The sequence below is a fragment of the Pseudomonas sp. RT6P73 genome (genome assembly GCF_054897715.1).
Genome location: NZ_JBUBUV010000002.1, coordinates 2,618,155 through 2,675,825, shown reverse-complemented (window position 1 = coordinate 2,675,825; position 57,671 = coordinate 2,618,155). Strand labels below are relative to the sequence as shown.

Below are 57,671 nucleotides of genomic sequence, written 5' to 3'. Positions count from 1 at the left end.
GTGGCCAACTCCAATGACAAGCGGCGGGCACGCCTGAACATCATCACCGATTTGCTCAGCCGTATTCCTTATGAGGAGGTGCCGCGCGAGAAGGTGAAGTTGCCTGAACGGCAGCGGCCGGGGGGCTACCGTGAACCGAATTACCCGCTCAAACGGGTCGCTGAGCACTTCTGACGATTGTCATGAAATGAAAAGCCATTGTCGTCTGATGAGAAGCGTCTCATCAGACGGCGACCTACAGTCCAGTCAGCGTAAATCGACGCATTGCAGACTGGAGAATAAGAAAACATGGCCAAAGCCGTCCGCTTCCACGAAACCGGTGGTCCCGAAGTCCTTCGTTATGAAGACGTCGAGGTCGGGGAACCTGGCCCGGGTCAGGTTCGTCTGCGTCATGTGGCCGTCGGCCTGAACTATGCCGACACCTACTTTCGCAATGGCACCTACCCGATCCCGCTGGCCAACGGCATGGGCGTTGAAGCCTCCGGCGTCGTACAGGCCGTGGGCGAGGGCGTTACTCACGTCGCAGTCGGCGATCGCGTCACCTACACCGGTTTTCTCAATACGCTGGGCGCGTACAGCACCGAGCGCCTGATCGCGGCCGCGCCGCTGATCAAACTGCCGGAAACCATCAGCTTCGAAACCGCCGCGGCCATGACCATGCGCGGCCTGACGTCGGCGTACCTGATGCGGCGCATTTACGATTTCAAGGTCGGCGACAGCATTCTGCTGCATGCCGCCGCTGGTGGTGTGGGTCTGATCGTTTCGCAGTGGGCCAAGCTGTTGGGGCTGACGGTCATCGGCACCGTTTCCACCGACGTCAAAGGGGAAATCGCCCGCGCCCATGGCTGCGACCATGTCATCAACTACAGCCATGAAGATGTCGCCCAGCGCGTGCGTGAACTGACTGACGGCGTCGGCGTCAACGTGGTGTTCGACAGTGTGGGCAAGAATACTTTCATGGGCTCCCTGGACTCGCTCAAGCGTCGCGGCCTGATGGTGTGCGTGGGCACGGCTTCCGGTCCGATCCCGGCCTTTGATCCGGTCATGCTGGCGATGAAGGGTTCGCTGTTCCTGACGCGCCCGGCCCTGGCCGACTACATCGCCGATCCTGCGGAAAAAGCCGCGCTGGCGAGCGAACTGTTCGATCACGTCGGCAGCGGTCGCATCAAGATCGAGATTAACCAGCACTATGCTCTACAGGATGCCGTGCAGGCCCATCGCGACCTGGAATCACGCAAGACCACCGGCTCGTCGATTTTCGTCATTTAAGGGAGCGGCCTGCAATGAAAGTCGAACAATTGACCTGCAACATCGGTGCGGAACTGATCGGCGTCAACCTCGCCGATGCGATCCATGACGACGGTCTTTTTGCCGAGATTCGTGCCCAGTTGCTCACGCATCGAGTGGTGTTTTTGCGCGACCAGGACATCAGTCGTGCCGAGCACGTAGCCTTCGCCCGTCGTTTCGGCGAGCTGGAGGATCATCCGGTGGCTGGCAGTGACCCGGATCACCCTGGTCTGGTGCGCATCTACAAGAAGCCGGGCCAGCCGATGGACCGCTACGAAAATGCCTGGCACACCGACGCCACCTGGCGCGAGGCGCCACCGATGGGCTGTGTGCTGCGCTGCGTGGAATGTCCACCCGTGGGCGGCGACACCATGTGGGCGAACATGGTCGAAGCCTACGCAAACCTGCCTGATGATGTGAAGTCGAAGATCGCCGACCTGCGCGCCCGCCACAGCATCGAAGCCAGCTTTGGCGCGGCCATGCCTGTCGAAAAGCGCCTGGCACTCAAGGCCCTGTACCCGGACGCCGAACACCCGGTGGTGCGCACCCACCCGGAAACCGGCGAGAAGGTGTTGTTCGTCAATGCTTTCACCACCCACTTCAGCAACTACCACACTCCCGAGCGCGTGCGCTTCGGCCAGGACGCCAACCCGGGCGCCAGTGAGTTGCTGCGTTACCTGATCAGCCAGGCGTACATCCCCGAGTATCAAGTGCGCTGGCGCTGGAAGCCCAACAGCATCGCGATCTGGGATAACCGAAGCACCCAGCACTACGCGGTCATGGATTACCCGCCGTGCCACCGCAAGATGGAGCGTGCCGGGATCATCGGCGACAAGACTTACTGATCGACCCCTCTGCATTCGCACTCGTAACTGCGCCCACCGGGCACGATCCCGGCTGGGCGGATAACCAATAAGAACAGGAGTAACCCATGCAATTCTTCGACGATTCCCTGCACCCGGAAAACATGGAAAAGGTCGTCATCACGGTGGCCCCGTACGGTCCGGAATGGATGCCGGAAGACTTTCCCGAAGACATCCCGCTGACCATGGACGAGCAGGTGCAGAAGGCGGTCGATTGTTATGAGGCCGGTGCAACGGTTTTGCACCTGCACGTGCGCGAACTGGACGGCAAGGGTTCCAAGCGTCTGTCCAAATTCAACGAGTTGATCGCCGGAGTGCGTGAAGCCGTGCCGGACATGATCATTCAGGTCGGGGGCTCGATTTCCTTCGCCCCCGAAAGCGATGGCGAAGCGGCCAAGTGGTTGTCTGACGATACGCGACACATGCTGGCCGAGCTGACGCCAAAACCGGATCAGGTCACTGTGGCGATCAACACCACCCAAATGAACATCATGGAACTGCTGTATCCGGAATACCTGGAAGGCACGTCCCTGGCCAACCCCCTTTTTCAGGCAGCGTACAGCGAGATGACCGTGCCGGCAGGCCCGGCCTGGGTCGCCGAGCACCTCAAACGTCTGATGGACAACGGCATCCAGCCGCACTTCCAGCTGACCGGCATGCACGCGATGGAAACCCTCGAGCGTCTGGTGCGCAAGGGCGTCTACAAGGGCCCGTTGAACCTGACCTGGATCGGTATCGGCGGCGGTTTCGACGGCCCCAATCCGTTCAACTTCTTCAACTTCATCCACCGCGCGCCAGACGGTTGCACCCTGACCTCCGAGTCGCTGCTCAAGAACGTCATGCCGTTCAACACCATGTCGATGGCCATGGGTATGCACCCGCGTGTGGGCAATGAAGACACTATCATTGATCACAAGGGCGATCGTTTCGGCTCAGTTGCGCAGATCCAGCAGACTGTGCGCATCGCCCATGAACTGGGTCGCGAAATCGCCACAGGCAAAGAAGCCCGTGAGATCTACCGCATCGGCGTGCAGTACCAGAGCATTGAAGAAACGCTGCTGGCCAACGGCATGGCTCCCAACCGCAAGGCCGGGCAGAAAGGTGTGCCGCAACGCGGCTGATCGGCAGACGAAGGGGGAGGTCAGTGGCCTCCCGCTCGCTGCACTGCAACACGCTTGATAACAACAATAAAACAAAGCTTTGAGGAGGCTGCATGGCCTTTCACCCAATCGCCGCAGACGATGACGACTGTGCTGTCGTGGTTGCTCGCAAATATGCCTGGATAGTCTTCGCCCTGACGTTCGGGCTGTTGATTTCCGATTACATGTCGCGCCAGGTGCTGAACGCCGTATTCCCGATGCTCAAGGGCGAATGGGCCCTGAGCGACGGCCAGCTCGGCCTGCTCAGTGGCATTGTCGCGCTGATGGTGGGGCTGCTGACATTTCCCCTGTCATTGCTGGCGGATCGCTTCGGCCGGGTCAAGAGCCTGGCGCTGATGGCTTTGCTGTGGAGCCTGGCGACGCTGGGCTGCGCAGTGGCGCAGGACTATCAGCAGATGTTCATTGCCCGGTTCATGGTCGGCGTGGGCGAGGCCGCTTATGGCAGCGTCGGCATTGCGGTGGTGATTTCCGTCTTCCCTAAACACCTGCGTGCCACGCTGGCCAGTGCCTTCATGGCGGGCGGCATGTTTGGATCGGTATTGGGCATGGCCTTGGGGGGCGCCATCGCGGCCAAGCTTGGCTGGCGCTGGTCGTTTGCCGGCATGGCGCTGTTCGGTCTGGTCCTGGCATTGCTTTACCCGATCATCGTCAAGGAAGCACGCATCGCCCCGCAACGTGTGGTGAACAGGGCGAGCAAGGCTGCCGCCAGGGTCAAACACCCGTTGCGTACGTTGATTTCCAGCCGTTCGGTGATCGCGACATATGTGGGCAGCGGCTTGCAATTGTTCGTCGGCGGCACGGTCATCGTGTGGATGCCCAGCTACCTGAATCGCTACTACGCCATGGGCACGGACAAAGCCGGGGGCATGGCGGCGATCATCGTGCTGTGCAGCGGCGTGGGGATGATCCTGTGCGGCATGCTCAGTGACCGATTGTGCCGCCATTCACCGGAGCGCAAGGTGTCCCTGGCCATCGCGTACTGCCTGGGAAGCTGCGTGCTGTTGTCGCTGGCATTTGCGTTGCCGGCGGGGCCTGCGCAACTGGGGATGATCTGCCTGGGCATGTTGATTGCCGCGGGCACCACCGGCCCGGCCGGGGCAATGGTTGCCAACCTGACCCATCACTCGGTCCACGGCACGGCGTTCGCCACATTGACCCTGGCCAACAACATGCTGGGCCTGGCGCCGGGGCCGTTCATCACCGGCCGAGTGTCCGATGTGATCGGCCTGCACGGCGCCTTCCAACTGGTGCCACTCATCAGTGTCCTGGCGGCGGCGGTGTTCTTTTATGCCCTGTGTCATTACCAGAAAGACATCGCTCGGTTGAGGGATGAGCGCGTCCATGACGTGCCCGGTACAGCAGCGTGCGAGGTGAAGTTGTGAGTGGTCGTTTACGGATTGATGTGTTTTTCGATTTCATCTGCCCCTGGTGCCTGATCGGCAAGCGCCAATTGGAGCATGCGCAGGTCCAGTTTCGCAGTCGCCATCCGGGTGTGCAGATCACCACGGTGTGGCATGGGGTGCAGTTGCTGCCTCAGTTGCCAGTAGAAGGTGAACCCTTCGCCGATTTCTATCGCAAGCGCCTGGGTAATGCCGACGCCATGACCATGCGCCAGGCCCAGGTACAGCGGGCTGCCGGTGCGGTGGGACTGGCCATTGACCTGGGCCGTATCGAGACGATGCCTAACACCGCTGACGCCCATCGTTTGTTCGAGCGTGTCAGTGCACTGGGCAATGCTGTTCAGCGCGAAATGTTGCTCGAACGGCTGTTCGCCGCTTATTTCCGAAAAGGCGAAAACCTCGGTTGCCGTGAGACGTTGATCGCCATTGCCCGCGCTTGCGGCGTCGATACGGACACGGTGCTCGATTGCCTGAAGGGTGACGCCACGCCCTTTGACGGATTCCCCGGTGCGACCAGTGGCGTGCCGGGCTTTCAGTTCGACGGCCGCATGACAGTGGTCGGAGCACAACCCGCCCAGGCACTGCTCGGGGCCATGAGTGAAGCACTCAAGGAAAGTGATCGCGAGCGGCAACCGGCATGATCAGACGTATTCCCGTACCGGCCGGCAAACACCCGCAGGCCGGTGGCCGTGCGCTGTTCGAGTTCGAAGACAAAAGCCTGGCGCTGTTCAACGTCGACGGGCATTTGTTCGCCATCGATGACAGCTGCCCGCACCAGGGCGCCTCGTTGTGTGGCGGGCGCCTCGACGGGCGAACGATTCAATGCTGCGCCCATGGGCTGCGTTTCGATCTGGCCAGCGGCTACTTGCTCAACTCCAACACACTCAAGGTCGCCAACTACCGGGTCGAGGTGGTCGACGACCAAGCCTTTATCGTCATCGTTTCCCAGGAGTCCGCGCCATGAGCGCCATTGCTCTCACCCGAATCCATAGCCGAACGCGCGAGTTGGCGCCCGGCTTCATCGTCAGCTTGATCGTTGCGGCGGCCGCTTCCTTTCTGTCCGAGCATTACGGTGCGCCGGTGATGCTGTTTGCCTTGTTGCTGGGCATGGCGCTCAACTTCCTCGCAAGTGATGGCGTGTGCAAGGCCGGTATCGAGTTCACGGCGCGCACTGTATTGCGCATCGGCGTGGCGTTGCTGGGCATGCGCATCACCCTTGAACAGATGGCGGCGCTGGGTTGGAAACCGGTGGCCCTGGTGGTGATTCTGGTGGTCGTGACCATCGGCGTCTCGGTGATCGCGGCCAAGGCCCTGGGTTTTCAGCGCTTGTTCGGCATGCTTACTGGCGGGGCGACCGCAATCTGCGGTGCCTCGGCGGCCTTGGCGCTGGCTGCGGCGCTGCCAAACCATCCACAGAAAGAGCGTGCCACGTTATTTACCGTGATTGGCGTGTCGGCGCTATCAACCCTGGCAATGATCGTCTATCCGATGATCGCCAACTGGCTGTCGTTGTCGCCGCAGGTGGCCGGGGTGTTTTTGGGCGCGACCATCCACGATGTCGCCCAGGTGGTCGGCGCCGGTTACAGCCTGTCGACCGAGACCGGCGATACGGCCACGGTGGTCAAATTGATGCGTGTCGCGATGCTGCTGCCAGTGATCGTCTGCGCCGCCATGATTACCCGGATTCAAGGCGCCGACCCCACAGGCAAACGGCCGCCGCTATTGCCGTGGTTCGCTGTCGGTTTTCTGATTCTGGCCTGTATCAACAGCACCGGATGGGTCGCGCCGCAGGTGCAGGGGGCGGTCAATGAATTGTCGCGCTGGTGCCTTGTGGTTTCGATCAGCGCCCTGGGCATGAAAACCCAACTCAAGGAACTGGCCTCCGTCGGTATCAAGCCGATCCTGTTGATGGTAGGAGAAACCGTGTTCCTTGTGGTTCTCGTCCTGCTGTTGCTGCGCTGGGGGATGTAAGTCCCCCCATGGTATGCCGCACCCTGTTCCACAGCCGCCGCATTGCGTTAACTCCAGCGTCGTGCGGCACTCGACCGGCGTCACAAGCACCGGTTTTTTACGGCGACTGTACCAGCAGTCGCCGTTTTTTTTGGTTCCGACACTGTCCCCCCTGTGGGAGCGAGCCTGCTCGCGAAGAGGCCATCAGCTTCAACATCTATTTTGACTGAACTGACGCTTTCGCGAGCAGGCTCGCTCCTACAGGAGTTCAGCGTTTAGTGGGATCGGGCTTTTGCGTGCTGCGCCAAGTGGCCGGCGGCATGCCGAATTGCGTGATGAACCAGCGTGTGAAAGAGCTCGCCATGGAATAGCCGAGCATGTCGGCGATCCGGCCCAGCGAGTAATTCGGGTTCTCCAGATAACGCAGCACCAGGTCGCGGCGCACGTCGTTGATCAGGTCGTTGAATGCGCAGCCATCGTCTTTCAGGCGGCGCTGTAGCGTGCGCACGTTCATGCCCTGGGTTTGGGCGATTTGCTCGATGGTGGCGCGCCCCATGGGCAGCAGCAGATAAATGGCCTTGCGCACTTCGAACAGGGTCGACGGTCCTTCGGGACTCTGCAGCGAGTCCAGGTAGCGCTGGGCGTAACGGGCCATGGCCGGGTCGGCCTGGGGATTGGTCATGTCGAGACTGGCATCGGGGCAGACGATGCCATTGAACTCGCTGCCGAACTCCAGGTTGCAACCGAACAGGCGCCGATGCAGCTGCAGGTTGTCCGGAGCCTGGTGAGTGAAGTTGACGCTGTAGGGGTGCCAATGTGCACCGAGCAGGGCGGCGCAGAGCCGGAACATCACACCAATTGCCAGTTCATTGGCTTGGCGACAGGGCATGGGGGACTCGGTGACCACTTCCTCGCGAATGATCACCATCCTGCCCGCTTCCTCAACAAAGATCGCCAGGGAATCGTTCATCAGATGGCGGTAATGCACCAACACGTGCAACGCATCGCGCAGCGTTCGCTGATGGGAGAGCAGCAGGCTGACGACGCCGAAATCCGAGAGTTGACGCGATTCGGCCATGCTCAGGCCGAAGGTCTGACAACCGCTGGCCGCCGCCGAATCCTCCAGCAGGCGCACCGCCGAATCGATCGGAATCCGGTGCTCGGGGGCTTGCAGGCGAGCCTTGCTCAGTCCGACGTTCGCCAGCAAATCATGGGGATTGAGCCCCAGGTAGTGGGCCACTTCCAGGTAGTTGGTCAAGACGGCGGCGCGAACAAGCTTGGTCATGCAGAAGTCTTTCCTGGTGGGGACTCGATGGAAATGAGCGTGGCCGACTATAGCCAGCACACAATGAAATGAAAAGTTTTTGCAGAGGCGTTTGCAGCTTCTCCACGACCACTAATCAGCGGCAATCCCGGTGTCATCAAAAGAAAAATCGCTGTCGTCAAATGAAAAGCGAACCGGGTGTGGGCTCTTTAATGTCGGACCTACAAAAAGATTCTGGCAACACAGCCAGTCGAGTCATCGTGAAGGCGAAGGTATTCAAGTGAACAAACTGCAAACTGCCGCAACCGTTCTGATCGTACCGGGTCTGCGCGACCACGTTGCCGAGCACTGGCAAACGCTACTGGAGACCCGGTTGAGCAACGTGCGTAGCGTCCCGCCGCTTGAAACCGACAAGCTCGACTGCGCGGCCCGCGTCCGGGCGATCCAGCATGAACTGGAGCAGATCGACGGCCCGGTGATTCTCGTTGCCCACAGCGCCGGTGTGCTGATGGTCGCGCACTGGGCGGCCCGGCATCGCGCCCCGATCAAGGGCGCGCTGCTGGCCACGCCGCCGGACCTCGATGCCAGCTGGCCGCAAGGTTATCCGTCCCCTGAAACCCTTCGAACCCACGGCTGGGACCCTCTGCCCACTGGCACGCTGCCTTTTCGCAGCATCGTGGCGGGCAGCACCAACGATCACCTGGCCAGCCTCGAGGCCGTCACCCGAATGGCCCGCGACTGGGGCAGCGAACTGGTCAACCTCGGCGAGGTCGGCCACCTCAATCCTGCCTCTGGCTTTGGCCATTGCCCGCAAGCCGAAGCACTCATTCTGGAACTGGATCGCTAGTCAGGCCTCTGGCCGGGCGCGATACGTCCGGCAACTGCTCTAACGCAAAAAAACGCCGGCCCTTTCACCAGGGTCTGTGCAAGGAAAGCTGCGCTTAAAAATAAGTACAACAAGGCGGAGACACCGTAATGCATAACAATAAGAGTCACGGCCACACACACCCTTCGCGTCACAGTCTGTTGGCCCTGGCCATCCTCGCTGCATCCATGCCGGTGGCCCACGCCGTCGAGCTGGATACCGGCAATCCTGACTGGGCCGTGCGTTTTGATAACACCGTGAAGTACAACTACGGCGTGCGCACCGAAAGTGCGGACAAGCGCATGCTGGGAACGCCGAACAACAACGACGGCGACTACAACTTTCGCAAGGCCGGGACCAACATCACCCACCGTGTCGACCTGCTGACCGAGATGGATGTGGTTTACAAGGACCACATGGGTTTTCGTGTCAGTGCCGCAAGTTGGTACGACAAGGCCTATGAAAACACCGGTTCCAACTCCAACCCGTTCGTCAACGGCAATGGCGGCACCTCGGGCCTGGTCGCCAATGACCCGCGCCTGGCGCCCGTGACTCGCGACAATGTCGGCAACGGCAGCCCACACCTGAGCAACTACGCCCAGCGCTACTACACCGGTCCCTCCGGTGAAATCCTCGACGCCTTCGTGTTCTACAGCACCGAAGTGGGCGAGGAGTCGCTGTTCAGCGTCAAGGCCGGGCAACACAACGTGTTCTGGGGCGAAACCATCCTGAACCCGGTGCATTCGATCAGCTACGGCCAAGCCGGCCTGGACCTGGCCAAGCTGGCGGCATCGCCCGGCACCGAGGCCAAGGAGCTGTTTGTCCCGCGCAACCAGATGTCGATGTCGTTCACGGTCAATCCCGAGCTGACGGTGGGTGCCCAGTATTTCTTCGATTGGGATGCCGCGCGCCTGCCTGAGGCGGGCACCTTCTATGGCGGTTCCGATCTGGTGGGTTTCGGCGCGCAGTCGTTCTTGCTGGGCAACACCAATTCCGTGGTCCCAGGCAGCCCGTTGGGTTGCGGCCTGGCACCTTGCAACGCATTGACCAACGTGCGCCGTGGCGATGACCTGACACCTCGCAATTCTGGTGATTGGGGCGTTATGGCCAAATGGTCGCCCGCCTGGCTGGACGGCACCCTCGGCGTTTACTACCGCCAGACGTCGGACATTTTGCCTCAGGCCTGGCTCGACGCCAGGGGTTTGAGCTCGGCCAATGCCAATGGCACCGCCCCGGCAGGTCAAGTGCCGGCGGTGGTCAACACGCTGAACTCGCTGAGCACCGCCACCTATCAACTGGCGTACTCCGACAAGATCGACATCTTCGGCCTGAGCCTGTCCAAGGACATCGGCGGTATCAGCGTCGGCAGTGACCTGAACATCCGCCATCACATGCCGCTGGCCAGTATCCCGGCGATTGTCAGCACCAGCGGTCCGCTTGGGCTGGGTCAAGGTCTCGGTCTGTTGCCTCCACGCACCGCGGCTACCGGTGTCATCTACGACACCCCGCACGATGGCGACAGCATGAGCGCCACCGGCGACACGCTGCACTGGACGATCAACGGCCTGATGACCCTGCCCAAGACCCCGGTGTTCGACTCGGCCGTGCTGCTCGCCGAGCTCTATTACAGCAACCTGCTCAAGCTCGATAGCAAGAACGAGGCGCTCTACAAGGGCAAGAGCACTTACCGCGGTCTCGATGCGCCGACCCGTGACAATTGGGGCATCGCGGTCAATTTCACGCCGACCTGGTACCAGGTATTCCCGGGCGTGGACATGAGCCTGCCGATGTCCGTCAACGTGGGCCTGGATGGCGTTTCACCAGTCTCCGGCGGTGGCGCGAAAGACACCGGCAACTATGCGTTTGGCGTCGGTGCAGCGATCTACAACAAGTACTTCGTCGACCTTAAGTACGTGGACGCCTTCGGCAAGGCTGACAAATGCAATGTCAGCGGCAACAGCACCGGTGCTGCCAACGCCGGAAGTGGCGACGGCTCCACGCCGAACGCCTTCAGCGGTAACGAAAACTATGCGTGCTACGCCGGTGGCTATTCAGCCTTCTCGGGCGGCGGCGCGACCACCGAAGACCGTGGCGCGCTGTACCTGACGCTGAAAACCACCTTCTGATTCACCCAATGCTTAGTCACTAAGCAGGAGTATGCCCCATGAAATTTGTCCAAACTCTGCTGGCCGCGTCCCTGGCCATGGCCGCTGCCGTTCAGGCACAGGCAGCCGTATCGACTCAAGAAGCCGCCCGGCTGGGCAACAGCCTGACCCTGATCGGCGCCGAAAAAGCCGCCAACGCCGATGGCTCCATTCCCGCTTACGCAGGCGGACTGACCACCGCCCCGGCCAGTTTCAAGGCCGGCGACAGCATGCGGCCAGACCCTTTCGCCAGCGAGAAGCCGGTGTTGGTGATCGATGGCAAGAATGTCGAACAGTACAAGGGCATGCTCAGCGCCACCACGGTTGAACTGGCCAAGCGCTTTCCCAGCTACCGCGTCGATGTCTACCCGACCCACCGCACTGTCGCCTTGCCGCAAGCGGTGCTGGACAACAGCGTGAAGAACGCCAATGGCGCCAAGTCCCTGGAAGGCGGACTGGCCATTGATAACGTATTGCCCGGCGTGCCGTTTCCGATTCCGCAATCGGGCAGCGAGGCGATGTGGAACTTCCTGCTGCGTTATCAGGGCGTAAACATCAACTCCAAGTACGACTCTTGGAACGTCGACTCGGCGGGGGTCGCGAGCCTGGCGACCACGGGGCAGGCGTTCATCACTTACCCGATCTACGAAAATATGGCGCAGCCCATCAGCAGCGCCGACGTGTACTACCAGATGAAGTTGTATTACACCGGGCCGGCGCGTCGGGCCGGCGAATCGATCATGCTCAAGGACGCTGCCAACCCGCTGGAGCAGCCGCGCCGCGCCTGGCAGTACCTGCCGGGCCAGCGCCGCGTCAAATTGGCACCGAACCTGGCGTATGACACGCCGAACCCGGGGACTGCCGGCGCCGGCACTTACGACGATGTGTTTGTGTTCAACGGCGCACTGGATCGCTACGACTGGAAGCTGGTCGGCAAGCAAGAAATGATCGTGCCGTACAACACCTACAAATTGACCTACGCCCAGGATCCGAAAAGCCTGACCGCGCCCAATCACCTTGCGCCCGACTTCGTACGCTGGGAGAAACACCGCGTGTGGGTGGTGGAAGGCAACCTCAAGGCGGGTGCACGTCACGTCTATCAGAAGCGCCGCTTCTACCTGGATGAAGACAGCTGGGCGGCACTGGCTTCTGACCAGTACGACGCGCGTGGTCAGCTCTACCGTGGTTCGTTCGCGTTCCTCAGCCAGAGCTATGACAAGCAGGTTCCTGACTCCACACCTTTCATGATCTACGACCTGATCGGCGGCTCCTACAACATCAACGGCGTGGTGGGCCCTTACGGCGGCATCCGTTACATCGACTCGCTGTCAAAGGCGCAGTGGTCGCCGGAGTCCCTGGCGGGCGCCGGTATCCGCTAAAGCGACCTGTTTCAACGCCGGGCAACACACGACGTGAGCCCGGCGCAGTTTTTTCATGAGGACGCCGTATGTGTTCGTACAAAAAGTACCGGCAGTGGGCGCTGGGCATGACCCTTGCTCTGTTGCAGGGCTTCACCCACGCCACCAGCTTCGTCGACGTGCTGGACCAGCCGGCCAAGGCCAGCGCCCTGGCGGTCCGCAGTCCGTTGCTGGGCGTAGCTCGTGCGGGTGAGCGGCTGGTGGCCGTCGGACAACGTGGCCACATTCTTTATTCCGATGATGGCGGCAAAGACTGGCAACAGGCTGCCGTACCGGTCAGTGCCGACCTCAACGCAGTCAGTTTTCCTTCAGCAACCCAGGGCTGGGCGGTCGGCAACGATGGCGTGGTGTTGCACAGCAGCGATGCGGGTGAAACCTGGACCAGACAACTGGACGGCCGCCAGATCGGTGCGTTACTGGTTGAACATTATGGTGCGCTGGCCCGTGCCGAACCGGCCAATGAACAATGGGAGGCGCTCGCTGCCGACGGGCAGCGGCTGGTCGAGGAGGGCGCCGACAAGCCGCTGCTCGACGTTTGGTTCGCCAACGAAAAAACCGGTTATGTGGTCGGTGCGTTCAACCTGATTCTGCGTACCGACGATGGCGGTCATCACTGGACACCGTTCCAGGACCGCACCGACAACCCGCAAGGGTTGCACCTTAATGCCATCGCCTCCACGGGGGATGCGCTCTACATCGTTGGCGAACAGGGGTTGTTGCTCAAGTGGGATGACCCGGGCCAACGTTTCGTGGCACTCGATTCGCCGTATCAGGGCAGCTTTTTCGGAGCGATTGGCCGGCCCGGCGAAGTGCTTGTCTACGGACTGCGCGGGCACGTGTTTCGCAGCCTCGACGGGGGTTCCAGCTGGACTCCGCTCAAGACCGGTCTGCAGGTCAGCATTACCACCGCCACGGTGGACGCCAAGGGTCGATACCTGCTGTTTAGCCAGGCAGGACAAATGCTGGTCCACGTAGACGGCCCGCGACTGACATTGGTGCCTCAACAAAACCTGTCCCCATCGGCCGGCGCCATCAAGGCGCCCGACGGCAGCCTGGTGTTGGTTGGCAGTCGTGGTGCACGCGCACTGAACGTCAAGTAACAACCGAATCAATAAGAGCGAGTACCCAGACATGGCAAACATCAAGCAAGACACCATGCCGGTGATCCGCCACTTGCGTGACTTCGATCAGCACTCCGGCAACCGGCTGGAGCGCTGGGTATTCAATTACCGCCCGCTGTTTATGCTGTTCATGGCGTTGATCACGTTGGTGCTGGGCTACATGGCGGCTACTCGCCTGGAGCTGCGTCCCAGCTTCGAAAAGATGATTCCGCAGAGCCAGCCCTACATTAAAAACTTCCTGGAGAACCGCAATGCGTTGCGCGGCCTGGGCAGCTCAGTGCGGGTGGTGGTGGAGAATACCCAGGGCGATATTTTCGACCCCGAATACCTGGCCGTGCTCAAGCAAGTCAACGACGACTTGTTCCTCACCGCAGGTGTTGACCGCGCCTGGATGAAGTCATTGTGGAGCCCGGCGGTGCGCTGGAATGAAGTCACCGAGGAAGGTTTCCAGGGTGGCCCGGTGATGCCCGATGCGTACCAAGGCTCCCCTGAAGACATCGAACAGCTACGCCAGAATATCAACCGCGCGGGCGTCGTCGGCAGCCTGGTGGCCAGCGATTTCAAATCGAGCATGTTGATCGTGCCGCTGCAGGACAAGACCACGGCGACTGGTCAGAGCATTGATTACTACGCGTTCGCGCAGATGCTTGAAGAGCAACTGCGCGACAAGATCGAGTTTGCCGGCGACAGCAAGGCACGCCAGGTGGGGGAGGAGGGGCAGGGCAAGTACAAGGTCCGCGTGATCGGCTTTGCCAAGTTGATCGGCGATCTGATCGACGGCCTGATCCAGGTGATGATGTTTTTCGGTCTGGCCGTGGTCACCTCGTTTGTCATCATCTACCTCTACACCCGTTGCCTGCGCAGCACGTTGCTGGTGATTTTCTGTTCGCTGACGGCGGTGGTCTGGCAGTTGGGCATCGTGGCCTGGCTGGGTTACGTCATCGATCCGTACTCGGTGCTGGTGCCGTTCCTGATCTTCGCCATCGGTGTGTCCCACGCCGCGCAGAAGATGAACGGGATCATGCAGGACATTGCCCGTGGCACCCATAAACTGGTGGCGGCGCGGTACACCTTCCGCCGCCTGTTTATCGCCGGTGTCACCGCGTTGCTGGCCGACGCGGTGGGCTTTGCGGTGTTGATGCTGATCGACATTCCGGTGATCCAGGACCTGGCGATTACCGCCAGCATCGGCGTCGCCGTGCTGATCTTCACCTCGCTGTTGCTGATGCCGGTGGCGCTGTCTTACATCGGTGTTGGCGCCAAGGCTGCCGAACGCGCACTGAAGATAGACACCCGCGCTGCGCAGAGTCGCGGCTTTGGCAAACTGTGGGATTTGCTCGACCGTTTCACCACACGCAAGTGGGCCACGGGCATCGTGCTCGGTGCCGTGGCGTTGGGTATCGCGGGCTTCGTGGTCAGCCTGCAACTGCAGATCGGCGACCTCGACAGTGGCGCCCCGGAATTGCGCGCGGACTCGCGCTACAACCGCGATAACGCCTACATCACCAGCCACTATGCGCTGTCCAGCGACCTGTTCGCGGTGATGATCAAGACACCGCCAGAAGGCTGCCTGAATTATCAGACGCTGATCCTGGCCGACCGTTTGGCTTGGGAACTGCAGCAATATCCGGGCGTGCAAGCGACTTCATCGCTGGTTAACGCGGTGCGCCAGATCACTGCCGGATCGTTCGAGGGCAACCCTAAGCTGAACAGCATCCAGCGTAACCAGAACGTGCTGAACTATGCCGCGCAGCAGGCCTCGGTCAATGCGCCGGAATTGTTCAATACCGACTGTTCGGTCATGCCGGTGATTGCCTTTCTCAAGGACCACAAGGCAGAAACCCTGGACGCGGTAGTTGCTATCGCGGACAGATTCGCCAGGGAAAACAGCACCGAGGACCGACAATTCCTGCTGGCCGCCGGCACCGCCGGTATCGAAGCGGCGACCAACATCGTGGTGCGTGAAGCCAACCATACGATGCTGCTTTACGTGTACGCCGCGGTGACGCTGTTCTGCCTGATCACCTTCCGCAGTTGGCGCGCCACGCTGGTGGCGCTGTTGCCGCTGGTATTGACGTCGATACTGTGCGAAGCCTTGATGGTGGTCATGGGCATCGGCGTGAAGGTGGCGACGTTGCCGGTGATCGCTTTGGGCGTCGGGATCGGCGTGGATTACGCGCTGTATTTACTCAGCGTGCAGCTGCAATACCAGCGCCAGGGCTTGCCGCTGGCGCAGGCCTACCGTAACGCGGTGTCGTTCACAGGCCGGGTGGTGGGGCTGGTCGGTATCACCCTGGCCGCCGGAGTGGTGTGCTGGGCCTGGTCGCCGATCAAGTTCCAGGCCGACATGGGCATCCTGCTGACCTTCATGTTCCTCTGGAACATGCTCGGCGCGTTGATCCTTATCCCGGCGCTGTCGCATTTCCTGCTGCGCAACATTGCGCCCGTTCCATCAAGTGCCGCCGAACGCCCGGCGGAACTTGTTGGGGCACACCAATAGGTTTGCACTTAAGCGAATAAAACGATTGAAAAAAACGTATATAAGCTTTAAACGGGAGACTCTCTGGCATAGTGCTGGAAAATAATAAATGAGTATCGCCAGATGTGGCTCAGGGAGCGCTGATGAGTGTTCGTCCATTGACCGACTCCCCGCGGCAATCGATCGATTGCGACGTTGTCGCCGCTCAACTAAACGGTAGTTTGGAATCCGTCGGCATGGCCAACGCTGGCAATGACGACGCGGTCGAACAATTGCTGGCCTCAGCGCGCCGCTGGTGCCACACCACCGCCTGGGTGGTGTACCGCGCCGGTGAACAAATGCACTTGGTCGGGCAGGGCGACCCGCAGGTGCAGTGGCCAGCGAGCGTTGCCAATGAAGAATTCGAAGCCTTTTGCCTGACTCGGCAGTTGCAACGCTGGCCAACCGGCAGAGGCGAAAGTGTGCTGGGTTGGCTACTCGCGCCAGTCGATGACGCCGAGGAGCCGGCGCTCGCAGAATTTGCGCAGCGCCTGGGTATTCAAGTACAGACCAACACCCTGGCTCGTGCGCAGATTACTCAGCGTGTGCTGTATGAAATTACCTACCTCGCCAGTTCCACCCGCGACCGGTTTGTATTTCTGGTGGGGGTTCACCAGTTGCTGGCGAGCCTGATCGATGCCGAGAACTTCTATCTCGCGCTGTACGACCCGCACACGGGCAAGATCGACTACCCGTATTACGTCGACATCATCGACGTTGATGCCGTGGAGGCCGAACACTACGAATACCTCGATGCTTCGCACCTGTCGTTGACCGGCCAGGTGTTGACCACGGGGCAGCCGTTGCTGATCGACGCCGCCGGTATTCGCGCGGCTCAGGCCGAGGGCCGCTTTTACTGCGTGGGGGACCGTCCTGAGTTCTGGATGGGCGCACCGCTGAAAAATGCCTCGGATGATGTGTTCGGCATGCTGGCCATGCAGGTCTACGACGTTTCCCGTACCTACAGCGCAGAAGACCGCGCGCTGTTTCTGGTGGTAGCCCGTCACGTGGCCATGGCGCTGGACCGGATTCTGCACCGCGAGAACCTGGAAGGCATCGTCATGCGCCGCACCCTGGAGCTTTCGGCACTCAACGATGCATTGAGGCAGGAAGTGGCAGAGCGAGAGCGCGCCGAACATCTACAGAGCGCGCTGTTCCAGATTGCTGAACTGTCGAGCCAGCCTGGCGACATGGCCGAGTTGTTCCAAACATTGCATGGCATCGTCGGTGATCTGCTGTTCGCACAGAACTTCTACATCGCGCTGTTCGACGACGCGACCGGTGAAGTGACCTTTCCTTATTATGTCGATGAGCGACAGACGACGTGTCCAAAAGCACGACGTGGCCGCCGGGGCTTGACCGAGTACGTCATCCGTCAGCGTCGGCCCTGTCTGATGGACCCCGGCGAGGCTGAGCGACTGGCTGCGCAGGGCGAAATCGAATTGGGCCATGAGTCTGTCCGATCCTACTCCTGGCTTGGCATTCCGTTGTTCGATGACGATGTGGTGCGTGGCGTGCTGGCAGTGCAAAGCTATACCTCGCAGGTGCGCTATACCTTGCGTGACCAGGAACTGCTGACTTTCGTGTCGCGGCACATCGACACAGCGTTGTCGCGACGCACGGCCGCCGAAGCGATTCATGCCGCCAACCTCAAGCTCGAAGCCCGTGTGCAGAACCGCACCCGCGAACTCGATCACGCCAATGCCAAGTTGCAACACGAAAACTCTCATGATGCGCTGACCGGGCTGCCGAATCGTACCTACCTGCAACAGCACCTCAATCTGGCCTGGTCGCGATTCGGCAGCGAAGGCGGGCACTTGGCGGTGATGTTCATCGACCTCGATCGTTTCAAGATGGTCAACGACAGCCTCGGCCACCATTTTGGCGATCTGCTGTTGATGCAGGCTGCCCACCGTTTGCGCAGTTGTCTGCGCGAGACCGACATGCTCGCGCGACTGGGGGGCGATGAATTTTCGGTGCTCGCTCCCGAGGCGTCACTGGAGGTGGTGATCGAAATCGCCGAGCGGATCCTGGTGGCGTTTGACCTTCCGTTTTTTATCAATGGCCATGAGGTTTTTTCGTCCTGCAGTATCGGCATTGTCAGTGCCGACAGTCAGTTCCATGACGAACCCGCCGACTTGCTGCGCGATGCCGATGCGGCGATGTACCGGGTCAAGAGTGCCGGTCGCGACAGCTACGCGGTGTTCAATCAAGAAGTGCGCCGTGAAGTCTCGGACCAGATGGAGCGAGAAGGGGCCTTGCGCAATGCGCTCAAACGTACCGACGAACTGCTGCCGTATTTTCAGCCGATTGTCAGCGTCGAAAGCGGCGAACTGTTGGCCCTTGAAGCGCTGATCCGCTGGCATCAGCCGGGCGGCCGGGTAATCGCGCCGGGGGAGTTTTTGCCGAATGTCGAGGGTTTGCGTCTGATCGGTCGACTGGACCTGTACATGCTCACCAGCGTCGCCGTGATCCTCGCACAACCCCAGCACGCCAATTGGCCTGCGGTGCACGTCAACTGCTCCAGCTACAGCATGACGCGCCCGGACTTTGCCAGCGACGTGCTTGCGCTGTTGGCGCAGCACCGGGTCGCGCCGTCGCGGATCTGCCTGGAGTTGACCGAAGGTGCATTGGTGGCTGAGCCGGCGATTGCCCGCCTGAACATGCAGCAATTGGCCGACAACGGCATGTCGGTGGTGCTCGATGACTTCGGTGCAGGATTTTCATCCCTGAGCTACGTGCATCAATACCGTTTCAGCGGCTTGAAAATCGACAAGTCATTCATCCTCGAACTGACCACCAGCGCCCGCAGTCGTGCGATCGTGCGGGCAATTGTGCGGATGGCCGAATCGCTGGACCTCAGCGTAGTGGCCGAAGGTGTAGAGGATGAAGCGACGCTTGTCTTGCTACGCGAAATGGGGGCAGGGCAGGCCCAGGGTTACTATTTTGCCAAGCCGATGGGGTTAAAGGCGTTGTTGGAAACTTCACTGGTGGGTCGCTAAGGCAGGGCCTGGCATATAACTAAACTAAACAGGCATTTAGCATAGTTATAATATATCGGTATATGATGGCTGATAGTCACTTTATAAGGAAGGGCCCAATCCAGATGACCAATAATATGTTTAAAACACTCGATCCTGGTGCTGAAGCACTGATCGCAGCACTAGATTTAGAGCCTCATACGGAAGGTGGATTCTATCGCAGGACCTTCCAATCGGATCGCCATGCCATGGTTGAAACTGATACCGGCCCGCGTTACCTGATGACATCCATTTACTATTTGCTGACCAAAGATGCGCCGACAGGTCATTTTCATCTCAACCAGTCAGACATCGTGCATTACTTCCATTTGGGTGACGCGATTCAGTACAGCCTGATCTTTCCAGACGGCACATTGAAAACTGTGGTGATGGGCAGCGACGTTATCGCCGGACAATGTTTGCAGCTGCACGTACCGGGCGGTGTCTGGAAAGCTTCGCGGCTGTCAGATGGATTGTCGGGATACGGATTGATCAGTGAAGCGGTTTCACCAGGGTTTGATTATGCGGATATGGAATTGGGTCATCGGCAGACGCTCAGCGAACAGTTCCCAGAGCATTCGGAGTTGATTGAAGGGCTGACACAAGAATGAGGGGCTGAGCTGAATTGAGCGCTTCAAAATCTGCGTGCAACCGGGCCAATCTCGAAACATCTTGTTACGTGTAATGTATATTATGTTAAATGATGTGTCTGATGGGAACTTCTACCTTCGGTGTGGCCGTCACTTAAAAAGATGAAATGGCATGAGTAAATATTACCGCGACGATTCAGCACTCAATATCTTCTCCAACAGACACTCCCAACCGCATCAGCTCCTCAGTCGTAAGGCACGCCGTGAATTCATTCATCGCGGCGACCTCCATCGGCGGAAATATCGATCTCAAAGCTTCGCCTTTACTGGTCAACACCAGACGAACCTGGCGTCGGTCTTGACCGTCCTGGTCGCGTGCCTGTACCCAGTGTGCTGCGAGATACGGAGCTTCCAGATCTGCACTGAATGTCCTGATGCTCTCGCGGATTTCAGTCATGAGAGCGTCTTATGAACATATGACATCGTCTACTTGTTAAACGATGTGCCTGATGAGGATTTCCCATTGATGGATTCTCACCGTCATTGCTCCTAAAAAATCCACTATCAATTCAACCGTGTGACTAACTCACCCTCGTCAATGCCGGCTGAACTGCCATCTATCGCAAGCAAGTCGCTCCCACCCAAAGGGCATCGCTCGCAACCTGCGCAAGCGTCAACAAAGCGTTAATTTTTGAAACACTTCACAACCGCCGATCAGTAAAGTCCGGGTTTTTGACACTCCCCCGATATGCGGTCACAACTATTGCACTCCGCTGGGTCCTAACACGGTGGTCGTCGATGGAATATTGGCGTCTAGCGAGGTTCTTACCCGATACGGAGATAAGCTAATGATTTTCAATGTGCAAAATTTTGGCGCCAAAGGAGATGGCATCACAGACGACACGGCAGCGATACAAAGTGCGATTGATGCGGCGGCCGCTGCAGGCGGTGGGCAGGTGTATATGCCGACCGGGACATATATTGTTTCGGGAGGTGAAGAACCCTCCGACGGCTGCCTGATGCTCAAGAGCAACGTCTATCTGTACGGCGACGGCATGGGCGATACCACCGTTAAGGTGGTTGACGGCTCCGACACCAAAATCACGGGTGTCATCCGCTCGGCCTATGGCGAAGAAACCCATGACTTTGGCGTCAGCAACCTCACTATCGACGGTAACCGCGACAACACCACCGGCAAGGTCGACGGCTGGTTCAATGGCTACATTCCCGGTCAGGAAGGTTACGACTCCAACGTCACCCTCGACAGCGTCGAGATCAAGGATTGCTCCGGGTACGGTTTCGACCCCCACGAGCAGACCGTCAACATGGTCATCAAGAACAGCGTGTCCCACGGCAATGGTCTGGATGGCTTCGTTGCGGACTTCCTCAGCGACAGCACCTTCGAAAACAACGTCGCCTACGACAATGACCGCCACGGTTTCAACGTCGTCACCAGCACCCACGACTTCACCCTCACCAACAACGTTGCCTACAACAATGGCGGCAATGGCATCGTGGTCCAGCGCGGCAGCGAGGACATCCCCTCCCCCAGCAACATCACCATCACTGGTGGTGAGGTGTACGGCAACGGCGCTGAAGGCGTGCTGGTCAAGCTGTCCAGCGATGTAACCGTCAGCGGTGTTGATATTCACGACAACGCCAGCGCCGGGATCCGCATCTACGGCAGCAACCATGTCGAGATCATCGACAACACGCTCAACAACAACTCTCTGGGCGCCCCCGTACCTGAAATCATCATCCAGTCCTACGACGACAGGCTGGGCGTGTCCGGCAAGTACTTCAACGGCAGCGACAACACAATTCAGGGCAACATCATCAGCGGTAGCAACCTGTCGACCTACGGTGTTGCAGAGCGCAATGAAGACGGCACCGATCGCAACGCCATCATTGGCAACACCATTAGCCATACCAGCAAAGGCGCCACACTTGTCTATGGTGACGGCAGTTACGTCAGCGCCACGGTGCCAATGACTACCGTGCAAGGCACGGCTGGGAACGACACTCTGCTGGGCAGCGCGGCCAGCGAAATTTTCTATGGTGCAGCCGGCAACGACACGATCAATGGCGGGGCCGGTGGCGACACTCTGGTGGGTGGTGCCGGCGTCGACAAACTCACCGGCGGTACGGGTGCCGATACGTTTCGTTTCGTCGCCCAGTCCGACAGTTACCGCAATGCAACCGCAAGCTTCGATGACACCATTACCGACTTCGATGTCACCCAGGACAAGATCGACCTCGCCGGCCTTGGTTTCACCGGCCTGGGCAATGGCCGAGGCGGTACTTTGCAGGTCAGCTACAGCGCCAGCAACGATCGCACCTACATCAAGGACTATGATGCCGACGCCAGCGGCAATCGCTTCGTGTTCATTGATCAACTGGTCCGCCGACACCGTAGTCACAGTGCCGGTGACCGTCGGCGTATCCACCCGTTGCAGGGCGGTGAAATGCACATGCACCGGCAAACCCGGGCGTAACTTATTGGCCATCAGAGGCTCGAAACGCGCGGTGATCGCCATCGGCGCATCCAGCGGCACCACCTGCATCAGGGTTTGGCCGGCCTGCGCAACGCCCCCGACCGTGTGAATGCTCACGTCCATGACCTGCCCGGATACCGGCGCACGGATCGCACCGTTGTCGACTTCAAACTGCAAGGCATGAATCTGATCGGCATAAGCTGCCGCCTCGGCGGAGACTTCGCTGAGCTGCGTTTCGGCATCGCGGCGAAATTCCTGCTGCGCCTGCAAGGTCTTGAGCCGGCTTTCGCTGATCGCCTGGCGGGTCCTGCCGACATCGCCCACTCCGGAGGAAATCTGTCCAGCCAATTGGGCTGCATTGCGCTCGGCCTCGAGCAGTTTGTTACGCGGAATGTAGCCTTCACTGGCCAGATTGCGCAGGCCTTCCAGCTCCTGCTGCTGGAAGCGCATCTGCGCGTCGTAGTTGCGCTTGACGCCCTCGTAGCCGAGCAATTGCTGCTGCAAGGCCGCGGCTTCGTGTTCGATGATCTGCAAACGGCTGCCCAGTTCTGCACGGCGGGTCAGAAACAACTGGCTCTGTAAGGCCATGGCGGCCTTGACCCGCGGCTCGTCGGCACGCTCCAGCAGTTCAACGGGCCATTGGATCTCGGCTGAACCCAGGCGCTCGGCGATCAACCGCGCCTCGACGCTACGATCATTGAGCAACTTGCCCAAGGTCACGTCCCGTTGCGCCTGCGCCTGTACCGTATTGAGCTGTACCAGCAACTGTCCCTGGGTGACGCGCTCGCCATCGCTGACCAGCAGCTTTTCTACCACCCCACCGACCAACGACTGCACAGCCTTGCGTTCGCCCGCCACCACCACGGTGCCGCTGCCCACGACACCCTGGTCGAGCGGCGCCAGACAAGCCCAGAGCAGGAATCCGCCCAGCGTCAGGACCAGGAAACCCACACCATAGCGTGCAGCGCCCCCGGCGTCGGTACTGGCGCGTGGCTGCACTGTGGTGCCGCGCACACTCAGCCGCTGCTCGCTATACGTTTGTGCCTCTGGGGTCAGATCACGCATCTTCGCCAGCCTCCCTGACCGCGGCCGGTCTTGGCCCCGGTCTTAATGCCTTGAGCAACCGATCCCTTGGACCGAATGCATGTTGAGTACCGTCCTTGAGCACCAGGATGTGATCAACCACCGCCAGCACATTCGGCCGGTGGGTAATAAGCACCACGGTGCTGCCAGCAGCCTTGAGTGCATTGATGGCCTGCACCAGCGCCATCTCTCCGGCTTCATCGAGGTTGGAGTTGGGCTCATCGAGCACGATCAGCGACGGGTGCCCATAGAGCGCGCGAGCCAGACCGAGGCGTTGCTTTTGTCCACCGGACAAGCCAAGCCCGCCGGGGCCCAGCGGCGTATCGTAACCCTTGGGGAATTTCAGGATCATCTCGTGAATGCCGGCGTGACGCCCAGCGGCGATGATCTTGTCGGCGTCCTGCTCGCCGAAGCGGGCAATGTTGTCGGCCACACTGCCGTCGAACAGCTCGATGTCCTGCGGCAGGTATCCAAGGTGCGGGCCCAGGGCGTCGTGGGACCATTGACTGATCTCGGCGTCGTCCAGGCGCACCGACCCGCCCATGGCCGGCCATACCCCGACCAGCGCCCTGGCCAGCGTTGATTTACCACTGGCGCTGGGGCCAACGACGGCGAGCACATCACCTTTGGTCAGGCTGAAATTGATGCCCCTCAGGATCGGTTGCGAGGCGCCAGGCGGGCCGACATACACCTGATCCAGGCGCAGCGCGCCGGTGGGCGGTGGCAACGGCATGCGCAGGCGCTCGCGCGGTTGCTGAGCAAGCAGTTGGCTCAGGCGCTGGTAACTCTGGCGGCCAGAGTTGAATTGCTTCCACGAACCAATGGCGATTTCCACGGGTGCCAGAGCACGCCCCAGCAGCAGCGACATCGCAATCATCATGCCCGCAGACAATTGGCCTTCCAGCACCAGCAGCGCCCCCAGGCCCAGGGCCAGCGACTGTCCGGAGATGCGCACGAAGCGGGTCGTCGCGGTGATACGCGAGCCGCGGTCGCTGGCATGGGACTGGGCGGCAATGATGCGTTGCTGCAGCAGGCTCCAGCGCTGGCGCAACGGCCCGAGCATGCCCAGAGCCCGGATGACTTCGGCATTTTGTAGCGTGCTGTTTACATAGATCGACGACTGCACGCCCAGGCGATTGGCTTCGTCCAGGCGTGTGCGAGTCGCTAACTCGCCCCACAGCGCCAGGCCGATCAGTACCAGCGCCAGAACCAGCGTCAGTACACCGAACCAAGGATGAAAGATGAACGCCACCAGCACGAAGATGGGCAACCACGGTGCATCCAGCAAGGCGATCAGGCCCTGGCCGGTGATTAACTGCCGTAGCGTCGCCAGATCGGTAAGCACCTGCGCCGGGTTCGCGTTGTGCTCACGCAGGCTGCGGGCGAAGGCGGCGTCGAAAATCCGCTCGCCCAGGGCCTCGTCCAGCCCGGCGCTCATGCGAATCATCACCTCGCCCCGTGCCCACTCGATCAGGGCGCTGAACATGAACAGTCCCAGGGCGATCAAGGTGAGCATGAATAAGGTGGTTTCGTTGCGACTGGTGAGGACCCGGTCGTACACCTGCATCATGTAGAGCGACGGCACCAGCACCAGCAGGTTGATCACACCACTGAACAGCGCCAACGACCAGAACACACGGCGATAGCTTAATAAAGCGGCATCAATGTCATGCCGTGGATCGAGAAGCAAACCCATAGAGTGTCGCCCGCAAAAGGAATAGTCGGTCCAAGACGCACTCCATCGCGAGCTTTTTGCCCTCAGGCATTGGAAAAAAACAGACGTAGTCTGACGTGCCGCTATCAGAGACGATCCTCGTCGCTACAGGCGTGAATACTGACAACGCAACCTCGGGTTAGTGCGGGCTGGGTTGTTGGGGGTGACGGGCGGGTATGTTGCACAACGCCACGAGGGAGAAAGCATGAAAGACCGCGACCTAGGTCAAGGTCGCCTCGAAAATCACTTGAAAAAAGCATGAAGCGGCTTTGCTTCCTATAAGAAGGAAAAGTCGACCGGCCAGACCCTCTTCTAAATAAAAAAAAGGGAGGGCATCCATTGCCCCCCCTCCTCTGTTCACGCTCCCTGCGACAATACTGATCAGGACCTCAAGTAGCCAAAATGAAGTCTGTGGCAGTTACCGTTGTTGCGTCGGCCACACCGACCAGGCGGATGGACTCAACTCCTGCGGAGCTGATCAAGGTATCCGCACCGACATCGGTGATGATGACGGTGGCGGCAAAGGTCGCAGCTGTGACGCCGAACGCGGAAATATCGAGCAGGTCCTGGCCTCCCGCCGCGTTGGCATCGAAGCCGAAGATCTGATCGGCCCCGAAGCCCGCTGCGAACAGGAAGACGTCGTTGCCATCGCCGGCATTCATGATGTCGTTGCCGGCACCACCCGTGACCGTATCGTTGCCAGCACCGCCATCGATAGAGTCACTGCCGATGCCACCCAACAACGTGTCGTTTCCGATACCACCGAGCAGCGTGTCGTTGCCATCGCCACCCTGGAGCAGATCGTTGCCGATATCGCCATCCAGGCTGTCGTCACCCAGCCCGCCCAGCAGCGTGTCATTGCCTATGCCACCATTTAACGTATCGTTCCCGTCACCGCCGTCGAGGCTATCATCGCCAGTCCCGCCGTTCAGGGTATCGGTGCCAATGCCACCCAGCAGTAAGTCGTTGCCGAGGTCACCATTGAGCGTGTCGTTACCGCCGTTGCCGGTGAGGATGTCGTCGCCGCTGCCACCATTGAGGGTGTCATTACCTGCCCCGGCGGTGATGACGTTGTTCGACACGTTGCCGTTGCCAACGAAGTTGCCGATTCCGGTATAGGACAGGTTCTCGACGTTGGCGCTGAGCGTGTAACTCGCCTGCGACGCCTGCACGGTATCCGTACCGCCACCGGCCACTTCTACCACCGCGTCCGCGGTTGTATCGACGATGTAGGTGTCGTTGCCGGCGCCCCCAACCAACTGGTCAGCGCCCGCACCGCCATTGAGGACGTCGTTCCCGACCCCGCCGGTCAGGGTGTTGGCCAGCGCATTACCGGTACCGGTGAAGTTACCGGCCCCGGTGAAGGCCAGGTTCTCAACGTTGGCACCCAGCAAGTAGGCGGCCAGACTGGTTTGCACCAAATCGGTACCACCGCCCAGCGCCTCGATGACGGTGTCACCGACGTTGTCGACCACAAAGGTGTCGTTGCCGACACCGCCGTTCATGACATCCGCGCCGAGCCCACCATTGAGGATGTCGTTGCCGCTATCACCATTGAGGGTGTCATTACCTGCACCGCCGGTGATGACGTTGTTCAACACGTTGCCGTTGCCGCTGAAGTTGCCGACGCCGGTAAAGGTCAGGTTTTCGACGTTGGCACCCAGTGTGTAACTGGCCAGCGACGTCTGCACGGTATCCGTACCGCCACCCGCCACTTCAACCACCACGTCCGCTGCAACATCGACGACGTAGGTATCGTTGCCGGCGCCCCCAACCAACTGGTCTGCACCCGCACCGCCATTGAGCACGTCGTTACCGACTCCGCCGGTGAGGGTGTTGGCCAGTGCATTACCGGTACCGGTGAAGTTGCCGGCACCGGTATAAGTCAGGTTCTCGACGTTGGCACCCAGTACGTAGTTAGCCAGGCTGGTTTGCACCAGATCGGTACCATCACCCAGCGCCTCGGTGACAGTGTCACCAGCGTTGTCGACCACAAAAGTGTCGTTGCCGGTACCGCCGTTCATGGCATCCGCGCCGAGCCCACCGATGAGGATGTCATTGCCGTCCCCGCCACTGAGGACGTCGTTACCGACCCCGCCGGTGAGGGTGTTGGCCAGCGCGTTACCGGTACCGGTGAAGTTGCCGGCACCGGTAAAGGTCAGGTTTTCGACGTCGGCGCCGAGCACGTAGCTGGCCAGGCTGGTTTGCACCAGATCGGTACCGCCACCCAGCGCCTCGATGACGCTGTCACCGACGTTGTCGACCACAAAGGTGTCGTTGCCGGCACCGCCGTTCATGGCATCCGCGCCGAGTCCGCCGTTGAGGATGTCGTTGCCGTCCCCGCCATTGAGGGTATCGTTGCCGACCCCGCCGGTGAGGGTGTTGGCCAGCGCATTACCGGTACCGGTGAAGTTACCGGCACCGGTAGAGGTCAGGTTTTCGACGTTGGCGCCGAGCACGTAGCTAGCCAGACTGGTTTGCACCAGATCGGTACCACCACCGGCCGCCTCGATGACAGTGTCACCGACGTTGTCGACCACAAAGGTGTCGTTGCCAGCACCGCCGTTCATGGCATCCGCGCCGAGCCCACCGTTGAGGGTGTCGTTGCCGTCCTCGCCATTGAGGACGTCGTTGTCGTCTCCGCCGTTGAGAATGTCGTTGCCAGTGCCGCCAAACAACTGGTCAATACCGGCCAGACCATTGAGCGTATCGTTCCCGCCCAGGCCAAGCAGCACATCGGCACCCGCGCCGCCGGTGAGGGTGTCCGCCAAAGCGGTACCCAGCAGCACAAGGCCGAGCGGCACCGTAACCGCTGCGGTCGCCGCAGAGGTCACCGACTCCAGCGTGCCGAAGCCATCGGTATAGCGCACGATCACCCGCAGTTGCAGATTGCTCTGCAACAGGCTCGGGGTGAAAGTCGCAGCGGTCGCGCCGGTGATGTTGGTGAAGGAAGTGCCGATACCTTGCTGCCATTGGAAGCTGAAGGTACCCAACCCGTCCGCATCGGCAATCCCGGCAGTCAGCGCGGTCAACACCTGCCCTTGTTCAGGCGTCGTGTCGCTGATCAGCAACGCGCCTGTCGGTGCATCGTTGACGTTGGCCACTGGGTCCGAGGGGTCGGACGCAACGCTTTCGGCCACACCGAAGTCATCCACGTAACTGACCACCACGCGCACCTGATCGCCGACCTGGTCCTGGGTCAGCGTGAAGGTGCTACCGGTGGCGCCGACGATGTTGACGAAGCTCACCCCATTGGTGGCCTGCCACTGGTAGGTGAACTGCGGATTGCTGAGACCATCAAGGTCGATGATGCTCGACGGGTCAGCGGTCAACAGTTGGTTCTGCACCAAAAGCCCGTTTACGGTCGGCCCTGCGGTCGGTGTGCTGTTCCCCGACGAGTCGATCATCTCCAGCGTGCCCTTGGTATCCTGATACACCGCCCGGACGCGGATGTTCAGGCCCGCTATATCATCCGCCACCCGGTAAGTGGTGCCGGTCGCCCGCGTAGCTTCGCCGGCGGCAACCACGGTGATGTCTTCATAGATGCCCGTGCCAGGGATGTTTTCCACCTGCCAGTAGTAAGCCACCGCACCGGTCACCGCGCCGGTTGGATTGGCCAGGCTTTGGTTGTCCGCATCGTGTACCGCTCGATTGCTGACGCGCAGCAACTGGCCGGCGACAGGCGTATCGTCACGCAGACCGGTAGCATCGTCGAGAATTGCCAGGTGACCCGATGGGCCTTCGTTCAAGGCAGTGCCCACTCCGGACAACTGCGCCTGGTCAGAGAACTGCAGACGCTCGATGCCCGTCAGTCGATCGACGCCATCTCGCCCCGCCACCAAGTCGGTCACGATAACGTCGTCGCCCTGGACTTCGACAAGGTATTCCGACGCATTGCCAGAGAACACCGCAGTGTCGAAGCGGTCATTGCCGGTCAGAATCTCCCGCACGATGACCAACTGGCCTGGGTTGTAAGTACCGTTCAGCATAAACGGCACCATCGGCTCCATGCTGTCGAACGTGGCGATTTCCGGGCCAGTGCCATCGATGTTCGCCCGTACGCTGATGCGTACGTTCAGCCACTTGTCACCGTCGATGATGTCGTCACCACCGCGACCTTCAATGAGGTCGCTGCCGCTGCCACCGAGGATAATGTTGCCGCCGTCGAAGAAAGTCGCTCCGTCTGGCAACAGATCAGCCAGGCCGTTGATCAGGTTGATGTTGGTCAGCACACTGCCGGTCGCTCCTGCGCCGGGTAGCGAAGTTGCGTCTTCGTTATCGCCGCGCAGGAAGTCACCGTGCGCCGAACCCGACAACCCTTCCATGATGTCGAAACGCACGAGCGCCGAGGCACCCGAGCCCGGCACCGGAGGTACATCGAAAAAGCGGTCGGTGAAATCAATGGACACGCCTTGGGCAAGACCCTTGAAGGTTGCCCAGTCATAGCCGGAACCGCCGATATAGCGGTCACCGAGGCCGAGACTGCCGACCATGATGTCGTCGCCGCCCTCGCCGTTGAACTTGTCGTTTTCGCCAGCGCCGATGTACACATCGTGGCCGATTATAGGGTCGTTGCCGAGCGGGTCGAAGTTGTCGCCAGGTGCACCGTCCGACGTGCCTTTCTCGATCCAGTCGTCGCCTTCGTTACCCATGTCTTGTTCGTTGGCTTTGCTGCCCAGAATGAAGTCGTTGCCGTGGCCACCGATGGCCTCGGAAGCGTCCTCGCCGGTCACGATGAAGTCATTGCCGAACCCGCCAATGATCAGGTTGACGCCGTTGCCACCGTGCAGCACGTCGTTGCCGTCGCCACCCTGGATGTTATCGTCGCCACCGCGGTCGCTGATGATGTCGTCGCCGGCGCCACCACGCAGTTGGTCATTACCGTCACCCCCTTCGATGCGATCGTTGCCGCCGTCGCCCCAGACCGTGTCATCGCCTTCACTGGCGATGAGGATGTCTGCGTTGTTGGTGCCGCCCAGTACGATGTGCTCTTCACCGGTGTATTTGATGTAGTTGGTGTCCGGCCCTGCGGTTAGCGGGTTGTCGCGGAACACCACCTGCTCGCCGTTCTCGCCAAGTGGATCGGCATTGCCCAGGCCATCGTTGTACTGCTTGCTCTGGTCCCTTTCCAGATAGAAACCCGGGTCCGAGAACACCAGGCCTGGCAAGTGCGTGGCCGAGGTGTTGGCCATGATCAGCTTGGCGAATGAGTTGCTTTCCAGTTCGGCATTCATCGACAGGCCAGCGGTACGCTCCAGATAATAGAAGCGGTCACCGTCCTGCAGTTTTTCCAGCTGGTTCTCGAACACGAAGTTGAAGGTCGAGCCCAGCATGCCGCCGAACGGCGTTTTCTCTTCGGCCAGGCCACCAATCCAGAGGTCGATGGCATCGACGCCCGTGATAGTCACACCCTTCAGATCGTCGGCAGTCCCCAGCACCCCATCCTTGCCAGCCCGTGTCACGTTGGCCCAAGTACCAGTGCCGTTGAGGAAGTCCAGCCGATCGGCTGGCTCGGTAACCCCCCCATCGCCAAATACCAGCAACATCGCTGCGGCGCGTTTGGCTTCCAGCGTGGTCGCCGCCGTGATCGTGCTATGCGTGCCATAGGCCGCGATGAAGTTGATCAACGACTCCGGATGTTTGAGGTGTTGTACCAGGTCGACCCAGCTGGTGTAAGGCTTGAGTTGGGTATCACCGGTCTGGCTGTAGATGTCGCGGCGGATCGCGTTGAGTGAGGGAATCCCCACATCGCGGCCACGGGCGATGTTGATCGCCGGCAGGTCAAGCGGCAGGCCGAGCAGGTTATTGCGCAGCGCCTCGGTAACGAACTCGTCGATTTCGTTACCGGCTTGCCGGGTCACCCCTCGTATGATCGCGCTGGTCGCATCCTCTGGCGTCACGCCACTGGCGGCGTACGCCAACGGGTTGAGGAACGCCGCGATCAAACCCAGTTGCTGATCGGGATCAGCGCTGTTCGGATCGCCAACCACGTTGAAATTGACGTCGTAGCGATCGACGGTCTCGGTCAGCATCGAATGGCCAAACCGGTACACGGTGTGGGCGAACTCGGCGACGATCGAGGCATCGAGGTCGACGTCATAGACCTGGGTCGGTGCGAAGAACAGGTCGACTCTGGGCTGGATGGTCCGCGCAAACTCCTCGAACACCAAGTGCTGATACTGCATCTCGGTGCCGAACTTGGCAGCCTGGAACAAGCGCTCGCCATTCCACACCAGTGCATCGATCTCGGCCTGGTTGGCGGGCAACCCGCTCACCGGAGTCAGCAGCCACTCGTTGAGGAAGGCCAGGTCAGCCGAGTCGAGGACGGTGTCCTTGGTCTGCGCGACCAGCCGATTGTGCTCGGCGTGGAAGATCGCATGCACCGCGGTCAGGCCGATGTTCTCGTTGACCCGGCCGTCGCCGGCGATGTAGTGCGCATTCAGCAACTCGTTGTCGTAGGCCAGGTTAGCCCCTGTCTGCTGATTGACCGGCACTGCGTTGCCTATGTTGGAATCCGCGTCAGGCACGAGCACGCCACCGCTGAACACCGGCGCTGCATTGTGGGCAATGTCGGCGAGGAACTGGTGACCGGTGCGCACAGCGTTGGTCAGGCTAACGGGGGAAAGCGGATTGCCTTCGACAAGGACGTCATCAGCCGTGCCACCAAGACCGTCAGCGCCCTTCATCACGACCATCGGGAAGCCGTTTGGCCCCTTGATGAAATTGCCGTAGGCGTCGGTTGCCAACAGCGGCGAGTTATCGACGTCGGCATCGGTCAGGCGGATACCCAGGATGTCGTTGGCCTGCGCCTTGACCACCTTCCAGGTTGCCATGCCACCGATTTCGGTGTCGTCTGCAGTCCCGAACTTGCCGTCCGCCCCCAGGTCACGGTTAGTGATCAGTCTGCCGGTCGCGATGGGGCCATTGTCAGTCAGCTCATAACCGCGCAGGAAAACCTGGTGCGAGGGGTGCGAGCTGTATGTCTGGTTCTGGTCCACGAACGGTGAGGTGGTATTGGTGTGCTCACGGACATCGTCGGCCGTGCCGAGCACGCCATCCGCCCCGGGCTGGTTGGTCGCGCGGGTCAGCACCATAAAATTGGTGTGGCCGCCTGGTACATACAGCGGATCATCCGGTTGCAGCGGAATGTAGACGGTGCCCGAACCGCCCTTGGTGAGCAGGTCCAGACCATGGTCGAAGAACTGCCCGAAGAAAGTCATCCAGGCATTGAACGGCGCGGACAATCCCGCATCCGCCGTGGTGTTTTCGAACAGGTACACATCGTGGTCGTCGCCCGTACCGAACTGACCATCCATGCCGGGGCTGGCGACGATCCGCACACCCTCCTTGAGCACGTCATCATTGTTCGGCACGCCGTAATTGAGCACACCGTCCACCCCCGCGTCGTAAGCCGTGGCATAGGCCGCCGGGTTGTTCGACGTCTGGTCGACGATCAGATTACTGATGGTGCGCGGCTGCGAGTCAAACACAGCCCCGCTGGTTTGCTGATAGGACGATCCCGGGATGGCCGGCGAGCCGGGGCCGAAGAATCCTGCAGGAGCACCTTCAGCCGGATTGAAGACCGGATCGGTCAGCCGCGGAAAGAGATTATCGGCAGCACCATACTGGGTGTTGTTGATGCCATTGAGGTTCATCAGGTTGTTGTTCGATCCATCGACCGCACGCAAGCCCAAGGGTGCGCGGATATTCGGGATCAACGAGAGCATGTCCTGACCGGCCGCGTCAGCCTCGGCAATCTTGATCTGATCAAGAATGAAGTTGAGGTCGGAGCGGACCATGTGAAGGCCCTCGCCGCCCTCCGTGGCATTGACGACGGGTGTCGGTGCCGTCGGCACAACCGGCGCGCCGGGAGCCACCACGGCTGTCGGTTGCGAGAACACTACTTCAGTAGTGCCATGCCCATCCTGGTAGATCGCCTTGACCCTCAGTGACAACCCGGCAAGATCAGGCGAGACCTTGAAGGTGGTGCCGTCTGCGCTCTGGAATGCCAGGTCACCGGCAGGCAGCAGAATGATGTCTTCGAACACGCCGCTACCTGGGTCGGATTCGAACTGCCAGTAGTAGGACACCGAGGAGTTGTTGAGATTTCCCCCGCCGGCATTGTTGGCGTCGGTCACCCCGGCCACGCTGACAACCAGTGTGTCACCCACCGTGATCGCACCACCGTTTCCATCCGTGATGGCAGGCCGGCCGACGGGCTGCGAATTAAGCCCCGGCACCAGCACTTGCTGGGTATCGGCGAACTGCAGGCGCTCGATATGCATCAAGGTATCGGTGCCGTCGCGACCCACTTCGGTATCGGTCACCGTCCAGACATCGTCCGCCAGGCTGGCCGTGCCGCGGTCGTCCCGTGTCACCACATACTCGGACTGGACGCCGGAGAAAAAGGCGGTATCGAAAGCCGCCCCGCCCGTCGAGGTCCCGGGCAGGATTTCCCGCACCGCCTTGAGCTGACCCGGGTTATAGGTACCGTCCAGCATGAAAGGGATCATGTCGACCATGCTGTCGAAACTGGCGATCTCTGGACCGGTATGGTTGACATCGCCGGGCTCATAAACCGCAATCCTGACGTTGAGCCATTTGTCGCCGTCGATCAGGTCATCGCCCCCGCGACCTTCGATCAGGTCACTGCCGTCGCCACCCAGGATGATGTTGCCAGTGGCAAAGCCGGTGGTCGGCAAACCGGCATCCTGCAGAAGCTGCGCCAGTCCCCGGATCAACGCCACATTGGTCAACGCACTGCCGGTGGCTCCACCGTGGTCGAGGATAGTGGCCGCATCGATGTTATCGCCTTTGAGCACATCGCCGAATTTCGAACCGGACAAGCCTTCGACCTCGGCAAAACGGTCGAGGATCGAGGCCGGCGATGCGCCGACCGGATTGAACGGCCCGTTGTTCTGGTTTGGCGCGTTGCCGTGTGGCTGCGCCAGCGCAGCCATGGTCAGATCAACGGTCACGCCAACCCTGTCATTTTTGTGTGTCACCCAGTCGAAACCGGACATGCCGTCCATGTTGTCCTGGGCATCGCTGCCGACAAAGATGTCATCGCCACCCTCGCCGATCATTTCGTCGAAGCCAGCCCCCCCTATAAAGATGTCGTTGCCGATCACATCGTCGTTGAGCAAGGGCGAGGCGTTATCGCCAGGTGCACCGTCCTGGGTGCCCTTTTCGATCCAGTCATCGCCTTCGTTGCCGGTGGCTGGCAGGTTGGTCTTGGCACCCAGGATGAAATCGTCACCCTGACCGCCAAAGGTGGTGCTGACATCTTCGGTGGTGACGATGAAGTCCTGCCCATCACCACCCAGGATCAAATTGCCTCCAGCCAGCATGCTACCGGCCACGATCACATCGTTGCCGGCATTGCCTTCAAGACGGTTGTCGCCGAACGAGTCGGTGATGATGTCGTCGCCCGCGCCGCCCAGTACCGCATCGTTCCCGGCACCACCTTCGAGGCGGTCGTTGCCGCCGTCACCGTAAAGGGTGTCATCGCCGTCACCGGAAATGATGATGTCATTGCCGGCGGTACCGCCCAGGACAACATGGTCTTCACCGGTGTATTGCAGATAATTACTGTCGGCACCAGGGGTGTTGGGGTTGTCGCGGATCACCAGTGGCACGATTTCCACGCCGTTGATCATGAGGCCGCCCGTCGGGTCGGCGCCGCCGTTTGTGCCAAGGCCGGTGAACTGATTGGCTTTATTCACTTCCAGGGTGTACGTAGGCGTCAGGAACACGGTGTTCGACAGGTGGGTAACATCGGTGTTGAGCATGATCAGCTTGGCAAAGGAGTTGTTTTCCAGCTCGGTGCCGAAGTTCAGGCCAGCGGTGCGTGACAGGTAGTAGAAGCGGTCGCCGTCCTGCAACGCCTCCATCTGGGTTTCAAACACGAAGTTGAACGTAGAGCCGAGCATGCCGCCGAACGGCATCTTCTGCTCGGCAAGGCCACCGACCCAGAAGTCGATGTCGTCGACGCCCGTGATCGTCACACCGGTCAGGTCGTCTGCGGTGCCCAGCACCCCATCCTTGCCGGCCTTCGTCACGTTGGCCCAGGTACCGCTGCCATTGAGGAAGTCCAGGCGGTCAGCCGGTGCACCCGGACCACCGAATACCAGCGCCAAGGCTGCAGCGCGTTTGTCAGCCAGCGTGGTCGCCGCGGTAATCGTGTCATGCGTGCCGTAGGCAGCGATGAAGTTAACCAGCGACTCGGGGTGCTTGAGGTTGTCTGCCAGGTCAGCCCAACTGATGTACGGCTTGAGTTGGCTGTCGCCGGTTGACTGGTAGAACTCACGGCGCGCCTCGTTCAACGTGGGGATGCCAGTTTCTCGACCACGCGCAAGGTTCAAGGCCGGCAAATCGAGCGGCAGACCGAGCAGATTGTTGCGCAACGCTTCGGTGACGAATTCGTCGATCTCGTTGCCGAGCTGGCGGGTCACACCGCGAATGATCGCCCCTGCCGCTTCGTCCGCAGTAGCCCCGCTGCCAGCGAATGCCAGCGGGTTGAGAAAGGCCGCGATCAAACCCATTTGCGAGTCCGGGTTGTTCGGGTCAGTGAGCAGAGGGTTGAACTCAGGGTCGAAACGATCAACGGTCTCGGTCAACATCGAGTGACCGAAGCGATACACCACGTGCGCGAACTCGGCGAGGATGGCCGGGTTGATCGAGGTGTCATACCCGTTGGGTGCAAGGAATGCATCGATCTGCGGCTGAATGGAACGCCCGAACTCCTCGAACACCAGGTGTTGGTACTGCATCTCGGTGCCAAACTTGGCGGCCTGGAACAGGCGTTCACCGTCCCACACCAAGGCTGCGATGCCGGCGAGTGTCGTCGGTATTGCAGCGACATCGTCCACCAGCCACTCATTGAGAAATGCCAGATCGCCGGCGGCCAGGATGGTTTGCTTGGATTGCTGGACCAGGCGGTTGTGCTCGGAGTGGAACACATGGTGCACAGCGGTCAGGCCAATGTTTTCGTTCGCCCGGCCGTCGCCGGCAATGTAGTGGGCGTCGAGCAGTTCGTTGTCATAGGTCAGGTTTTTGCCGCCCGCACCAACGGGCTGCGCATTGCCGACATCGGCGTCGGTATCCGCCTGCAGAACCCCGCCGACGACTACCGGCGCGGCATTGTGGGCGATGTCGTCGAGGAAACCATGCCCGGTGCTTACGGCGTTGGCCAGACTGATCGGAGCATCCCGGTTGCCTTCGACCAGTTGCGTGACGTCATCAGCCGTCCCGGCAATACCGTCGGTACCGTTACCGGTGCGCATCACCACCTGCGGCATACCGCTCGGCCCCCTAACGAAGTTGCCATAGGCATCAGTTGCCAGCAGCGGCACGTTATGCACATCGAGGTCGGTCAGGTTGATGCCGAGAATGTCACGGGCCTGCGCTTTTACCACTGCCCAGGTCGCCATGCCGCCACTTTCGCCGTCGCCATCATCGGCAGTGCCGAACTTGCCATCGGCGCCGAGATCGCGATTGGTAATCAAGCGCCCCGTTGAAATAGGGTCACCTGCCGCGTTTAAAACGTACTCACGCAGGAACACCTGATGCGACGGGTGCGAGCTGTAGGTCTGGCTCTGGTCCACGAATGGCGAGGTGGTATTGGGCTGACCATCATCGGCAGTGCCGACTATTCCGTCCGCGCCGGCAGTACGCACTGCTCGTGACAGCACCATGAAATTGGTCGGGCTGCCCGGTATGAACAACGGGTCGTCCGGCTGCAGCGGTATAAACACGATGTCGGTACTGCTCTTGCTGACCAGGTCGAGGCCGTGGTCGAAGAACTGGCCGAAGAAGGTCATCCACGAGTTGAAGCCGGCGGTGAGACCGACGTCCGGCGACTCGTTGGGGATAAAGAACACTTCCTTGTCGTCGTCCGTGCCGAACACGCCATCCTGACCGGGGCTGATCACCGGGTCGGCACCGCCGTTCGCCGCAACCGCGGCCGGGTTGTTGGCGGTCTGGTCGTTGATCAGGTTACTGATAATCCGTGGCTGCGGGTCGACGACCGTCCCTGTCCCGGCGTATGCCGCTCGATACGAGGCATCAAGCAGGCGCAGGAAGGAATTGTCCGCAGCGCCAAACTCGCTTTGCCCGGCGACCAGGTTGTTGTAACTGCCATCGACGGTTCGCAGGCCGAATGGCACCTGACTGTTGGGTAGTAAATCACTGAGGCTGGTGCCGTTGGCATGCGCTTCTGCGATGAAGATTTGCTTGAGGATGAATTCCAGGTCCGACTTGTTGAAATTGGCCATTTCGATTGCCCTCGATCTATATGGGAAAGGCTCGGGACGAATAAATCCTCCCGCGCCAAGTCACGTGCTGGCTTGCGCAGTTCGTTGATTCAGTGTTTGGCGAGAGCAGGCGTGGGGCAGGCAAAGCCGTCCCCTGCGCCGGTGAATGCGCGCCTGGAATTCGCTGGATGAATGGCTCGCTGAGCGATTAGGCAGAGCGATTCCGAGCCACTGGTGGGCCATGGAATCGGGAAGTCGAAGCGAACTTCCTGAACAGCTCCGTCTCGGTGCTACAGAACGAAATGATCGACATGTCTTGCTCCTTCAGGAACACCGTGCCTTGCACTTTCGAAGCGATGGCAGGCTTCAGACGGGCGCCCTTGAACATGACTAAAGTTCCATAGCAATGCGCTGTCAATATTACGACGCAAAAAACGACGATTGGCATTTGATATGCCAACTTACTGTTCCTAAACGGGATATAGAGATTCATAAGAACTGCTAGAGCGAAATGTTATTTAAAACTGTATCGCTAGAGAGACAAACGCCACCTACGCTGCTGCTTGTAAACATAAAACGTTATGGAACTTTTCCAAGAGCGCTACAGCTTGTGCCAACGAGACGCGCTCGCAACTACATCTATGGTTTGCCACAACATTTGCTGCTGCTGTTTTGCCGCAAGCACAACCGGCTTTTCGGTGAGGGACTATCCAATGCACAAGCTTTCGAGCACCCGCTCCGAACTGGCCGACGCGATTTTTCGCCTGCGCCGCAGTTTTTATTCGTTGGCAGGGTTCAGTGGCGTCATCAACGTCATGATGTTGACGCCAGCCATATACATGTTGCAGGTCTATGACCGGGCCTTGGTCAGTCGCAACGTCACGACATTGACGATGCTGACATTGCTGGTGATCGGACTGTTCTTGCTGATGTCCACGCTGGAACTGGTCCGCACCCGCGTGCTGATCCGGGTCGGCAACTGCCTCGACATGGACCTCAACCGACGCGTCTTCACGGCTGCGTTCGAGCGCAACTTGAGCCGCGCCGGAGGTAATCCGGCCCAGGCCCTGCAAGATCTGGCGCAGGTTCGTCAGTTCCTCACCGGCAATGCCCTGTTCGCTTTTTTCGATGCGCCCTGGACGCCGATGTACCTGCTGGTCGCCTATCTGATCCACCCGCTGCTCGGACTGATCACCCTGATCGGCTCGCTGATTCTGGTGTTCCTGGCTTATCTCACCGAAAAGGCGACGCAGAAGCCGCTGGCCGAAGCCAATCAGGCCGCCCTCTCCTCCGCCTGCTACGCCAACAACAACCTGCGCAACGCCGAGGTCATCGAGGCCATGGGCATGCTGCCGTCGATTGGCAAGCGCTGGTACCAAAGCCATTTGCGCATCCTGGAAATGCAGACCCTGGCCTCCGACCGTGCCGCCCTGATCAGCAGCACCGGGCGTTTCGTGCGTATCACTTTGCAGTCGCTGATCCTCGGCGCCGGCGCACTGCTGGCGATCGAAGGCAAGATCACCCCCGGGATGATGATTGCTTGCTCGATTCTCACCGGCAGAGCGCTGGCCCCGGTGGAACAAGTCATCGCATCGTGGAAGCAACTGCTCGGTTGCCGTTCGGCCTGGGGCCGGCTCAACGAGATGCTTGAAGACTATCCGCGCCGGCCACCCAGCATGTCGCTGCAGCGGCCGCTTGGCATGCTGTCGGTGGAGAATGTGTATGCCGGCGCCCCCGGCACCAGCAACACGATTCTGCGCGGGGTGAGCTTCAACCTCTCGCCCGGCGAAAGCCTTGGCATCATCGGTCCATCCGCCTCGGGCAAATCCACCCTCGCCCGCCTGTTGGTCGGCGTCTGGCCGGCGCAGGCCGGCAAGGTACGCCTGGATGGCGCGGACATATTCACCTGGAACAAGGGTGAACTTGGCCCTTGGCTCGGTTACCTGCCACAGGATGTGGAGCTGTTCGAGGGCACCATCGCCGATAACATTGCGCGCTTTGGCGAAGTGGACAGCGACGCGGTCATCCGCGCCGCAAGAGCGACTGGAGTGCACGAGATGATCCTGCGTTTTGCGCAGGGTTATGAGACCCGTCTGGGCACCGATGGCAGCCCCCTTTCCGGTGGCCAGAAGCAACGCATCGCCTTGGCCCGCGCGCTGTATGGAGAGCCCAATCTGATTGTGCTGGATGAGCCGAACGCCAACCTCGACGACGTCGGTGAAAAGGCCCTGGTCGATGCGCTGGCCCAACTCAAGGGCCGTGGCGCCACCGTCATTCTGATTTCCCACCGTCCCAACGTGCTCTGCGCCGTCGATAAGGTGCTGATGCTGCGCGACGGCGGCGTGCAGATGCTTGGCACACGTGACGAAGTATTCGCAGCGCTGCGCAAGACCAATGTGATGCCTGCAGGCGCGTCGACTCCGCTGGCCTCCGTCAAAGCACGGGAGTGACCGATCATGCAAATGAACCAACACATCGAGATGATTCACACCGATCCCAGAAACGCGGTGGATCTGGACGTCGGTAAACCCATGCGCAGGGGCATCTGGCTGGTGCTCGCCGGCTTCGGCGGCTTCCTCCTGTGGTCCTGGCTGGCGCCGCTGGATGCCGGCGTGGTAGCGACAGGCACGGTAAAAGTCACCAGCAATCGCAAAGCCGTGCAGCATCTGAGCGGCGGCACTGTGGAGGCCATTCTTGTTCGCGAAGGCGATGCTGTGAAAAAAGGCCAGGAGGTGGTTCGCCTCGACTCGCTGCGTGCCGTTTCCGAACAGGGTGCAGTCAGCGCCCAGTACATCGTCAGCAAGACAGTGGAAAACCGCCTGGAAGCGGAACGTGACGGCCGCGATGTGGTGAACTACGACCCCGAATTGCTCAAGCGCTTCGGGAATGACCACCGCCTGGTGGCGGCCATGAATCTGCAACAACGTTTGCTCGATACCCGGCGCGCCGGCCTCGCTGGCGAAATCAGCATCCTGCAGGAAAACCTCTCAGCGTCGGCGGTGCAGCTCAAGGGTCTGCAGCAGGTCTATGGCGCCCGTGCCTCGCAGATCAACTTCCTCAACCAGGAACTACAAGGCACCCGAGTGCTGGCGGCCGAAGGCTACGTGCCGCGCAACCGCCTGCTTGAGCTGGAACGCAGCAATGCCGACCTCTCCGCAGGCCAGGCCGAGAATCTCAATAACATCGCTCGCATACGTAGCCAGACCACCGAAATCAAACTGCGTATCCTGCAGCGCCAGCATGATTACCAGAAGGAAGTCGAATCGCAGCTCACCGACACCGCCAAGGAAAACACCACCTTGGCCGACCGCTTGCGTGCGCTCGACTATGAAGTGACCCACACGGTGATTCGCTCGCCCATCGATGGCATGGTCCAGTCACTGAGCATTGCGACCATCGGCGGGATCATTCAGCCCGGCTTCAAGATCATGGAGATCGTTCCGGACAACGAACCGCTGCAGGTCGACGCGATGATTCCTGTGCAGGCCATCGACAAGATGGTCCCCGGCCTGGCTGTGGACATTGCCTTCCCGGCCTTCAACCATGCCCAGACGCCCAACATCCCTGGCCGCGTGAAGACTATCTCCGCCGACCGCCTGCTCGACGAGGAAAGCAAGCAGCCGTTCTACCTGGCTCAGGTAGAAGTCACGCCCGATGGCATGAACCTGCTGGGCAGCAATCATATTCGTCCCGGTATGCCCGCCAGCGTCACCATCAAGACCGGCGAGCGCAACTTGATGAGCTATCTCCTCAAACCAATGCTCGAGCGTGTCGACAGCTCCTTCAAGGAACAATGAAATGGACCGTCATTGCCTGTTCTTCTGCCTGCTGTCGCTGTCCCTCCCGGCCAGCGCCATGGACCTCAAACAAGCCTGGGATCTGTTGCAGTACCAGGGCCCCGTCTACCGCGCCGCTGTGCATGAAAAACAGGCTGGCCTGGAAAACCGCGCCATCGGCCAGGCCGGCCTGCTGCCGCAGATCAGTGCGTCGGCCTACGACAACAAGGTCAATGGTACCCAACGCCAGAGCGGCATCGAAAGGGATCTGGACTACGACTCCAAGGGCGCTAACGTGCGCTTGCGCCAGCCGCTGTTCAACAAACAGAAAATGGCCGAGTACCGCCAAGGTAATCAGCGAGCCGACTACAGCGTGGCGGTGTTCGATGCCAAGAGTCAGGACGCCGCGGTGCGCCTCGCCGAAAGCTATTTCGACGTGCTTTTGGCCAGCGAAACCATCGTTCTCGCCAAATCCAAGCTGAGCGCCTTCGATGAGCAACTCGCCTCGGCGAAACGGCGCATGGAGCTGGGGGCGGGCACCGTCACCGACATTGACGAGTCGGTCGCTCGCCGCGACCTCGCCGAAGCCGAGCTGATCGAAGCTCAGGACAACCTGATCAATGCGCGCCGCAGCCTTGAGGAACACATCGGAGAAACCCCCGAATCGCTGATCACCTTGCGTCCGAGCTTCGATACACCACCACTCCTACCGAGCAACCTGCAGGACTGGTTGATCAAGGCTCAGACCGATAGCCCGCTGATCCATGCGCGCCGGCATAGCAGCAACCTCGCTGAAGAGGAAGTGAAGCGCGCCAGGGCTGGCCACTGGCCGACCCTGGATTTCGTTGCCGGCTACACCGCGGGCGATAGCCAATCAATCTCCGAGCTCAATCAACGCAACCGCTACGGCTCTATCGGGCTGGAAGTCAATTTCCCGCTGTACAGCGGTGGCGGTACCAGCGCGCTGACACGCCAAGCCAGCGCCAATAGTTTCAAGGCCCTGGACGAGCTCGACGCCACGCGTCAGGAAGTCATCTCCGGAACCACCCGCGAGTATGCCGGCGTACAGAGCGGCGCCAAACGTATTCATGCGCTGGAGCGGGCCGTGGAGTCCAACGAACGCTCACTGACTTCGACACGCAAGGGCTTCAAGGAAGGCGGCACCAGCACCAACTCGGACGTCCTCAACGCCGAAGAGTTGCTCTTCGTTGCGCGCCACGATCTGTTCGAGGCCAAGTTGCGCTATTTGATGTCGCGTCTGCGCCTGGCCTCTTCGGTGGGCAGTCTGGGCGACGATGATATCGACCAGATCAACAACTACCTTGGCCCGGAACTGCTGGTCACCAACTGAAGTTCGCCGGTCGGCCGATCGAGCCAAATGATGGCTTGTGGCGAGGGGATTTAGCGAAACGTCGCACCGCCCGTTGGGCTGCAAAGCAGTCCCCCGAGCCAAGTAATGCGCTCTGTCGGACATAGACCGGCGTCCTGTCCTGGGCAATTTGATACTCCCCACATCGACTCATAACCGTACCCCTGAACCGCGATCGCTTTTTGCCACTGGTGAAGTCGCAGCGGAGGTCGTTGGCGGACTTTTACTGTCGAAAACGGGTAATTAACGCTTCCCACAATTGGGGTAATTCACCCACCAAAAACGGGGATATTGCCCCACACATGAGGAACTCACCCTCCCGGTTTTTCTGTCATTACTTACGTTTACGACCGCCAGTCAATGAAATTGAACTATTTCTTCGCCCTGCTGTAGTGGCTCAATTGTTGCTCCACACCTTGTACCCGCATTAGCTGTCGTCCCGAGCATGGAGACGGCGGGGCATCACGCGAGGGGTGAAAAATGAAACGCGCAAAACCACCATGCAATTCCATCGACTTGCTGCGCAGGTCAAGCCTGCCCTGTGCGATGCTCCTTACTCTCAACACTGCCAATGCCGTGCCGCTCGACGATGTCAGCCAGCCGTCACCGACGGACCCATCGGCGTATACCAATCCGCCCGCCGACTCTGCGGCAGCGCTGGAAGCCTTAAAAACAATGCCGTCGACCAACCAGGGCGCGATTGCCCTGCCCAACGGCGCGTATGGCGACCGCAACACCCCGCGCGCCGACAACGTGCTGCCGCCGAGCCTGCAAACTTCGTTCAAAATCCCCACCAACGGCAAACCCAGCCCATTGTTCGGGGCGCAACCGTATACCCAGCAACTGCTGCTGGAGGAATTCGGCACGGAAAAACTCGACCCGACCCTGCCCGCGCCGACACTGACATTCCCTGTGCCCCTTGCCGGCCCGGCGCCACAGCAGGACCCGGACAGCATCGCTCGCAGCGGCCCGTCGAGTTCGGCACTGGAAGCCTTCATGCGCCAGCCCGGGCTTTACCCGTTTCCGTCGCAGTACTCCAACGTGCTGGATCGCAACCCCTGGAAATCGCAGATTGAAGCCTTCCTCAACCGCCATCCGGTAGGTTCGCCGGCCGAAGGTCGTCCGCCAGGAAAAGGCTGGTCCCATCAACGCTGGAATGAGTTCTACCCGCAGGTCGCCTTCAAAACCGTGCAAGCGGGCGCCAAACTCAACGGCGGCATGCGCGACCGCCGACAAATGCACAACTACGCCGTCGGTGAGTTCGGGCCTGGCGGGCTCTACTACCAGACCTCGGACATCCCGACCACAACGGGCACGACCAAAGGCATCGACACCCGTTTTCACCCCAACATGCCGATTCAGAACCACAAAGCGCTATGGACCTTCGACGGCACCTTTCCGACAAAACTGCTAATGGTACGTTACGGCCAACCGGTGCTGATGCGTCACTACAACGCCCTGCCGATCGACCCAGCCGCAAACATGGGTTTCGGCCTGCACACCCTCAGCACCCACGAACACAACGGCCACAACCCGGCCGAAAGCGACGGCTATACCAATGCGTTTTTCTTTCCGGGGCAGTACTACGACTATCGCTGGCCAATGCAACTGGCCGGCTACGACACCATCAACACCAAAGCTGAAGATCCTCGCGCGGCGTTCCCCTGCGCCCCGGGCGAAACCCTGTTCGTCAACGACGCCAACCCGGGCCTGAAGACCTGCAACAACGGCACCATCAAGATCCGCGGCGACTGGCGCGAAACCATGAGCACTCACTGGTTCCACGACCACATGCTCGATTTCACCGCGCAGAACGTCTACAAGGGCAACGCGGTGATGATGAACTACTACAGCGCCCTGGATCGTGGCAATGAGGCGGTCGAGGACGGCGTCAACCTGCGCCTGCCCAGCGGTTCGGCGCTGGCCTGGGGCAACCGCGACTATGACGTCAACCTCATGATGGCCGACAAGGCCTGGGATAAGAACGGCCAACTATGGTTCAACCCGTTCAACACCGACGGCTTTCTCGGCGATCAGATCCTGGTCAACTGGCAGTACCAGCCGCGCCTGAAAGTGCGCGCACGCAGCTATCGTTTCCGCATACTCAACGGCTCGGTGTCGCGCTACTTCAGGATCGCACTGGTGCGTGAGATCGCCGGAACCAGTGGCGAATTCCCCGGACCGGCAGGTTCCGGCCTGTCCTATGCCCGTGTGCCGTTCCACCTGATCGGCAACGACGGCAACCTCATGGAACACGCCGTGCCGTTCGACGGCAGCATGGACCTGGACGCCGACGGCGACATGCAGGACCACAACGCCATCCTCCCCGTCCAGGGCATCGCCGAGCGTTACGACATCATCGTCAACTTCGCGAAAAACGGGATCAAGACCGGGGACAAGCTGTACTTCGTCAACTTGATGGTGCACCAGACCGGCAAGGGTCCGGAGGCAGAAGCGGTGAGCCTGGCCGATGTCCTGTCCGGGAAGTACAAAGCGGTGCTGAAGCTGGGTAGCAAAGGGCTGGAATGGGACAACGGCGATCCGGTGGTGGGCAAGTTCATGCAATTGGTGGTTCAGCCTTACAGCGGCACGGATGTGAGCATGAACCCTGCCGAGTACGAGCCGGCCAAACCGGGCAAGCCGGCGGGTAAAATCATGATTCCGCTGACCCTCAACCGTGACGATCCGACGGTGCAGGCCAAACTCAAACTGGCGCGGCATCGCGAGTTCATCTTCGGTCGCTCCGATGGCACCGACGAAGAACCCTGGACCATCAAGACCGACGGTGGTTTTGGCTACCAGATGGACTCACGGCGAATCAGCGCCGCTCCGCAACTGGCCAACGGCCCAACCGATGCCGGCTACAGTGGCGACGGTACGCTGGAAGTGTGGAAAATCAAGAACGGCGGCAACGGCTGGACCCACCCGGTGCACGTGCATTTCGAAGAAGGCATCGTCCTCAACCGCGACGGCAAGGCGCCGCCGGAATGGGAAAAAGGGGCACGCAAGGACGTCTATCGCATTGGCGAGGGCATTGACAGTTCGGTAGACGTGGAAATAGCCATCCGCTTCCGCGAGTTCGCCGGGACCTACATGGAGCACTGCCACAACACCCAGCATGAGGACACTTCGATGCTGCTGCGCTGGGACATCGAGAGACCCGGCCAGTTCCAGTTGATGCCAACGCCCCTGCCCGGCTGGGACGGCGTCACCTATGTGAACTCTGCGGCGCTGCCGACCTTCCGCACAGGCGAAGGCGAAAACAAAAAACCGGTCGCCAAACCCGACAGCGCCACCAGCAGAGACGGCAAACCGCTGACCATCAATGTCCTGGCCAACGACACCGACCCTGACGGTAATGTGCCACTTAAAGTGGTGGGTCTGACGCAACCGAGCGCCGGCAAGGGCACGGTCAGCACCGACGGCGTACGCGTGATCTACACACCACCGTCTACAATCGCCGCGTCGTTCGTCGCCAGCTTTACCTATCAAGCCAGCGATACCAAGGACGCGATGTCGACACCGGCGACGGTGACCGTCGCCGTCTCGGCACCAGTAAGACGCTGACGGTGAGCGGTGATCGCAACGATCACCGCAGGCCTGCCAGGGATTGCCTGAAAGGCTGCTCGCAGCTCGGCAGGGAAAATCTCAATGGGTCGATAGCTGCCGTTTATGCGGCAGCTATCGATTCCAGCCATCGCGACCGGCAGCATTCGGTGCAGAGTGCCTACCAAAACCTATTAAAATTCTTACGCGAAAAATACCCCGGCGGGCGCCTCCAAAACCAACTTGAAAATACCTCCCCATTTCAGAGGAAACACCCCCATATACGGGTTTATTTACCCCAACTCTATATTGAAAGAGGCCCATAAAATTGCTTACACCGGCAGGACTTATATGCTCTTTAAGTTTGGCATAGAGCTTGCTGAACGTTAACTAACACATTAATCAAGAGAGTAAAGTTGCTTCAATCGGGTGAGCAACACTCTCAAAGCACATGCATTCAAGCTGCATTAATAAGATGCCCACGCCGCAGTCCGCCGCACATTAGTGCTATGCCATTCCAGGGAGATACCGTCATGCCCCATGAGTCGATAACTCTTACATTGGTACTCATTCTTTTCATTTTTACTATTGGGGTAGGCTGGAATATTATCGGCTTGTTTATCGATTAAGAACAAACGGTAAATACTTCGGATTGCCTTGATGTCCTCTATGGGGCGTTTGCTGCCCATCGCGGCAGGCAGCAATCGGCCAGAAACTGACTCTCACACTGAAATTTTTAATCAGCTGCATCCAGTTCGTCCTCCAGCGGGTAGTACAGGTAGTAGCCATAGCTGCTGAACTGATCATCTTTCTGGAGAAATTTACATGAACGCTAAACGATTCCTGGGCATTGTCAGCACTACGCTCGCTGCCACCTGCTTGTTGGTCACAGTGCCAGCGGTGTATGCGCAAACAGATCTGCCCGACAGCATCAAGGTCCCGGACGGTCATAAGGTCGCGTTGGAGACCGTGGGCGTGGGCGAAATCACGTATGAGTGTCGCGACAAGGCTAATGCTGCCGGCCAGACAGAATGGACTTTCGTCGGACCCAAAGCGGTACTGAATGATCGCAGCGGCAAGCAAGTCGGTACCTACTTCGGGCCGCCTGCCACCTGGCAAGCTAAAGACGGCTCTACCATCACCGGGACGCAACTGGCGGTTGCACCCTCAGGCACGGGTGATCTCCCTTATCAGTTGGTCAAAGCCAACCCTGCGCAAGGCAAAGGCGCAATGAGCAATGTCAGCTATATCCAGCGGGTGGCCGTTAAAGGCGGCGTAGCGCCAATGATCGAATGCTCCGCCGCAAACAAAGGCAAACGTGAGGTAGTGAAATATCAGGCTGACTATATTTTCTGGGCAGCCAATTAAGCCAACGAGCCTGGACAGTCGTTAGCGCACAAAGTCGTCTACTCTGCTCCGATGCAACCCCAGCCGTAGGGCTGGGGTAATTACCACCTACTGGCGGCTGAAAACCTTGTCCCTACCTGAGCCCGGTTTTGACTATGAAGCCTGCTTGGCTGCTTGCGCCCGAGGCGAGCAGCAGGCATTGCAAGACTTGTATCAGCAGGAAAGTGCTCGTCTTTTGGGTGTTGCCAAGCGAATCGCTCGCAGTAACGCCTTGGCCGAAGACATCGTGCACGATGTCTTCATCAAGATATGGACCCGTGCCGGCAGCTTCGATCCGGCACGAGGCTCTGCCCGTGGCTGGATCTTCAGCGTGACGCGGCATCTAGCGCTCAACTTCATGCGTGATAACGCCCGGGAGGTACAGGTCAGCGAGCAAAGCAAAATGGCACTGCAAGCTTTAGCGTCGATGGAGACATCGTCAGAGAGTGTGGACACCTTCGATTATCGAGCCCGCTCAGGACGTATTTATATGTGCCTTGAACAACTGGAGCCGGTGCGTCGCAACTGCATACTTCATGCGTATGTAGACGGCTATTCGCATTCAGAAATATCGCAGAAACTGGGCGCACCGCTGGGGACCGTCAAAGCCTGGATCAAACGCAGTCTGGTGGCATTGCGGGAGTGCATGGGATGACCATAAGCCCAGAGGATGACAGCCCCGAAAACATTGACGAACTGGCGAGTGAGTACGTGTTAGGCACGTTGCCGGCCGAGCAACGCATCGAGATACAAAAGCGTCTCGCTCAGGAGACGGATTTGCGAGCCGCTGTAGATGCGTGGGAACAGCGTTTGCTTGCGTTGACCGAACTGGCTGAACCGCAAACCCCTACTCCACTTCTCTGGCGGCGAATCGAGCGCAGCTTGAACAGCAATGACCGGCGAGCACCTCAAGTGTCGGCCGCAGTGAAGCCTGTCTCGTGGTGGAACCTTCTTCCTTTATGGCGCGGGCTTGCAGGGGCAGGTCTTTTCGCAACGCTGTTGCTCGGAACAGTGCTTCTGACACGAACAGTACCGTTGAATCCGACCACCTACCTGGTAGTTCTGGTGGCTCCACAGAACCAAGCACCCGGCTGGGTCATTCAGGCAAGCGACCGAAAGGAAATCCAGCTGATTCCTTTAGGGGTCGCGCAAGTCCCAAACGACAAAGCACTTGAGTTCTGGACCAAAGCGGACGGCTGGCAAGGACCGGTGTCCCTTGGATTGGTCAAGCCCGGGCAAACGCTTTCTGTCCCACTGGATAAATTACCGCCGCTGGAAGCCAACCAGCTCTTTGAATTGACTCTGGAGAATCCCAATGGATCTCAGACTGGCAAACCCACAGGACCGATTCAGTTCATTGGCCGGGCGGTTAAAGTGATCTGACCTCGGGCATCCTGGAGGAAAAGGCCGCAGAGGCGGCCTTGTTTGCCCGTCACATCTCTACCTGAGTTCCCAGCTCAATCACTCTATTCAGTGGCAATTTGAAGTACTTCAAGTTGCTATTAGCGTTCTTCAGCAAAAATGCGAAAAGACTTTCCCGCCAGCGCGCCATCCCAATGCGCTTGGTGGGGATCACTGTCTCCCGGCTGAGGAAGTAGGTGGTGCGCATCGGACTGAAATCCAGCTCATTCAAGTGACACAGACCTAGCGCCAAGGGCACGTCAGGCTCCTCCATAAAACCAAAGTGCAGACTGACCCGGAAAAACCCTTCGCCATAAGCTTCAATCTCAAACCGCTTGTCAGCAGTAACGCGAGGACTGTCTTCAGACACCACGGTGAGCAGCACCACTTGCTCATGCAAGACCTGGTTATGGAGCAAGTTGTGCAGCAACGCATGCGGTACAGCATCGGCCCTGGCCGTCAGGAAAACGGCTGTACCTTGCACACGATGAGGCGGCTGCGAGCGGATACTGCTGATAAACAAAGGCAGAGGAAGCGCGGTCTCGTCCAGCCGCTCGACGATAATTTTGCGCCCCCGCTTCCAAGTGGTCATCAAGATGAACAGGCCAATACCAGCGATCACGGGGAACGCACCACCCTGGAAAATTTTGGGCGCATTTGCGGCGAAGTACAGGCTGTCGACCAGCAGAAACCCGAGCAGCATCGGGATGGCCAGCCAGCGCGGCGTTTTCCAAAGCAGCAGGACGACAGCTGAAGACAAAAGCGTGGTAATCAACATGGTGCCTGTCACCGCGACCCCATAGGCAGCCGCCAAGGCACTGGATGATTCGAAACCGATCACCAGCAGTACGACTCCGACCATCAATGCCCAGTTAACCGTGCCGATGTAAATCTGCCCCTGTTCCTGGCTCGAGGTGTGCTGGATAAACATGCGCGGGACGTACCCTAGCTGGATGGCCTGACGTGTCAGGGAGAAAGCACCAGAGATCACGGCTTGAGAAGCAATGATGGTGGCAAGCGTAGAGAGCGCAACCATCGGTAGCAGCGCCCAACTTGGCGCGAGCAGATAGAACGGATTGCGCACAGCCTCCGGGCTCTCAAGGATCAACGCACCCTGGCCAAAATAATTGAGTACCAGCCCTGGCAACACCAGAATGAACCAGGCACGAGAAATGGGCTTGCGACCAAAGTGGCCCATGTCGGCATACAGTGCTTCAGCACCGGTCAACGCCAACACAACAGCACCCAAAATCGCCACGCCCATGCCCGGATGAACCACGAAGAACTGCACTGCCCAAGCAGGGTTCAGCGCTTGCAGCACTTCGGGGCGCTGCAAAATCCCGTAGATCCCGAGCGCGCCTAACACCACAAACCACAGCACCATGACCGGGCCAAACAAAATCCCGATGCGAGCAGTGCCGTGTTTCTGTATCAGGAACAGCGCCACCAGCACGATCACCGACAGGGGTACAACCCAGTGCTCGATCCCGTCAAACGCCAGCTGTAGCCCCTCAACCGCAGAGAGCACCGAAATCGCCGGGGTGATCATGCTGTCCCCGTAAAAAAGTGCGGCGCCAAACAGACCGAGCAACACCAGTACTTTGCTCATGTGCGGATAAGGTGCTGCTGCGCGGCGGGCCAAAGCCGTCAACGCCATGATGCCGCCCTCACCCTGGTTATTGGCACGCAGGATGAACAGTACGTATTTGATCGAGACGACCCAGATCAGCGACCAAAAGATCAGCGACAGAATACCCAGCACTCCGTCGTGATTCACTTGAACGCCGTAGTGGCCGGAAAATACTTCTTTCAGCGTGTAGAGGGGGCTGGTGCCGATGTCCCCGTAAACCACCCCGACAGCAGCGACGAGCAAGCCCACTCCTGAGGATTTGGATGGGGAGTCTTGGTTTGCAACGGTCGCGGTCTCACTCAAGGGGCACTTCTCTCAACTAGCGGGGGGTCACTGCAAGCCATCCTTGGGCAATACATTTTTTCCAGGGCCATCGGAAAAGCATGGCGCATGGACGATCTGAAAAATCGCGGCCAGTATCGTTGCGGGTTAAATCACCTACCGTAAAGAAAGCGTAAAAATTTTACGGCGATGACTGCCCGTTTTTTCGAACACTTAAACTTAGTTCGGTTTCGATTGTATTTTCAGTGTGGGAAGGGTTGACCTATGCAGTCGCCTACGGGGCATCGAAGGACTTTATAGATCTCGGAAACCACCTGCATCGTTGCGTCTTCGATCGTTCCTTCATTACGGCATAAAACCCAGCCGTGATCTGCAATCGCTCGCTCGAATGCCTGGGTACAAGCGACATGTTCTTCCAGCTTATGGATCACAGTACTGCTCAGCCCACGCCCTCGTGCCGCTGCCCTCGCCCATGAAATATCAGGGTCGGTGACAACCCCGACATGCAGGTCTGGCACTCGCACGTTTCGATCAATGTTCAACTGCAGAATCTCTGCAAACGGGACTATCCGGCGAAACGCGGCCTCGGACGGGTACCAGCGATCGATCAAGATGATGCTGTCTGGTGGCTGTTTAGCCAGCACGTGCTGGGAAATCCAGGTACGGCTATCAGCAAAGCGCTCACAAACCCCCAACTCCAGATCCCGGGAGGGATTTCTGACGAGCTTGTTAACGAGGGCCATTGTTTCACCCCTATAGGGATCGCTTTTTTTCTCGCAAAGTCGGATCACCTTTTTGTTGTCTGCCCTCAGTACTTTCGTAACGGCTTCCAACAGTGTGGTTTTGCCGGTTCCCTTGGGCCCATCTAGAGAAACAAACAGCGGACGATTCATTCTTCAAACAACGATTGATATACGGTTTTTTTGCCCGGTTCGTTCGCTGGAACCGCATGGCGCGACGACGCGAATCGAGTGCAGGGACCTAATGAACAGACATTGATGAACACTCTAACCCGGTTTCTGGCCAACGGGTCTCAAAAACCAGGGTTACAACCGCGCGAGCCAGCATGGCCGGCGAAGCGCTGGCAATGCTAGCGGCCATTGTTCCCCCGCCTGATTCATCCGATGCCCCCCGCCGTGGGGGGTCGTCAAGGGTATCGAACTTACTACTTTTGAGCGGCGCAGAAAGCGGTGGTCACCTATCGCTGTGTCTGTATCGATGATATTGAACGCTGCTGATTATGGATTGGCTGATCGATCAGAACATTGCGTTTACTGCTGTGGTGCGCAGCGCCGAGCGCACGCAAGAAATGATGGCGCAGCGCGTAGTGCGACTGGAGTCTGCGACTTACGAAATCATCGAGGTCGACCACACGGTCGAATCGCTGACCCAGGCATTCCGGGGCGCGAAGGTCGTTTGCAATACCGTGTCCCCTTCGCCAAGTGAGAGAACAGACCGTTCAATGCGCTTGTTCATATCGAACTCCTGGAATACGGCTCGCGGTACGCGGTACGCGGCCAGGTTGTATGAGGCACGGGGCGATCATTGCAACCTTATCTGTGCCGTTTTTCTCTTCAATATCAGCGGCACCTTTGTTCAATAACGCCAGGTCATGTTGGCCGTCAGTGCTTGAATCCAGGCGTTATCGAACTCGCCTGATGTGCGATTGCCGGACAGGGCTTTGGTCTGGTCGACGGACATGTCCCCCATCCACACCGTGACCCAACTGAAGTTGAGGTCGGTCTCTTTGTTAAGCGAATAGGTAAGGCCGGCGGCGAAGCGCCAGGCGTCGCCCATGGGCACGGTCAACGTGCGATTTGCGTCGGAGACTGCCGAGGTGTCGTAGGCGATACCGAAGTCCCATAACAAATCAGGATTCATCTGGTATTGCGCGCCCAGGGCCAATTGATAAGTGTCTTTGTAATGCGCATCGATAGTGGTCGCCCGCGAGCCGGCGGCAGAGGTGTCTGCGTCGATTTCGATGTCGCCGAATTTCGACCAGTCCTGCCAGTTGACCGAGGCCAGTAATGCCCATTGCGAGTCCAGTTGCTGGTACAGGCTGAGCGTTGCGGTTTGCGGTACGTTCAGATCGAGCCCGAGGTTGGTGCCGTCCAGTCGACTCACCAGCGGCGCATTGCTTTTCACATCCAGGCCATCTTCAAAATCCAGGTCGACCTGACTGGTGTAAGCCAGGCCGACGCGGGTGCCCGGTTGCGGCGCATAGATCACGCCGACGTTGGCGCCATACCCCCAGTCGTGGTCCTTGTACTTGTATTGTCCATCTGCACGATCCGTGAGACCCAACGGTCGCTGATCAATCGCTGCCTCGGATTTCAGCATGCCGTACATCGCTTTGACACCGACACCCACTGACCACTGCTCGTTGAAGCGATACGCCACACTGGGCACCAGTGACAGACCCGCGATACTCGCGTTCTGCACGAAATAACGCCCGGACCAGTCGTTGTCGTAGTTTTCCGCAAGTCCGAAATCGCCATAGGAACCGAAGCCGACAGTCCATTGGTCATCCAGTTGGTGGCTGATGAAAAAACTGGCGCCTGGTATGGGATCGAGCACATTGCCGCTGCCGGTGCCTGGGGTATTGGTTTCACCGTCCCGATGGAACGACAAATCACCGAAAAGGATCTGCGCCCCGGCGGTCATTTGAGTGCCACTCAGATAACTCAGGCCTGCGGGGTTGCTGGCGATGGTCGAAGGGCCCTGTGCCCTCGCCGCCGCACCGGCATTGGCTAACCCGGCGTTATCAGTCGCGATTTCATACAACATCAGCCCGCCGGCAGAACCTCGTTCACTAACAGAAAGCATCAGCAATCCGAGTGCTGCAACAAGCAGTGCATTTTTATTCGACTGCATGACGCCCCTCTTTAATGATGTTTAGTCACTATCGATCAGCTAACAGCGCAACCGGGCTCTTATGGCGAAGTGAAGTATTGCTGATGAATCAGCATTGTCCATTTACGCCCTGTCATAACCGCAACCTAGCCGCCGATCAAAGTTTTCACCGGACGGGCGGTCGCATTGGAAAGTGTTGAAACGCTTCGCCCCACCCCACTCTAGGGGGAATGGTTCGGTGCAGCAGAGCTGGAGCAATGGCAAGTGTGCACCTATGCTTTGCTTGCTGGAAAAACTGATCAAGCAGACTGTGCTGCTCCGACAATGGCGCGCAACATTTGTGAAAGGTCATCCGAGCGAATCGATGTCAGTACCACTCAGTGATGACGAGAGCGCAGGAAGGATGATTGAACGCGCCCTGATGAATGTCATTGCGCCATTAGTTCCTGAGTTTGGGTAGTCAATGCATTTGGCATCCTTCAAGGAGAACTCCATGACGCAAACTTTCAAACCACTTGCCGTATTGTCATCTTTGGTTGCGCTGGCCTTGCCTGCGGCGCAGGCGGCAACCGCAATCCCACCCGGAATCACTACCCCGGATCGCATCGAAACCCGTGTCGGCACCCTGGAATTCAAGGACGGCGCGCCGACCGTAAAAACCAGCCGGGACGTCTACGACACACTGGCATTCGCTCGCGGCATTGACGCGTTCATGAACAGTTTCTCGGGGGCCTCGGCCTATGCGATTCGCGAGGGCTTCCACAGCATTGGGGCTGACGACAACTCGGTGATTATCTTCTCTGAGCTGATGGACTCCAACTCGCTCTTTCTTACCGCCAACGCCGACACCATTTATTCCCTCTCGGTCCTCGACCTGATGAAGGGCCCCTTGGTGGTCGAGGTGCCGCCGAAGTCGCTCGGCACGCTCAATGACATGTGGTTCGGCTGGATCATTGACGTGGGTACCCCCGGACCCGATCGGGGCGAAGGCGGCAAGTACCTGGTCGTGCCGCCGGACTACGAGGGGCCTCTCCCAGACAGTGGCTTCTTCGTAGGCCGATCGAAAACCAATCATGTGCTATACGCCGTTCGTGCATTTATGGAGAACAACGATCCCAAGCCCGCTGTCGACCTGATCAAGGACAAGCTGAAGATTTATCCCTACACACCCGGCGGTTACGGCACCAGCATTGCCACGGCACTTGCCGGTCAAATCAGGCTGGAGCCCAGCCCGCCAATACCGCCGACGAAGTTCGTCGAGGGCACCGGCAAGTCTTTCAACACCATTCCCCCTAACGATTTCGCCTATTTCGAGACGCTCGACAAGCTTGTGCAGCTGGAACCGGCCACCTCGTTCGACCCCGAGCTCCTGGGCCAACTGGCGGCCATTGGTATCGTAAAGGGCAAGCCCTTTGCTCCGGACGAGCAGATGAAGAAGATCCTCACCGACGCAGCCGCCGTGGGCAATGCGGCGGGACGATCACTGAACTTTCGTGCTGCCGAGTACCCCGGATGGGCCTACTACCCGAACTCGATGTGGGCCAGCATGCTGTGGCAAGGAGGTTTCGACTTTCAGACGCCGCCGCCCATGATCACCAAGGAAGGCTATTTCAAACCATTGCCGCCGACGGGCGCGCGGACGCTCGACTCCCGCACGGCCTTCTACTACGCCTACACCATGGATTCGCCGGGCATGATCATGCGACTGCCCAATGTGGGCTCGCAGTACCTCATGGGCTTCTCGGACGCGAAAATGAATCCCTTCGATGGCGGCAAGACCTACAAGGTGACCCTGCCGCCGAAGATTCCGGCGGGCAAATTCTGGTCGTTCACCGTCTACGACAACCAGACGCGCTCGATGCTCCAGACGCCGCAACGCTACCCGCGAGCGGGTAGCCAGACCTACCCTTCACCGGCCGCCGTCGAGAACGCGGACGGGTCCACGACCATCTACTTCGGCCCTACAAAGCCAGCCGACGCCAAGGCTGGCAACTGGATTCAGACCATGCCTGACAAAGGCTGGTTTACGATCCTGCGTCTCTACAGCCCGCTTGAACCGTTTTTCACCAAAACATGGCGGCCGAGCGAACTCGAACAGGTTCAGTGAAGGGACCGCAGTGTTCGGCCAGGAAGCGCCCTGACGGCCTATCGCCAAGGTACAGCGTGCGCGCCAGCTCAATACCCCGTCGCCTGCCGATACTGACGCGGTGTAAAACCAGTCAATGCCTTGAACTGTCGAGTGAACGCACTGTGGTCGGTGTAGCCGCACTGCAGGGCGACTTCGGTGATGGGAATCTCGGTGTGCAGCAGACGGTGCGCGTGTTCCAGGCGAACCTTTTGAATCATCTGTCGCGGCGTCAGGTGGAACACGCGCTTGCAGTACCTTTCCAGTTGCGCGACTGAAATGCCGGCGATCCGTGTGAGTTCGCCCAAGGTGATGCGGCGATTGAAATGCGCGCGAATGTGTTCATCCACCGCGGCCAGCCGCTGATACGCCGGATGCGTATCACTGGCCGATTGCAGGTCGACCGAGATCCCTGCCAAGCCAATGATTTCGCCGTTGCGGTTATACAAAGGGCGTTTATGCGTCAGGCACCAACCGGGCTCTCGACTCCCATATAAGTGCAACTCCAACTGGTCTTCCAGGACAAAGCCTTGCTCCAGCACACGGCGATCTTGTTCGGTATAGCCAGGCCCCAATTGCGCTGGAAAGACTTCGGCGCTGGTTTTTCCAAGCAGCGGTTGCAGCTGCTTCAATCCACAGCGCTGCACCAGCGTGCTGTTGGCCATGACATAGCGCGCCTTGATGTCTTTGATAAAGATCGCGGCATTGGGGATGACGTCCAGCATCGGCAACAGAAGTGCCACGCCCGCCAGTAATTCTTCGAGGGTGTCGGGACGATTCAGGTCGTTCCCCTGGCACAGGATCGCCATTGCATTCTGCGTCATGGAGCTTGTTCTCCCTCTCTCCGGACAGGCAAAAAACCACGCTGCGCCCTCTCCTTCAGCGGCGGCATTGAGGCACGCGCAAGCAGATTGCCCCAAGGCTTTCCCCGTGTCGAGTGGATAGCGAGATGGCCGGATCGGCCATTCGAATTGTGCCGATTTCGTCATCCACGCCCATGGAAAACATCAATCGCAATCGTCCTGACGCGTCCACTCTATCGCCATTGCATGCACACCTGCCTATCCAATAACTCACAAGAAGGCGACGCTATGTCAGGCAAAGGCAAGTTCAAAAAACAACTGTCGTTGATGGACCTTACATTCATCGGATTGGGCGCCATTTTCGGTTCCGGCTGGTTGTTCGCAGCCAGCCACGTTTCTGCAATTGCGGGGCCGGCCGGTATTTTTTCCTGGCTCCTGGGCGGCTTTGCGGTGTTGCTGCTGGGCATTGTTTACTGTGAATTGGGTGCAGCGCTGCCGCGTGCCGGTGGCGTGGTTCGTTATCCGGTGTACTCCCATGGCCCGTTGCTTGGCTACTTGATGGGTTTCATCACGCTGATCGCCTTCACCAGCCTTGTGGCGATTGAAGTGGTTGCCGCTCGCCAGTATGCCGCCGCCTGGTTTCCCGAACTGACCAAGGCCGGTTCCAGCGATCCGACGATCATTGGCTGGCTCGTGCAATTGGGCCTGCTTTGCCTGTTCTTCCTGCTCAACTATCGGAGCGTGAAGACCTTCGCCATGGCCAATAACCTGGTCAGCGTGTTCAAGTTCATCGTCCCGCTGCTGGTGATCGGTGTTCTGTTCACCTTCTTCAAACCGGCAAATTTCCATGCTCAGGGCTTCGCGCCATTCGGGCTGTCGGGCGTCGAAATGGCCGTTTCGGCTGGCGGCGTCATCTTCGCTTACCTCGGGCTGACGCCGATCATTTCGGTGGCCAGCGAAGTGAAGAACCCGCAACGGACCATTCCGATCGCACTGATCCTGTCCGTGCTGCTTTCCACCTTGATCTATGTGCTGTTGCAGGTCGCCTTCCTCGGCGGCGTGCCTACCGAGATGCTGGCCAACGGCTGGGCCGGTGTGGCCAAGGAACTGGCCCTGCCTTATCGCGACATTGCTCTGGCACTGGGCGTGGGCTGGTTGGCCTACCTGGTGGTCGCCGACGCGGTGATCTCCCCCAGCGGTTGCGGCAATATCTACATGAACGCGACACCGCGAGTGATCTATGGCTGGGCGCGAACCGGCACCTTCTTCAAGGTGTTCACCCGCATCGATGAAAAATCCGGCATTCCGCGCCCGGCGCTGTGGCTGACCTTTGCCCTGTCGGTGTTCTGGACCC

At 59.5% G+C, this 57,671-nt stretch carries 33 protein-coding genes and 2 pseudogenes (2 of these 35 only partly in view); 26 read left to right on the top strand and 9 right to left on the bottom strand.

Features of this window, described 5'->3' with window-relative positions; genetic code table 11:
- The 8 genes from ppk2 to ACYZT6_RS12800 form a co-directional block, all read left to right on the top strand.
- Positions 1-174: the end of a polyphosphate kinase 2 gene (gene ppk2, locus ACYZT6_RS12835; RefSeq protein ID WP_462027205.1), read on the top strand. It extends 642 nt beyond the left edge of the window; the window shows 174 of its 816 coding nt (coding positions 643-816); its start codon lies beyond the left edge, outside the window; its stop codon occupies positions 172-174.
- Positions 175-288: 114 nt separating this feature from the next.
- Positions 289-1,269 carry a quinone oxidoreductase family protein gene (locus ACYZT6_RS12830; protein ID WP_462027204.1) on the top strand — a complete coding sequence of 327 codons (981 nt, stop codon included), beginning with the start codon at positions 289-291 and terminating at the stop codon, positions 1,267-1,269.
- 14 nt (positions 1,270-1,283) lie between these two features.
- Positions 1,284-2,132 (top strand): TauD/TfdA dioxygenase family protein, encoded by an 849-nt coding sequence (locus ACYZT6_RS12825; RefSeq protein ID WP_462027203.1) that lies wholly within the window; start codon positions 1,284-1,286, stop codon positions 2,130-2,132.
- An 86-nt stretch (positions 2,133-2,218) separates the two neighbouring features.
- Positions 2,219-3,271, top strand: a complete 1,053-nt coding sequence (locus tag ACYZT6_RS12820) for a beta-keto acid cleavage family enzyme (protein WP_462027202.1) — start codon at positions 2,219-2,221, stop codon at positions 3,269-3,271.
- Positions 3,272-3,363: 92 nt separating this feature from the next.
- Positions 3,364-4,692 carry an MFS transporter gene (locus tag ACYZT6_RS12815; protein ID WP_462027201.1) on the top strand — a complete coding sequence of 443 codons (1,329 nt, stop codon included), beginning with the start codon at positions 3,364-3,366 and terminating at the stop codon, positions 4,690-4,692.
- Positions 4,689-5,351 carry a DsbA family oxidoreductase gene (locus ACYZT6_RS12810; RefSeq protein ID WP_462027200.1) on the top strand — a complete coding sequence of 221 codons (663 nt, stop codon included), beginning with the start codon at positions 4,689-4,691 and terminating at the stop codon, positions 5,349-5,351. The genes ACYZT6_RS12815 and ACYZT6_RS12810 overlap by 4 nt, the downstream gene beginning before the upstream one ends.
- Positions 5,348-5,674, top strand: coding sequence for a Rieske (2Fe-2S) protein (locus ACYZT6_RS12805; RefSeq protein ID WP_462027199.1), 327 nt, complete (start codon positions 5,348-5,350; stop codon positions 5,672-5,674). Before ACYZT6_RS12810 ends, ACYZT6_RS12805 begins: the two co-directional genes overlap by 4 nt.
- A complete protein-coding gene (locus tag ACYZT6_RS12800; RefSeq protein WP_462027198.1) occupies positions 5,671-6,681 on the top strand; it encodes a YeiH family protein in 1,011 nt (336 codons plus the stop codon). Before ACYZT6_RS12805 ends, ACYZT6_RS12800 begins: the two co-directional genes overlap by 4 nt.
- 247 nt (positions 6,682-6,928) lie before the next feature.
- On the opposite strand, the gene ACYZT6_RS12795 is transcribed toward ACYZT6_RS12800, so the two are convergent.
- On the bottom strand, positions 6,929-7,945 hold the full coding sequence (locus ACYZT6_RS12795; protein ID WP_462027197.1) for an AraC family transcriptional regulator: 1,017 nt from the start codon (positions 7,943-7,945) through the stop codon (positions 6,929-6,931).
- Between the two features lie 259 nt (positions 7,946-8,204).
- Here ACYZT6_RS12795 and ACYZT6_RS12790 point away from each other — a divergent pair, with 259 nt between their 5' ends.
- From ACYZT6_RS12790 to ACYZT6_RS12760, 7 genes are all read left to right on the top strand, one after another.
- Positions 8,205-8,771 (top strand): RBBP9/YdeN family alpha/beta hydrolase, encoded by a 567-nt coding sequence (locus tag ACYZT6_RS12790; protein ID WP_462027196.1) that lies wholly within the window; start codon positions 8,205-8,207, stop codon positions 8,769-8,771.
- Between the two features lie 128 nt (positions 8,772-8,899).
- Positions 8,900-10,915, top strand: a complete 2,016-nt coding sequence (locus ACYZT6_RS12785) for a DUF1302 domain-containing protein (RefSeq protein ID WP_462027195.1) — start codon at positions 8,900-8,902, stop codon at positions 10,913-10,915.
- A gap of 38 nt (positions 10,916-10,953) precedes the next feature.
- The gene (locus tag ACYZT6_RS12780; protein ID WP_462027194.1) at positions 10,954-12,312 is read left to right on the top strand and encodes a DUF1329 domain-containing protein; all 1,359 of its coding nucleotides are present in this window, start codon (positions 10,954-10,956) and stop codon (positions 12,310-12,312) included.
- A 68-nt stretch (positions 12,313-12,380) separates the two neighbouring features.
- Entirely contained in the window at positions 12,381-13,451 is a 1,071-nt protein-coding gene (locus ACYZT6_RS12775) for a YCF48-related protein (RefSeq protein ID WP_462027193.1), read from the top strand.
- A gap of 31 nt (positions 13,452-13,482) precedes the next feature.
- Positions 13,483-15,972 (top strand): efflux RND transporter permease subunit, encoded by a 2,490-nt coding sequence (locus ACYZT6_RS12770; RefSeq protein ID WP_462027192.1) that lies wholly within the window; start codon positions 13,483-13,485, stop codon positions 15,970-15,972.
- A gap of 122 nt (positions 15,973-16,094) precedes the next feature.
- Positions 16,095-18,992 carry a sensor domain-containing phosphodiesterase gene (locus ACYZT6_RS12765; RefSeq protein ID WP_462027191.1) on the top strand — a complete coding sequence of 966 codons (2,898 nt, stop codon included), beginning with the start codon at positions 16,095-16,097 and terminating at the stop codon, positions 18,990-18,992.
- A gap of 104 nt (positions 18,993-19,096) precedes the next feature.
- A complete protein-coding gene (locus ACYZT6_RS12760) occupies positions 19,097-19,621 on the top strand; it encodes a cupin domain-containing protein (protein ID WP_462027190.1) in 525 nt (174 codons plus the stop codon).
- Between the two features lie 175 nt (positions 19,622-19,796).
- On the opposite strand, the gene ACYZT6_RS12755 is transcribed toward ACYZT6_RS12760, so the two are convergent.
- Positions 19,797-20,057 (bottom strand): hypothetical protein, encoded by a 261-nt coding sequence (locus tag ACYZT6_RS12755; protein WP_462027189.1) that lies wholly within the window; start codon positions 20,055-20,057, stop codon positions 19,797-19,799.
- 391 nt (positions 20,058-20,448) lie between these two features.
- Here ACYZT6_RS12755 and ACYZT6_RS12750 point away from each other — a divergent pair.
- Positions 20,449-21,990: pseudogene (locus ACYZT6_RS12750) on the top strand (glycosyl hydrolase family 28-related protein); the annotation flags it as partial.
- On the opposite strand, the pseudogene ACYZT6_RS12745 reads toward ACYZT6_RS12750, so the two are convergent.
- From ACYZT6_RS12745 to ACYZT6_RS12735, 3 genes and pseudogenes are all read right to left on the bottom strand, one after another.
- Positions 21,985-23,160 (bottom strand): annotated as a pseudogene (locus tag ACYZT6_RS12745) (HlyD family type I secretion periplasmic adaptor subunit); the annotation flags it as partial. The pseudogenes ACYZT6_RS12750 and ACYZT6_RS12745 sit on opposite strands and share 6 nt — an antisense overlap.
- A complete protein-coding gene (locus tag ACYZT6_RS12740; protein ID WP_462027188.1) occupies positions 23,153-24,874 on the bottom strand; it encodes a type I secretion system permease/ATPase in 1,722 nt (573 codons plus the stop codon). The gene ACYZT6_RS12740 and the pseudogene ACYZT6_RS12745, both read right to left, overlap by 8 nt.
- A 407-nt stretch (positions 24,875-25,281) precedes the next feature.
- The gene (locus tag ACYZT6_RS12735; protein WP_462027187.1) at positions 25,282-37,167 is read right to left on the bottom strand and encodes a peroxidase family protein; all 11,886 of its coding nucleotides are present in this window, start codon (positions 37,165-37,167) and stop codon (positions 25,282-25,284) included.
- 692 nt (positions 37,168-37,859) lie between these two features.
- On the opposite strand from ACYZT6_RS12735, the gene ACYZT6_RS12730 reads away from it, so the two are divergent.
- The 7 genes from ACYZT6_RS12730 (at position 37,860) to ACYZT6_RS12700 (ending at position 48,606) form a co-directional block, all read left to right on the top strand.
- Positions 37,860-39,596: a type I secretion system permease/ATPase gene (locus ACYZT6_RS12730; RefSeq protein ID WP_462027186.1), complete on the top strand. Its 1,737-nt coding sequence runs from the start codon at positions 37,860-37,862 to the stop codon at positions 39,594-39,596.
- A gap of 6 nt (positions 39,597-39,602) precedes the next feature.
- Positions 39,603-40,943, top strand: a complete 1,341-nt coding sequence (locus ACYZT6_RS12725; RefSeq protein ID WP_462027185.1) for an HlyD family type I secretion periplasmic adaptor subunit — start codon at positions 39,603-39,605, stop codon at positions 40,941-40,943.
- Between the two features lies 1 nt (position 40,944).
- A complete protein-coding gene (locus ACYZT6_RS12720) occupies positions 40,945-42,273 on the top strand; it encodes a TolC family outer membrane protein (protein ID WP_462027184.1) in 1,329 nt (442 codons plus the stop codon).
- Positions 42,274-42,771: 498 nt separating this feature from the next.
- Positions 42,772-45,858: an Ig-like domain-containing protein gene (locus ACYZT6_RS12715; protein WP_462027183.1), complete on the top strand. Its 3,087-nt coding sequence runs from the start codon at positions 42,772-42,774 to the stop codon at positions 45,856-45,858.
- A gap of 804 nt (positions 45,859-46,662) precedes the next feature.
- Complete coding sequence (locus ACYZT6_RS12710; RefSeq protein WP_462027182.1) at positions 46,663-47,205, top strand: DUF3455 domain-containing protein; 543 nt, start codon at positions 46,663-46,665, stop codon at positions 47,203-47,205.
- 106 nt (positions 47,206-47,311) lie between these two features.
- Positions 47,312-47,878, top strand: a complete 567-nt coding sequence (locus tag ACYZT6_RS12705; protein WP_462027181.1) for a sigma-70 family RNA polymerase sigma factor — start codon at positions 47,312-47,314, stop codon at positions 47,876-47,878.
- Positions 47,875-48,606, top strand: a complete 732-nt coding sequence (locus ACYZT6_RS12700) for an anti-sigma factor (RefSeq protein ID WP_462027180.1) — start codon at positions 47,875-47,877, stop codon at positions 48,604-48,606. Before ACYZT6_RS12705 ends, ACYZT6_RS12700 begins: the two co-directional genes overlap by 4 nt.
- A gap of 49 nt (positions 48,607-48,655) precedes the next feature.
- On the opposite strand, the gene ACYZT6_RS12695 is transcribed toward ACYZT6_RS12700, so the two are convergent.
- Positions 48,656-50,557, bottom strand: coding sequence for a potassium transporter Kup (locus ACYZT6_RS12695; RefSeq protein WP_462027179.1), 1,902 nt, complete (start codon positions 50,555-50,557; stop codon positions 48,656-48,658).
- A 221-nt stretch (positions 50,558-50,778) separates the two neighbouring features.
- Positions 50,779-51,429, bottom strand: coding sequence for a dTMP kinase (locus ACYZT6_RS12690; RefSeq protein WP_462027178.1), 651 nt, complete (start codon positions 51,427-51,429; stop codon positions 50,779-50,781).
- A gap of 347 nt (positions 51,430-51,776) precedes the next feature.
- Between ACYZT6_RS12690 and ACYZT6_RS12685 the strand changes: the two genes are divergently transcribed.
- Positions 51,777-52,139: a hypothetical protein gene (locus ACYZT6_RS12685; RefSeq protein WP_462027177.1), complete on the top strand. Its 363-nt coding sequence runs from the start codon at positions 51,777-51,779 to the stop codon at positions 52,137-52,139.
- Here the strand turns inward: ACYZT6_RS12685 and ACYZT6_RS12680 are convergent.
- A complete protein-coding gene (locus tag ACYZT6_RS12680; RefSeq protein WP_462027176.1) occupies positions 52,133-53,410 on the bottom strand; it encodes an OmpP1/FadL family transporter in 1,278 nt (425 codons plus the stop codon). The genes ACYZT6_RS12685 and ACYZT6_RS12680 overlap by 7 nt on opposite strands.
- A gap of 472 nt (positions 53,411-53,882) precedes the next feature.
- Between ACYZT6_RS12680 and ACYZT6_RS12675 the strand changes: the two genes are divergently transcribed.
- Positions 53,883-55,496, top strand: coding sequence for a DUF1254 domain-containing protein (locus ACYZT6_RS12675; protein ID WP_462027175.1), 1,614 nt, complete (start codon positions 53,883-53,885; stop codon positions 55,494-55,496).
- Positions 55,497-55,564: 68 nt separating this feature from the next.
- Here the strand turns inward: ACYZT6_RS12675 and ACYZT6_RS12670 are convergent, their stop codons facing one another.
- Complete coding sequence (locus ACYZT6_RS12670) at positions 55,565-56,338, bottom strand: PAS domain-containing protein (RefSeq protein ID WP_462027174.1); 774 nt, start codon at positions 56,336-56,338, stop codon at positions 55,565-55,567.
- A 267-nt stretch (positions 56,339-56,605) separates the two neighbouring features.
- Here ACYZT6_RS12670 and ACYZT6_RS12665 point away from each other — a divergent pair, with 267 nt between their 5' ends.
- Positions 56,606-57,671 carry the 5' portion of an APC family permease gene (locus ACYZT6_RS12665; protein ID WP_462027173.1) on the top strand. The gene runs 569 nt beyond the window's last position, so only the first 1,066 of its 1,635 coding nucleotides appear in the window; the start codon lies at positions 56,606-56,608; the stop codon falls past the right edge of the window.

Coding starts and splice junctions, on each gene's coding strand:
- ACYZT6_RS12830 (WP_462027204.1), top strand. CDS start 289: ATGGCCAAAGCCGTCCGCTTCCACGAAACCGGTGGTCCCGAAGTCCTT.
- ACYZT6_RS12825 (WP_462027203.1), top strand. CDS start 1,284: ATGAAAGTCGAACAATTGACCTGCAACATCGGTGCGGAACTGATCGGC.
- ACYZT6_RS12820 (WP_462027202.1), top strand. CDS start 2,219: ATGCAATTCTTCGACGATTCCCTGCACCCGGAAAACATGGAAAAGGTC.
- ACYZT6_RS12815 (WP_462027201.1), top strand. CDS start 3,364: ATGGCCTTTCACCCAATCGCCGCAGACGATGACGACTGTGCTGTCGTG.
- ACYZT6_RS12805 (WP_462027199.1), top strand. CDS start 5,348: ATGATCAGACGTATTCCCGTACCGGCCGGCAAACACCCGCAGGCCGGT.
- ACYZT6_RS12800 (WP_462027198.1), top strand. CDS start 5,671: ATGAGCGCCATTGCTCTCACCCGAATCCATAGCCGAACGCGCGAGTTG.
- ACYZT6_RS12795 (WP_462027197.1), bottom strand. CDS start 7,945: ATGACCAAGCTTGTTCGCGCCGCCGTCTTGACCAACTACCTGGAAGTG.
- ACYZT6_RS12785 (WP_462027195.1), top strand. CDS start 8,900: ATGCATAACAATAAGAGTCACGGCCACACACACCCTTCGCGTCACAGT.
- ACYZT6_RS12780 (WP_462027194.1), top strand. CDS start 10,954: ATGAAATTTGTCCAAACTCTGCTGGCCGCGTCCCTGGCCATGGCCGCT.
- ACYZT6_RS12775 (WP_462027193.1), top strand. CDS start 12,381: ATGTGTTCGTACAAAAAGTACCGGCAGTGGGCGCTGGGCATGACCCTT.
- ACYZT6_RS12770 (WP_462027192.1), top strand. CDS start 13,483: ATGGCAAACATCAAGCAAGACACCATGCCGGTGATCCGCCACTTGCGT.
- ACYZT6_RS12765 (WP_462027191.1), top strand. CDS start 16,095: ATGAGTGTTCGTCCATTGACCGACTCCCCGCGGCAATCGATCGATTGC.
- ACYZT6_RS12760 (WP_462027190.1), top strand. CDS start 19,097: ATGACCAATAATATGTTTAAAACACTCGATCCTGGTGCTGAAGCACTG.
- ACYZT6_RS12755 (WP_462027189.1), bottom strand. CDS start 20,057: ATGACTGAAATCCGCGAGAGCATCAGGACATTCAGTGCAGATCTGGAA.
- ACYZT6_RS12740 (WP_462027188.1), bottom strand. CDS start 24,874: ATGGGTTTGCTTCTCGATCCACGGCATGACATTGATGCCGCTTTATTA.
- ACYZT6_RS12735 (WP_462027187.1), bottom strand. CDS start 37,167: ATGGCCAATTTCAACAAGTCGGACCTGGAATTCATCCTCAAGCAAATC.
- ACYZT6_RS12730 (WP_462027186.1), top strand. CDS start 37,860: ATGCACAAGCTTTCGAGCACCCGCTCCGAACTGGCCGACGCGATTTTT.
- ACYZT6_RS12725 (WP_462027185.1), top strand. CDS start 39,603: ATGCAAATGAACCAACACATCGAGATGATTCACACCGATCCCAGAAAC.
- ACYZT6_RS12720 (WP_462027184.1), top strand. CDS start 40,945: ATGGACCGTCATTGCCTGTTCTTCTGCCTGCTGTCGCTGTCCCTCCCG.
- ACYZT6_RS12715 (WP_462027183.1), top strand. CDS start 42,772: ATGAAACGCGCAAAACCACCATGCAATTCCATCGACTTGCTGCGCAGG.
- ACYZT6_RS12710 (WP_462027182.1), top strand. CDS start 46,663: ATGAACGCTAAACGATTCCTGGGCATTGTCAGCACTACGCTCGCTGCC.
- ACYZT6_RS12700 (WP_462027180.1), top strand. CDS start 47,875: ATGACCATAAGCCCAGAGGATGACAGCCCCGAAAACATTGACGAACTG.
- ACYZT6_RS12690 (WP_462027178.1), bottom strand. CDS start 51,429: ATGAATCGTCCGCTGTTTGTTTCTCTAGATGGGCCCAAGGGAACCGGC.
- ACYZT6_RS12685 (WP_462027177.1), top strand. CDS start 51,777: ATGGATTGGCTGATCGATCAGAACATTGCGTTTACTGCTGTGGTGCGC.
- ACYZT6_RS12680 (WP_462027176.1), bottom strand. CDS start 53,410: ATGCAGTCGAATAAAAATGCACTGCTTGTTGCAGCACTCGGATTGCTG.
- ACYZT6_RS12675 (WP_462027175.1), top strand. CDS start 53,883: ATGACGCAAACTTTCAAACCACTTGCCGTATTGTCATCTTTGGTTGCG.
- ACYZT6_RS12670 (WP_462027174.1), bottom strand. CDS start 56,338: ATGACGCAGAATGCAATGGCGATCCTGTGCCAGGGGAACGACCTGAAT.